General features: G+C 28.1%; 55 protein-coding genes, 5 tRNA genes and 1 other RNA gene. 28 read left to right on the forward strand and 33 right to left on the reverse strand.

The genetic code is table 11. From position 1 onward, the window contains the following. Nucleotides 1-95: 95 nt before the first annotated feature. Both rnr and dnaB read right to left on the reverse strand, forming a co-directional pair. Nucleotides 96-2,294, reverse strand: coding sequence for a ribonuclease R (rnr, locus tag X274_RS11055; RefSeq protein WP_047266895.1), 2,199 nt, complete (start codon nucleotides 2,292-2,294; stop codon nucleotides 96-98). Between the two features lie 195 nt (nucleotides 2,295-2,489). Beyond that, nucleotides 2,490-3,884, reverse strand: a complete 1,395-nt coding sequence (gene dnaB / locus X274_RS11060) for a replicative DNA helicase (RefSeq protein ID WP_047266896.1) — start codon at nucleotides 3,882-3,884, stop codon at nucleotides 2,490-2,492. An 81-nt stretch (nucleotides 3,885-3,965) separates the two neighbouring features. Between dnaB and X274_RS11065 the strand changes: the two genes are divergently transcribed. Continuing rightward, on the forward strand, nucleotides 3,966-4,157 hold the full coding sequence (locus tag X274_RS11065) for a hypothetical protein (protein ID WP_047266897.1): 192 nt from the start codon (nucleotides 3,966-3,968) through the stop codon (nucleotides 4,155-4,157). 91 nt (nucleotides 4,158-4,248) lie between these two features. Continuing rightward, complete coding sequence (locus X274_RS11070) at nucleotides 4,249-4,710, forward strand: QueT transporter family protein (RefSeq protein WP_047266898.1); 462 nt, start codon at nucleotides 4,249-4,251, stop codon at nucleotides 4,708-4,710. Between the two features lie 54 nt (nucleotides 4,711-4,764). Here the strand turns inward: X274_RS11070 and X274_RS11075 are convergent, their stop codons facing one another. The 7 genes from X274_RS11075 to X274_RS11105 form a co-directional block, all read right to left on the reverse strand. After that, nucleotides 4,765-5,493, reverse strand: a complete 729-nt coding sequence (locus X274_RS11075; RefSeq protein WP_047266899.1) for an ABC transporter ATP-binding protein — start codon at nucleotides 5,491-5,493, stop codon at nucleotides 4,765-4,767. Continuing rightward, nucleotides 5,477-6,319 (reverse strand): ABC transporter ATP-binding protein, encoded by an 843-nt coding sequence (locus tag X274_RS11080; protein WP_047266900.1) that lies wholly within the window; start codon nucleotides 6,317-6,319, stop codon nucleotides 5,477-5,479. The genes X274_RS11075 and X274_RS11080 overlap by 17 nt, the downstream gene beginning before the upstream one ends. After that, complete coding sequence (locus X274_RS11085; protein WP_047266901.1) at nucleotides 6,316-7,404, reverse strand: branched-chain amino acid ABC transporter permease; 1,089 nt, start codon at nucleotides 7,402-7,404, stop codon at nucleotides 6,316-6,318. Before X274_RS11085 ends, X274_RS11080 begins: the two co-directional genes overlap by 4 nt. Before the next feature lie 4 nt (nucleotides 7,405-7,408). Next, nucleotides 7,409-8,317, reverse strand: a complete 909-nt coding sequence (locus X274_RS11090; protein WP_084822743.1) for a branched-chain amino acid ABC transporter permease — start codon at nucleotides 8,315-8,317, stop codon at nucleotides 7,409-7,411. A 61-nt stretch (nucleotides 8,318-8,378) separates the two neighbouring features. Then, a complete protein-coding gene (locus X274_RS11095; RefSeq protein ID WP_047266902.1) occupies nucleotides 8,379-9,485 on the reverse strand; it encodes an ABC transporter substrate-binding protein in 1,107 nt (368 codons plus the stop codon). Between the two features lie 215 nt (nucleotides 9,486-9,700). Further along, nucleotides 9,701-10,708 (reverse strand): 6-phosphofructokinase, encoded by a 1,008-nt coding sequence (locus tag X274_RS11100; protein ID WP_047266903.1) that lies wholly within the window; start codon nucleotides 10,706-10,708, stop codon nucleotides 9,701-9,703. A gap of 12 nt (nucleotides 10,709-10,720) precedes the next feature. Next, the gene (locus X274_RS11105; RefSeq protein WP_047266904.1) at nucleotides 10,721-12,700 is read right to left on the reverse strand and encodes a sodium-translocating pyrophosphatase; all 1,980 of its coding nucleotides are present in this window, start codon (nucleotides 12,698-12,700) and stop codon (nucleotides 10,721-10,723) included. A gap of 124 nt (nucleotides 12,701-12,824) precedes the next feature. Between X274_RS11105 and X274_RS11110 the strand changes: the two genes are divergently transcribed. Continuing rightward, the gene (locus X274_RS11110; protein ID WP_047266905.1) at nucleotides 12,825-13,163 is read left to right on the forward strand and encodes an STAS domain-containing protein; all 339 of its coding nucleotides are present in this window, start codon (nucleotides 12,825-12,827) and stop codon (nucleotides 13,161-13,163) included. A 45-nt stretch (nucleotides 13,164-13,208) separates the two neighbouring features. On the opposite strand, the gene X274_RS11115 is transcribed toward X274_RS11110, so the two are convergent. From X274_RS11115 to X274_RS11150, 8 genes are all read right to left on the reverse strand, one after another. Further along, on the reverse strand, nucleotides 13,209-13,640 hold the full coding sequence (locus X274_RS11115) for a hypothetical protein (protein ID WP_047266906.1): 432 nt from the start codon (nucleotides 13,638-13,640) through the stop codon (nucleotides 13,209-13,211). Then, nucleotides 13,640-14,212 (reverse strand): aminoacyl-tRNA hydrolase, encoded by a 573-nt coding sequence (gene pth, locus X274_RS11120; protein ID WP_047266907.1) that lies wholly within the window; start codon nucleotides 14,210-14,212, stop codon nucleotides 13,640-13,642. The genes X274_RS11115 and pth overlap by 1 nt, the downstream gene beginning before the upstream one ends. A 3-nt stretch (nucleotides 14,213-14,215) precedes the next feature. Continuing rightward, nucleotides 14,216-14,839 (reverse strand): 50S ribosomal protein L25, encoded by a 624-nt coding sequence (locus tag X274_RS11125; RefSeq protein WP_047266908.1) that lies wholly within the window; start codon nucleotides 14,837-14,839, stop codon nucleotides 14,216-14,218. 37 nt (nucleotides 14,840-14,876) lie between these two features. Next, nucleotides 14,877-15,833, reverse strand: coding sequence for a ribose-phosphate pyrophosphokinase (locus X274_RS11130; RefSeq protein WP_047266909.1), 957 nt, complete (start codon nucleotides 15,831-15,833; stop codon nucleotides 14,877-14,879). Nucleotides 15,834-15,837: 4 nt separating this feature from the next. Further along, on the reverse strand, nucleotides 15,838-17,187 hold the full coding sequence (glmU, locus tag X274_RS11135; protein WP_047266910.1) for a bifunctional UDP-N-acetylglucosamine diphosphorylase/glucosamine-1-phosphate N-acetyltransferase GlmU: 1,350 nt from the start codon (nucleotides 17,185-17,187) through the stop codon (nucleotides 15,838-15,840). Between the two features lie 68 nt (nucleotides 17,188-17,255). Next, the gene (ruvA, locus tag X274_RS11140) at nucleotides 17,256-17,810 is read right to left on the reverse strand and encodes a Holliday junction branch migration protein RuvA (RefSeq protein WP_047266911.1); all 555 of its coding nucleotides are present in this window, start codon (nucleotides 17,808-17,810) and stop codon (nucleotides 17,256-17,258) included. After that, entirely contained in the window at nucleotides 17,810-19,126 is a 1,317-nt protein-coding gene (locus tag X274_RS11145; protein ID WP_052913314.1) for a bifunctional folylpolyglutamate synthase/dihydrofolate synthase, read from the reverse strand. Before X274_RS11145 ends, ruvA begins: the two co-directional genes overlap by 1 nt. 1 nt (nucleotide 19,127) lies before the next feature. Beyond that, nucleotides 19,128-21,746 (reverse strand): valine--tRNA ligase, encoded by a 2,619-nt coding sequence (locus X274_RS11150; protein ID WP_047266912.1) that lies wholly within the window; start codon nucleotides 21,744-21,746, stop codon nucleotides 19,128-19,130. Between the two features lie 196 nt (nucleotides 21,747-21,942). Here X274_RS11150 and X274_RS11155 point away from each other — a divergent pair, with 196 nt between their 5' ends. Both X274_RS11155 and X274_RS11160 read left to right on the forward strand, forming a co-directional pair. Next, complete coding sequence (locus X274_RS11155; protein WP_047266913.1) at nucleotides 21,943-22,380, forward strand: hypothetical protein; 438 nt, start codon at nucleotides 21,943-21,945, stop codon at nucleotides 22,378-22,380. Nucleotides 22,381-22,389: 9 nt separating this feature from the next. Then, nucleotides 22,390-23,199 (forward strand): DUF4895 domain-containing protein, encoded by an 810-nt coding sequence (locus X274_RS11160; RefSeq protein ID WP_047266914.1) that lies wholly within the window; start codon nucleotides 22,390-22,392, stop codon nucleotides 23,197-23,199. A 42-nt stretch (nucleotides 23,200-23,241) separates the two neighbouring features. Here X274_RS11160 and rplT read toward each other — a convergent pair whose 3' ends face one another. From rplT to X274_RS11220, 13 genes are all read right to left on the reverse strand, one after another. Then, the gene (gene rplT, locus X274_RS11165) at nucleotides 23,242-23,598 is read right to left on the reverse strand and encodes a 50S ribosomal protein L20 (protein ID WP_047266915.1); all 357 of its coding nucleotides are present in this window, start codon (nucleotides 23,596-23,598) and stop codon (nucleotides 23,242-23,244) included. Between the two features lie 27 nt (nucleotides 23,599-23,625). Next, nucleotides 23,626-23,820 (reverse strand): large ribosomal subunit protein bL35, encoded by a 195-nt coding sequence (locus tag X274_RS11170; RefSeq protein WP_047266916.1) that lies wholly within the window; start codon nucleotides 23,818-23,820, stop codon nucleotides 23,626-23,628. Nucleotides 23,821-23,838: 18 nt separating this feature from the next. Then, the gene (gene infC / locus X274_RS11175; protein ID WP_052913320.1) at nucleotides 23,839-24,390 is read right to left on the reverse strand and encodes a translation initiation factor IF-3; all 552 of its coding nucleotides are present in this window, start codon (nucleotides 24,388-24,390) and stop codon (nucleotides 23,839-23,841) included. 236 nt (nucleotides 24,391-24,626) lie between these two features. Beyond that, nucleotides 24,627-24,702: transfer RNA gene (locus X274_RS11180), tRNA-Lys, on the reverse strand. A gap of 13 nt (nucleotides 24,703-24,715) precedes the next feature. After that, nucleotides 24,716-24,791, reverse strand: a tRNA-Trp gene (locus X274_RS11185). A 20-nt stretch (nucleotides 24,792-24,811) separates the two neighbouring features. Next, nucleotides 24,812-24,885 (reverse strand) — tRNA-Gln (locus X274_RS11190). Nucleotides 24,886-24,937: 52 nt separating this feature from the next. After that, a complete protein-coding gene (locus X274_RS11195; protein ID WP_047266918.1) occupies nucleotides 24,938-25,732 on the reverse strand; it encodes an energy-coupling factor ABC transporter ATP-binding protein in 795 nt (264 codons plus the stop codon). After that, on the reverse strand, nucleotides 25,723-26,502 hold the full coding sequence (locus tag X274_RS11200; protein ID WP_047266919.1) for an energy-coupling factor ABC transporter ATP-binding protein: 780 nt from the start codon (nucleotides 26,500-26,502) through the stop codon (nucleotides 25,723-25,725). Before X274_RS11200 ends, X274_RS11195 begins: the two co-directional genes overlap by 10 nt. Next, a complete protein-coding gene (locus X274_RS11205) occupies nucleotides 26,499-27,221 on the reverse strand; it encodes a class I SAM-dependent methyltransferase (protein WP_084822744.1) in 723 nt (240 codons plus the stop codon). The genes X274_RS11200 and X274_RS11205 overlap by 4 nt, the downstream gene beginning before the upstream one ends. A 10-nt stretch (nucleotides 27,222-27,231) precedes the next feature. Beyond that, nucleotides 27,232-27,891: a hypothetical protein gene (locus X274_RS11210; RefSeq protein WP_047266920.1), complete on the reverse strand. Its 660-nt coding sequence runs from the start codon at nucleotides 27,889-27,891 to the stop codon at nucleotides 27,232-27,234. 21 nt (nucleotides 27,892-27,912) lie between these two features. Next, nucleotides 27,913-28,012, reverse strand: an RNA gene (gene ffs, locus X274_RS11890) — signal recognition particle sRNA small type. A 44-nt stretch (nucleotides 28,013-28,056) separates the two neighbouring features. Continuing rightward, nucleotides 28,057-29,382, reverse strand: a complete 1,326-nt coding sequence (gene glnA / locus X274_RS11215; RefSeq protein WP_047266921.1) for a type I glutamate--ammonia ligase — start codon at nucleotides 29,380-29,382, stop codon at nucleotides 28,057-28,059. 89 nt (nucleotides 29,383-29,471) lie between these two features. Beyond that, nucleotides 29,472-31,784: a methyl-accepting chemotaxis protein gene (locus tag X274_RS11220; protein ID WP_047266922.1), complete on the reverse strand. Its 2,313-nt coding sequence runs from the start codon at nucleotides 31,782-31,784 to the stop codon at nucleotides 29,472-29,474. A 247-nt stretch (nucleotides 31,785-32,031) separates the two neighbouring features. Between X274_RS11220 and X274_RS11225 the strand changes: the two genes are divergently transcribed. Continuing rightward, on the forward strand, nucleotides 32,032-33,525 hold the full coding sequence (locus tag X274_RS11225) for a coiled-coil domain-containing protein (RefSeq protein ID WP_047266923.1): 1,494 nt from the start codon (nucleotides 32,032-32,034) through the stop codon (nucleotides 33,523-33,525). Nucleotides 33,526-33,556: 31 nt separating this feature from the next. On the opposite strand, the gene X274_RS11230 is transcribed toward X274_RS11225, so the two are convergent. The 3 genes from X274_RS11230 to X274_RS11240 all read right to left on the reverse strand — a co-directional run bounded on the left by X274_RS11230 (nucleotide 33,557) and on the right by X274_RS11240 (nucleotide 35,515). Further along, nucleotides 33,557-33,633, reverse strand: a tRNA-Arg gene (locus tag X274_RS11230). Nucleotides 33,634-33,653: 20 nt separating this feature from the next. Then, nucleotides 33,654-33,743, reverse strand: a tRNA-Ser gene (locus X274_RS11235). Between the two features lie 26 nt (nucleotides 33,744-33,769). Beyond that, on the reverse strand, nucleotides 33,770-35,515 hold the full coding sequence (locus X274_RS11240) for a proline--tRNA ligase (protein WP_047266924.1): 1,746 nt from the start codon (nucleotides 35,513-35,515) through the stop codon (nucleotides 33,770-33,772). Between the two features lie 404 nt (nucleotides 35,516-35,919). Between X274_RS11240 and metG the strand changes: the two genes are divergently transcribed. The 22 genes from metG to X274_RS12110 form a co-directional block, all read left to right on the forward strand. Then, the gene (gene metG, locus X274_RS11245) at nucleotides 35,920-37,863 is read left to right on the forward strand and encodes a methionine--tRNA ligase (RefSeq protein ID WP_047266925.1); all 1,944 of its coding nucleotides are present in this window, start codon (nucleotides 35,920-35,922) and stop codon (nucleotides 37,861-37,863) included. A gap of 19 nt (nucleotides 37,864-37,882) precedes the next feature. Beyond that, nucleotides 37,883-40,312, forward strand: a complete 2,430-nt coding sequence (gyrA, locus tag X274_RS11250) for a DNA gyrase subunit A (RefSeq protein ID WP_047266926.1) — start codon at nucleotides 37,883-37,885, stop codon at nucleotides 40,310-40,312. Continuing rightward, nucleotides 40,305-40,673, forward strand: coding sequence for a hypothetical protein (locus tag X274_RS11255; protein WP_047266927.1), 369 nt, complete (start codon nucleotides 40,305-40,307; stop codon nucleotides 40,671-40,673). Before gyrA ends, X274_RS11255 begins: the two co-directional genes overlap by 8 nt. Before the next feature lie 17 nt (nucleotides 40,674-40,690). Further along, complete coding sequence (locus X274_RS11735; RefSeq protein ID WP_052913315.1) at nucleotides 40,691-41,146, forward strand: HTH domain-containing protein; 456 nt, start codon at nucleotides 40,691-40,693, stop codon at nucleotides 41,144-41,146. Continuing rightward, complete coding sequence (gene rpiB / locus X274_RS11265; protein WP_047266928.1) at nucleotides 41,124-41,567, forward strand: ribose 5-phosphate isomerase B; 444 nt, start codon at nucleotides 41,124-41,126, stop codon at nucleotides 41,565-41,567. The genes X274_RS11735 and rpiB overlap by 23 nt, the downstream gene beginning before the upstream one ends. Further along, nucleotides 41,564-42,532 (forward strand): histone deacetylase family protein, encoded by a 969-nt coding sequence (locus tag X274_RS11270; RefSeq protein ID WP_047266929.1) that lies wholly within the window; start codon nucleotides 41,564-41,566, stop codon nucleotides 42,530-42,532. Before rpiB ends, X274_RS11270 begins: the two co-directional genes overlap by 4 nt. Nucleotides 42,533-42,542: 10 nt before the next feature. Further along, complete coding sequence (locus X274_RS11275; protein ID WP_047266930.1) at nucleotides 42,543-43,538, forward strand: hypothetical protein; 996 nt, start codon at nucleotides 42,543-42,545, stop codon at nucleotides 43,536-43,538. Further along, nucleotides 43,538-44,302 (forward strand): hypothetical protein, encoded by a 765-nt coding sequence (locus X274_RS11280; RefSeq protein WP_047266931.1) that lies wholly within the window; start codon nucleotides 43,538-43,540, stop codon nucleotides 44,300-44,302. The genes X274_RS11275 and X274_RS11280 overlap by 1 nt, the downstream gene beginning before the upstream one ends. Further along, nucleotides 44,289-44,795, forward strand: a complete 507-nt coding sequence (locus X274_RS11285; protein WP_052913316.1) for a ComEA family DNA-binding protein — start codon at nucleotides 44,289-44,291, stop codon at nucleotides 44,793-44,795. Before X274_RS11280 ends, X274_RS11285 begins: the two co-directional genes overlap by 14 nt. Beyond that, nucleotides 44,792-45,589: an epoxyqueuosine reductase QueH gene (locus X274_RS11290; protein ID WP_052913317.1), complete on the forward strand. Its 798-nt coding sequence runs from the start codon at nucleotides 44,792-44,794 to the stop codon at nucleotides 45,587-45,589. The genes X274_RS11285 and X274_RS11290 overlap by 4 nt, the downstream gene beginning before the upstream one ends. 9 nt (nucleotides 45,590-45,598) lie before the next feature. Then, complete coding sequence (locus tag X274_RS11295; protein ID WP_047266932.1) at nucleotides 45,599-46,018, forward strand: ATP-binding protein; 420 nt, start codon at nucleotides 45,599-45,601, stop codon at nucleotides 46,016-46,018. Nucleotides 46,019-46,021: 3 nt separating this feature from the next. Further along, entirely contained in the window at nucleotides 46,022-47,404 is a 1,383-nt protein-coding gene (locus X274_RS11300; protein WP_052913318.1) for a DUF342 domain-containing protein, read from the forward strand. A gap of 7 nt (nucleotides 47,405-47,411) precedes the next feature. Continuing rightward, the gene (locus X274_RS11305) at nucleotides 47,412-48,608 is read left to right on the forward strand and encodes a hypothetical protein (protein WP_047266933.1); all 1,197 of its coding nucleotides are present in this window, start codon (nucleotides 47,412-47,414) and stop codon (nucleotides 48,606-48,608) included. After that, nucleotides 48,601-49,284 (forward strand): FAD-dependent thymidylate synthase, encoded by a 684-nt coding sequence (thyX, locus tag X274_RS11310; protein ID WP_047266934.1) that lies wholly within the window; start codon nucleotides 48,601-48,603, stop codon nucleotides 49,282-49,284. Before X274_RS11305 ends, thyX begins: the two co-directional genes overlap by 8 nt. Further along, nucleotides 49,281-49,658: a DRTGG domain-containing protein gene (locus X274_RS11315; protein ID WP_047266935.1), complete on the forward strand. Its 378-nt coding sequence runs from the start codon at nucleotides 49,281-49,283 to the stop codon at nucleotides 49,656-49,658. The genes thyX and X274_RS11315 overlap by 4 nt, the downstream gene beginning before the upstream one ends. Beyond that, nucleotides 49,648-50,589, forward strand: coding sequence for a CBS domain-containing protein (locus X274_RS11320; RefSeq protein WP_047266936.1), 942 nt, complete (start codon nucleotides 49,648-49,650; stop codon nucleotides 50,587-50,589). The genes X274_RS11315 and X274_RS11320 overlap by 11 nt, the downstream gene beginning before the upstream one ends. 17 nt (nucleotides 50,590-50,606) lie before the next feature. Beyond that, nucleotides 50,607-50,942 (forward strand): iron-sulfur binding hydrogenase, encoded by a 336-nt coding sequence (locus X274_RS11325; protein WP_047266937.1) that lies wholly within the window; start codon nucleotides 50,607-50,609, stop codon nucleotides 50,940-50,942. Between the two features lie 2 nt (nucleotides 50,943-50,944). After that, a complete protein-coding gene (locus tag X274_RS11330; protein ID WP_047266938.1) occupies nucleotides 50,945-51,664 on the forward strand; it encodes a PHP domain-containing protein in 720 nt (239 codons plus the stop codon). Further along, complete coding sequence (locus tag X274_RS11335) at nucleotides 51,652-52,203, forward strand: ATP-binding protein (protein WP_052913319.1); 552 nt, start codon at nucleotides 51,652-51,654, stop codon at nucleotides 52,201-52,203. The genes X274_RS11330 and X274_RS11335 overlap by 13 nt, the downstream gene beginning before the upstream one ends. Beyond that, the gene (locus X274_RS11340; RefSeq protein WP_047266939.1) at nucleotides 52,200-54,479 is read left to right on the forward strand and encodes a BamA/OMP85 family outer membrane protein; all 2,280 of its coding nucleotides are present in this window, start codon (nucleotides 52,200-52,202) and stop codon (nucleotides 54,477-54,479) included. The genes X274_RS11335 and X274_RS11340 overlap by 4 nt, the downstream gene beginning before the upstream one ends. Nucleotides 54,480-54,622: 143 nt before the next feature. Then, complete coding sequence (locus X274_RS11345; RefSeq protein WP_047266940.1) at nucleotides 54,623-55,288, forward strand: hypothetical protein; 666 nt, start codon at nucleotides 54,623-54,625, stop codon at nucleotides 55,286-55,288. Nucleotides 55,289-55,298: 10 nt separating this feature from the next. Continuing rightward, nucleotides 55,299-56,065: hypothetical protein (locus tag X274_RS12110; protein ID WP_047266941.1), on the forward strand; the 767-nt coding region annotated here is incomplete at its 3' end.

A 56,065-nucleotide genomic window follows, 5' to 3' on the forward strand; every position in this document is an offset into this window, starting at 1 on the left:
TGTAAATTGAATTTACACAATGAAAATAAAAAATACCTAAGGGGGGTATAGGGGCCGCCGCATTGGTAATCCATGCCGTGCGGCTCTTTTTTATTTTATTTTCTTTTTTTCTTTCTTTTTATTTTAACTTTTGCATTAGGAAATGTTTGTTTCAATTTCTTTTCGATATTGTCTTCATCTTTTTCAACGATTTCAAAATCTATTTCAGCTGTTAATTTATTTGCGTTTATAACTTTAGCATTTAATTTATCTCCAAGCCTATATATCTTTTTAGTTTTTTCTCCAATCAAAACATTTTGTTTTTCATTATATACATAATAATCATCCATTGAAGAAACATGTATAAGTCCCTGTATAAATTTTTCTGGTATTTCAACAAACATACCAAATTTCATTATATTTGTTATATAAACCTCAAAGATTTTACCTAAATGATTTGTTATATATTCAACTTTTTTCATATCAGTCAAATCCCATTCGGCTTCATTAGCAACTCTTTCTCTTTTAGAGCTATGAGAAGCTATTTCTGGAAGCAATTTAGAATATTTTTCAATTTCTTTATTTTTTAGAGTGCCTTTATTTTTTAAATATTTTTTTAATAGCCTATGTACAATTAAATCCGGATATCTTCTTATTGGGGATGTAAAGTGTGTATAATTTTGTGATGCTAATCCAAAATGTCCAACATTTAAATCAGAATATACTGCTCTTTTTAAAGATCTTACAAGCAATTTTTGAATGCTTTTTCTTAGTGGATGATCCTTTAAATGTTCCAACATATCCTGCAATAATTTAGGATGTATGTTTTTAGGGAATTTATATCTCAATCCCACTATTTCTAAGTAATTTTTAAGTTGTAATAACATATCAGGGTCAGGTTCTTCGTGAATCCTATAAATAAAAGGTAATCCCTGAGAATCGAATATGGAAGCAATTGTTTCATTAGCTTTTATCATAAATTCTTCTATTATAACTTCTGATATACCTCTTTCAACAGGAATAATATCTTCGACATTACCTTTTTCATCAAAAATGAATTTAACCTCTCCACCTTCTATGTCTAAAATAGCACCTCTTCTTCTTCTGTTTTCTCTTATAATTTCCATTAATTCTTTCATTAATTCCAAGTTTGGTCTTAACCATCCAATTTCTTTTTCGAGTTCAGAGTCAGCATCATTATTTAATATTTTATTCACCTTATTATATGTTAATCTTTTTTTACTATTAATAATGCCATTATATACATCAAAATTAACAACCTCTCCATCTTTATCTATCTCCATTAACAAAGACATAGTCAATCTATCTTCACCTTCAACCAGAGAACAGATCCAATCAGATAGTTCATGAGGTAGCATAGGTATAACTGTATCTATTAAATAAATACTTGTACCTCTTTTAAATGCCTCTTTGTCTAAATTAGATCCTTCTTTTACATAATTTGAAACATCAGCAATGTGAACACCTAATAGATAATTTCCGTTATCTAATTTTTTCACCTGAACAGCATCATCGAAATCTTTTGCATTATCACCGTCAATAGTTACGATTAATTCGTCCCTGAAATCTTTTCTTCCTTTTAAATCTTTTTTCTGAATTGTCTTGGGTATAGATAAAGCTTCTTTCATAACATTTTCGGGAAATATACCAGGTTCTGGTAGATCGTGTTTTATTATTACAATAGGAAGATCAACCTCTGGGTCATTAACATTTCCTATAATTTTAGTTATCTTTACTTCAGGGTTTTTTCTTGTGTATTTTATTATTTTAGCTTCAACTATTTGTCCTGGTTTGGCTTTATTGAAATTTTCAGGTGAAACATAAAAATCAGTATTTATTTTTTGATCAATTGGCAAGACAAAGCCAAATAACTTTTTTTGTTCAAAGATACCAACAATTTTTGTAATATTCCTTTTTAATACTCTTAAAACTTTTCCTTTTGGCAAATCACGCCATGACCCTACTATTTCTATTAATACCAGATCTTTATGCATAGCATCTTTTGTATTTTCTAAAGTGATGGCAATCTCTTCTCCTTTTTTTGTAGTTACAAATGCCATACTTCCACGTCGGGTAAATTCTATAATACCGATTTTCATATTATTTCCAACAATGCAAAACCTATTTTTTGAATTTTTATAGACTTCTCCTTCTTCCTGCAAATCTTTCAATATATTTCGTATTTCTTTTTTTTCATTTTTATTTTTAGCTTTTAATTTATCATATAATTCTTTTTGTAAGAGTGGTTTGTTTTTTATTAGTTTTAAAATTTTGTTTTTTAAATCTTCTTTCATGCTTTCTCCTCCGTATTATCAATAGCACACCTGCGGTGTTACACGCTTACAACGGTTTTTTGGATTAAAAATTGTATTTTTCAAAAATAAAAAACTCTTAAATAATTACGCTGTAATTATTTAACCTACGGTGGGCTATTGGTTTAAAATTCTTGTTTTCTATCTGAGTGAATTTGATTTTAGACGTAGTAATAATTAATAAGAATCGCTATGAATGCTATCTTTTTCGTAAAATAAGGTTACTTTTGGATCAAACATTAATTTAATAGTACCAACTGGTCCGTTTCTTTGTTTGCCTATAATTAATTCTGCTTCATGGGGATGATTTAGTATTAGATTTTCATTATTTTTATCCTTTTTTTCGCTTTCTTTTTTTCGTTTGTAGTAAGCATCTCTATATAAAAACATAACCATGTCAGCATCCTGTTCTATAGCGCCAGATTCTCTTAAATCACTTAATCGCGGTCTTTTATCTTCTCTTTGTTCAACAGCACGAGATAATTGTGATAGAGCAACAATAACAACATTTAATTCTCTCGCTAATAGTTTTAATGAACGTGATATTTCTGAAATTTCCTGTTGTCTGCTTTCAGAACCTCTATTTTTAGATGACATTAACTGCAAGTAGTCAATGAAAATAGCTTCAATTCCATATTCTCTTTTCATTCTACGAGCTTTTGCACGTAATGTTCTAGGATCCAATCCGGGTTCATCGTCAACAACAATTTTTGATTGTGAAAGTTTATGTGCAGCATTTACCAATTTGTCCCAATCATCATTGTTTAGCATGCCAGTTCTAACCTTTTGCAAATCTACTTCTGCTTCTGCGCATAAAATTCTTTGAACTAATTGTTCTTTTGACATTTCCAGATTGAACATTGCTATGGGTATTTTATACTTTATAGCAAGGTTACTGGCAACATTCAAAGCAAATGCTGTTTTACCCATGGAAGGTCTTGCAGCAATAATTATTAAATCAGATCTATGAAAACCAGATGTTAATCTATCCAGAGAAATAAAACCGGTAGGTAGTCCAGTAACAAGAGCATTTGGTTCAATAGATGCCCTTTTTTTTAATTCATCTAATTTCTCAAAAACATCATGAACAATATTAGGAACTGAATCATATGTTCTTGTTGCACGAGATTCGGCTATTTCAAATATTTTTTTTTCTGCAAAATCTAAAATTTCCTCAGCTTCACCAATAGTTCTTGTAGCTTCAACAATTTCAGAACTAATACTCACAAGACTTCTAAGAAGTGATTTATCTTTTACAATTTTAGCATAATACAATACATTCGCAGGAGTGGGAACCACTTCTGCTAAATATATAAGTTTATCTTCCCCACCAGCTTTTTCAAGAAGATTAGCATTTCGTAAATTCTCCATAACTGAAATAGCATCAACAGGAAGTCCTCTATCAAATAAATCTTCTATTATTTTAAAAATAATTTGATATTGTTGATTATAAAAATCATTAGATCTAATTTCTTCCAATACATCAGGTAAAACTTGAGGATCTAAAAATATACTTCCCAATAGAGCTTCTTCTGCTTCTGTATTATGTGGTGGAGTTAATTCTTTATTCAATGTTAATACCTCCTTTTACTATGCATGATATAATTATAATACTTTAATGTAAAAATTCAAAGGATGTGTGGAGGTAAAAAAATGTGGGCAAATATTTTTTTCTTTTTAGGAGTAATCTTTACGCTAAATGGAATATATTTGTTTAATTCTTCTGTAAAAGAAACAAGAAAGGGATACATGAAAAACGAAGATAAAATAAGAAAAAACGATAAACACGCATTAATCTCTCTTGGTGTTGGAATTATTTTTTTTATTATCACTTCACTATTTTAACATATTTTTATTTCTATAATAATAAAATTTAGATATAATTCATCCGGCGGTCGCGGCACCCGCCTTAACAAAACAAGGAGGTGTTATAATAATGAAAACTAAAAACATGGTATTAGCAGGTGTTGTAGCAGCATTATATGTAGCATTAACGGTTTTATTACAGCCCATTAGCTATGGACCGATGCAGGTTAGGGTTTCAGAAGCATTAACGGTTTTGCCGTTTTTGAATCCAGTATTTATTCCAGCATTATATATCGGCGCTATGCTGGCTAATGTGTTTGGAGGATTTGGTGCTATTGATATCTTTTTAGGTAGTGCGTTAACATTATTTGCAGCATATTTAACTTATAAAATGCCAAATAAATATTTAGCTCCTTTACCTCCTGTTATAGTTAATGCTTTTGGAGTTTCAGCATATATTGCTCCTCTTGCCAATGTTCCATATTGGCCCACGGTATTTTGGATTGGTATTGGCGAATTTATTGCCTGCTATCTTTTAGGATTGCCGCTTCTAATATTATTAGAAAAAAGAAATATATTAATAAAAAAATGACAGTAGCTCCCTAATGGGAGCTACTGCTTTATTCAAACGGAGTATGACGGCGTATTATGCCATTCCTAAGTAAGCTTTTTGCACATTTTCATCTTTTAATAATAAATCAGAATCATTTTCAAGAATTATTTTACCTGTTTCCAATACATAGCCATAATGAGATATTTTTAATGCTTGTGCAGCATTTTGTTCAACAAGTAAAATAGTACCACCATTTTCATTGATTATCCTGATAATATCAAAAACTTCCGATACCAACACTGGTGCAAGTCCTAAAGATGGTTCATCCATCATTATTAAATCTGGTCTGCTCATTAATGCCCTGCTAATAGCGAGCATTTGTTGTTCCCCACCAGATAATGTTCCGCCGAGTTGTTTTAATCTTTCTTTTAGTCTTGGAAAAAGGTTATAAACCCAATGTAAATCCCTTTCAATTTCCTCCTTATCAGTTCTATTGAAAGCACCCATCATTAAATTTTCATATACAGTAAGGTTTGGAAAAATACGCCTACCTTCTGGAACCAAAGCGATACCCATTCTATTAATTTCATGAGGAGATTTTCCAGCTATATTATTATTTTTATATAATATTTCACCTTCCTTAGGTTTAACCATTCCAGCAATTGAAGAAAGGGTGGAAGTTTTGCCTGCTCCGTTTGCTCCAATTAAAGTTACAATTTTTCCTTTTGGAACTTTTATATTTATTCCTTTTACAGCATGAATGGCTCCATAATAAATATTAAGATTTTTTATTTCAAGAACAATTTCATTCTGCTTTTGCATTCTTCCACTCCTCTCCAAGATAAGCCTCGATAACTTTTGGATTGTTTTGTATATCTTTTGGCTCTCCTTCAGCTATAATAGCTCCATAATCCAGAACCAAAATTCTTTCACATATTCCCATTACAACTTTCATATCATGTTCTATCAATAATATTGAAAGGTTGAAATCATCTCTAATTTGACGTATAAAATGCATTAATTCTTCAGATTCCTGAGGATTCATACCTGCAGCAGGCTCATCTAATAATAATACTTTTGGATGTGTTGCTAAAGCCCTAGCAATTTCTAATTTTCTCTGTAGTCCATAAGGTAGAGATGAAGCTTTTTCTTCTGCTAAATCTAATAATCCAACCTTTTTTAATAATAATAGACCTTCCTTGATCATATCTTTTTCTTTATGTAAATATCCAATTTTAGTTAAAGCCTTAATAAACCATAAAAAAGAACTTCCTTTGGTTTTTTTTCCGTGTTTTTTTAGAATTTTATCCACATCAGTATTTGATAACATATGATGTTGAGCAACTATAACGTTTTCTAAAACAGTCATGTCTTGAAAAAGTCTGATGTTTTGAAACGTTCGTGCAATTCCAAGATGAGTAATTTCATGAGGTTTGAATGGCGTGATATCTATTCCATCAAAAATAATTTTTCCTTTTGTTGGGATATATATTCCTGTAATAACATTAAATGCAGTTGTCTTACCAGCACCATTAGGGCCTATTAAACCGAGTAATTCACCTTCATATAATTGATTATGAAAGTCATTAACAGCAATAAGTCCTCCAAATTGCATGGTAATATGGTTCATCTCAAGAATTTTTTTCATTCAACATCACCTTCTTTTTTCATATATAACTCAACTATAGAAGTTTTTTTAACCTTTATCCCAAATAATTTCAAAAATTTTTCCCATGAAAATTCAGCTCTTCCCATAATACCTTTTTGCCAAAAAATCATAATAAATATAAATATAGCAGATATTACTAACATTCTCATTCCAGGAATACCTGGAACATGAACGCCGAATATATCAAAAGGTTCTTCTAAAGAACGTAAATATTCAAACATTAAAGCAAAAACTCCAGCTCCTATGATAGACCCTGTTATACTTCCTAATCCTCCAAGCACTACCATAATCAAAACATAAAATGTTAACAATGGTCCAAAAGTTGTAATTCTTGGATCGATAGTTGTCAACCAGTGAGCATATAATGCTCCAGAAATTCCAGCAAAAAATGCACCAAAAACAAAAGACATAAGTTCATGGCTAAATACATTAATTCCCATTGATTCTGCTGCAATTGAATCTTCTCTTATAGCTATTAAAGCCCTTCCATAAGAACTTTTAATTAAACTTATTATAGCTATTAAGGTAATTAGTAACCAACCCCAAGCCCAATATAAATTTGTATAATTTGGAAGTCCTTTTAAACCTAATGGACCGTTAGTAACACTTATAACATTATTAGCCAGAACTCTTGCTATTTCTGCAAAGCCTAAACTTGCAATTGCTAAATAATCTCCGGATAATTTTAATGTTGGCCATCCAATTAAAAATGCAAAAATTGCAGCAACAACACCACCGGCCAGTGTAGCTATAAGAAAATTAGCATGTAAATTTAATAGCCATGGCTGAATGGGTACTATAATATACGAAATTTCTTTTTGAAAGGGTTCTAAAGTAAGTAATGCAGATGTATATGCGCCCAATAATACAAAACCGGCATGTCCTAAAGAAAAAATACCAGTAATACCATTTATTAAATTTAAACTTACTGCCATAATAGCATATATAGGTATAAGTGTGAGAATTCTTAGAGTATAATCGCTAAAATTTCCTTGTGCATAATATAAGAAAAGACTAAATAATATAACGAATATAAGGGTTAAAGTGTAATTTAATTTTTTCATGCTATCACACCTTTACTACGGACTTTTTCCCCAATAGTCCATCTGGTTTTATTAATAAAATAACAATAAGAATAATAAAAGCAAAAGCATCTCTATATCCAGCTGCACTCGGCATTAAAGCAACAAGAAAGATTTCTAATAATCCTAATAGAAATCCTCCCACAACAGCGCCAGGAATAGATCCTATACCTCCTAAAACGGCAGCGATAAAGGCTTTTAATCCTGGCATGAATCCCATATACGGCTGAACATTAGGATATCTCATTGCCCACATGATTCCTCCAGCTGCTGCCATAGCTGAACCGAGTGCGAAAGTAAATCCTATAACCATATCTACATTAATTCCCATTAAAGAGGTTGTAGGAATATCTGAAGAAATAGCCCTCATAGCCATACCAATCTTTGTTCTATAAACTATCCAGAATAAAAGCAAGAATAATAAAGCAGTTATAAAAAATACCATAAAAGTTAATACGGGAATTCTTGCACCACCAATATTCCAGGTTTTATCCAAAATCCATCTGTTTTTTTCATTAAAAACAGATGTAAATGATTTTGGAACTGCCCCAAAAACAACAACGGCAAAACTTTCTAAAAAGAAACTCATACCAATGGCTGTTATTAAAGCAGAAATTCTTGGGGCATTTCTTAAAGGCTTATATGCAATTCTATCAATTAAAAATCCTAAAATTGAAGCGCCAATGACCCCAATTATAACAGCAAGCCATAATGGTGCTCCGGCAAGCGAAGCATAAAGAGCAAAATAAACCCCCATCATCATAATATCTCCATGAGCGAAATTTATCAATCGTAATATACCATAAACCATGGTATATCCAACTGCTAAAAGAGCATATAATCCACCAAACATTATTCCATTAAACAAATTTTGAAGAAAAATAGAACCACTCAATGCCGACACCTCCGTTTTTAAAAAATCCCCGGGAATTCCGGGGATTTATTTTATTTATATATTATTCAGCCGCAGGATTTACAGTTGTAACATATGTAAATTCTCCATTTTTAACCATATCAATAACAACAGATTTTTCTGCATCCCCGTTTTTGTTTATTGTTATCATACCAGTGGCACCTTCAAAATTTTTAACCTGCCTGATAGCTTTTGCTATAGCTTTTGGATCAGGTTTTCCAGCCATTTCTATAGCTTTTCTTAATACTAAATATGCATCAAACCCTAATGCGTGCATTGCGCCAGGTTCAGAACCAAATTTTTCTCTGAATTTTTCAACAAAAACCTTTGTCATTTCAGTTGCTGCACCTTTTGGATGGAAATGGGTTGTATAATATAAACCTTCTACAGCTTCCCCACCAATTTTTATTAATTCAGGAGCTTCTGCACCATCTCCAGCTAAAATAGGACCTTTGAAACCCAACATTCTTGCCTGTCTTGAAAATAAAGAGATTTCTGGATAATAACCTGTGATGTATAAAACATCAGGATTCTTGTTAATAGCATCTGTCAATTGAGCACTGAACTCTTGATCACCAGTTTTGAAAAATTCGATAAAGTAATTTCCGCCCAATTCTTGGAATTTCTTTTTAAAGAAATTTGCCAATCCCACACTATAATCCTGTTCAACATCGATAAATACAGCGGCTTTTTTTGCGTTTAAATTTTTAAATGCAAAAATTGCAGCAGCTGCACCCTGATAAGGATCAATAAAACATACACGTGAAACATATTTTTTTCTGTTAGTAACCAATGGGTTTGTTGAAGAAGAAGTTAACATAGGAATTTTCTTTCTTTCTGCAACAGCACCACCAGCCAAAGAATGAGCGCTTGCAACTTCACCGATAATAGCAACAACCTTTTCTTTATCGATAACCCTACTTACAGCATTTGCAGCTTCTGTCTTTTCTGATCTATTATCTACCAATACAAGATCAATTTTTTCTCCTAATACTTCTGGATACATTTCATGAGCTAATTTAATACCCTGCCAGCTCATTTCGCCAAAAGCTGCAATTCCTCCGGTCATTGGTAATACCACACCAATTTTGATATTTGCATACAATACCATTGAAAGAACTAAAACCATTGCCACTAAAAATTTCTTCATAGAATCCCTCCCTATTCAAATGTATTAAACGTAAAAACTTGTTTATATTTTACTATATTTTAATATACTTGTCAAGTATGAAAGAAATTTCATTTCTTATATTAACATAAGAAATAAATTATTAACTTTACGAACTATTATATATATATTAAACTTATATATATGAAGAATAAAGAATTTGATGCATAAAAATAAAAAAGCCCGTACGGGCTTTTTTAAAAGAAAATTTTTGCCATTTCATAAATTCTGGAGTCAATTTCTTTATTGTTTAATAAATCCTGTGAAAAAGGTACACTCGATATTTCAAAACCTTTTAGAGATAGTGCAATATTGACTTTTCCTTTTTTGATGTATTCAATGGCCTTTGTTGAAAACATTGTTGCGATCAACCTATCAAAAGATACAGGTGTTCCACCTCTTTGCATATAACCCAGATTAACATTTCGACATTCAACTCCCTCAATAGTGTCTTTAATATATCTTGAAACTATTTCAGAAGGAGTACTTTCAGGTAATTTTTCTTTAATAAGTTTTAATCTTTCAGATAGAGGACATTTTTCCTGAACTACAACAATGGAGAATTTTTTGCCTTCTTCATATCTTTTTCTTATATTTTCAATTAATTTATCAGGATTAAATTTAATTTCAGGAATTAATATATAATCAGCTCCGCCGGTTAAACCTCCTAATGTAGCCAGCCAACCAGCTTCATCACCACCAACTTCAACAACAATAACTCTATGACCGGCGCTGGCTGTAGAATGAAGAGAATCAAGAGTTTTTGTTACTGTTTCTAAAGCTGTAAAAAAGCCTATACTGAAATCGGTCCATGGTAGATCATTATCTATTGTTGCAGGAATTATAATTGAAGGCATACCTTCATCCGATAATTTTATGGCTATTTCTGTACCAGTATGTCCGCTCATTATTATAAAAGCAGTAATCTGATATTTTTCAAAATTTTCTTTTAATTTCAATAGATCGTCAGGATTTTTTGTAGGATCAAATTTAGAAGAGCCTAAAATAGTTCCACCACGTTCCAGTATTCCTGATACATGTTCTTTTGTCATTACAAATACTCTATCTTCTAAAAAACCCTTAAAACCGTCATATACTCCTAAAACTTCAATATCTTCCATAGCGGATTTTCTAACTAAAGCTCTAATTGCACTATTCAAACCAGGACAATCTCCACCAACATTTAAAACGGCAATTCTTTTCATATTAATCCTCCTTTACCCGAAGATTTTTATTAATATTGGAATAACAACAATTGATATTATAGACATAAGTTTTATTAATATGTTTATTGCTGGTCCGGCAGTGTCTTTAAAAGGATCACCGACAGTATCTCCTATAACAGCAGCTTTATGAGCAAATGTACCTTTTCCGCCATAGTTGCCTTCTTCTATATATTTTTTTGCATTGTCCCATGCACCACCAGAATTTGCCATAAATATTGCAAGCATCACACCTGAAACTGTTGTTCCCACAAGCATGCCTGCAACAGCTTCTTTACCCAGGATAAAAAATATTAAAATGGGCATAAAAACGGCAAGTAATGAAGGTAAAACCATTTTTCTCAAAGCACCTTTAGTAGCAATTGAAACACAGGCAGAATAATCAGGATCAGCTTTTCCTTCCATTAGACCGACAATTTCTTTAAATTGGCGTCTTACTTCCTGAACCATTATTTCTGCAGCATCTCCAACAGCTTTCATAGCCATTGAAGAAAATAAAAATGGTAGCATACCACCAATTAAAGCCCCTATGAATACTTGTGATTTTGATAAATCGATGATGTTTAAGTTAGTAACTTTTGTATATGAAGCAAACAAAGCCAGTGCAGTTAAAGCAGCAGAGCCTATAGCAAAACCTTTTCCTATAGCTGCAGTAGTATTACCGACAGCATCTAATTGGTCTGTTCTATCTCTAACATATGAATCAAGTTCGGCCATTTGAGCAATACCACCAGCATTATCTGCAATGGGCCCATAGGCATCAATTGCCAGAGTAATACCGAGAGTAGCCAGCATTCCAACACCAGCTAAGGCTATTCCGAATAGTCCAAGTAAATTATATGAAATTATAGTTGCAAAAGATATTAATATAACAGGAATAGCTGTAGATTCCATGCCAATAGCCATACCGCTTATCAATAAAGGTGCAGCGCCACTAACCGCACTTTTAGCAAGCTGTTTAACAGGTTTTTTTGCAGTATAATATTCAGTAACGTTACCAATAATCATTCCAACAATCATTCCTAAAAAAATAACAAAAAATGGATTTATAGTTTTAAGATAAATTAATGATAAAAATAATACTCCTATAAGCGTTAATCCATTTGCAATATATGTACCGAAATGTAACGCTTTTGAAGGATTAACATTTTCTTTGTTTTTCAAACTTAAATTAAAAATTATTATACCGATAATAGCTGATAATATACCAATAGATACAACTAAAAAAGGGAAAACAGATCCTTTTTCATTAAATAAAATGATACCAAGTGCAGAAGCAGAAAATATGGATCCAACAAATGATTCATATAAATCTGCGCCCATACCTGCGACGTCTCCAACATTATCTCCAACATTATCAGCAATTACAGCAGGATTTCTCGGATCATCTTCCGGGATTCCAGCTTCAGTTTTTCCAACTAAATCTGCACCGACATCAGCAGCTTTGGTAAAAATTCCTCCTCCAACTCTTGCAAATAATGCAACTAATGATGCCCCCATAGCATATCCACTCATAGCAATTGTATCGCCATCTGTCAAATAATAGATTAACCCCAGACCAAATAATCCGAGCGAAGCTACAGTCATTCCCATTACTGCTCCACCATTAAAAGCTATTTTTAAGCCTTTACTCAAAGATTCAATAGCACCTTGAGCGGTTCTAGTATTGGTTTTTGTTGCAATACTCATGCCAAAAAAACCTGCAGCAACGGATAATGTTGCTCCCAAAAAGAACGATAAAGCCATTATCCAATTATTTGCAAATCCAAGCAATAGGAAAATAAGCAATACAATAATATAAAGAATTTTATATTCTGAAATTAAAAATGCCTTCGCTCCAGTTTGAATAGCTCCTGATATTTTTTGCATTTTTTCATTTCCTGGAGAGTTTTCCAATACTTTAAAAGTTAGAAAGACAGTAAAAATAATTCCAATCAGGCCAAAGATAATGCCACTTAAGTTTATAATGTCCATTAAAATCCTCCCTTCTTTGCGAATCTAAACAATTCGCTATTTTTTTATATGGTTATTATATCATAAATTTCTAATATTAAAGCAAGAACTTTTAAAAGACGATTATATATCAGGAGGGAAAAATATGAATGAATATTTTGTACTGGAAAAAAAGAAGAATTTTTTTAAAGTGAGGTTTTTAAATAATATTACAGTTGAAAATAGCCAGAAAATAAAAGAAGCATTAAATAAAATGCTAATGCTTAAAAATGCTAAAATAATTGTAGATTTTTCAAATGTTTATTTTATAGATAGTAACGGTCTTGGAATAATAATTTCTTTAATACAAAAGGCAAGGACATATAACAATAAATTGATTTTTATAAATATTAATGCTTTAATAAAAGATATTTTAGATATTACCAAAGTTAATAGATTGATGAATATTCTCGATACGTATGAAGAGGCAAAGATTATGTTATAAATGTAATAAACAGGCACATTTTGCCTGTTTATTACAGAATTTTGATTATAACAATTTTTTTATTTTGTTCAATATATCTTCTATTAATTTCATTCTTTCTTCATTCATTTCTTTTTTTGCAATTTCGTATTCATTTTTCCAAAATTCGAATCCGCGTTTTATTAATGCTTGAGTGTTTCTGAGTTTTGAATTATCATCATCTGAAAATAATAAATTTTTTATGGATATTGGAAGTTCTATTATTACCCGGCTTTTAACATTTTTTATTTCTATTAGGTCTTTTTTTACTGGAAATTTATTTTTAAAAAAAACGTTAGTAGAAAATAAACTTAATTTATTTTTATTTACTGGAATAGTATGAAATTTAGCCATTTCATTTAAACAGCTTTGACAGTATCCGATTTTTGTTTCAATACCATCATAATCGAATTTCTGTATTATTTCAGCATTATTTTTTTGACATAAATGGCATTTCATTAAATGTCATCTCCAGTAAGCATTTTATTATTATATTTATTCATAGCTTCAACGATTTTATTTTCTAATATTAGATCTATTGTGGGGATTATCTTATCTATTACTTTATTTATTTTATAATATTCATCATTTGAAAATTCACTTAAAACATAATCAGCAAGATCCATATATTTTGGTTTTGGACCAATTCCTACACGAATTCTTGGAAAATCTGTATTTTGTAAGGTAGATATTATAGATTTTAATCCGTTATGTCCTCCAGATGAGCCGTTAGGTCTAATTCTTATTTTTCCCAGTTCTAAAGCAACATCGTCATATATTACTATTATATCCTCTGGATTATCATAATATTCTTTTAATTCATATAAAACTTTCCCACTTAAGTTCATATATGTAAGTGGTTTTACCAGGATTATTTCATTGTTATAATATCCTTCAAAAGATCTTTTTTCTGTTTTTTTTAATTTATCTTTATTTATTTCATAATATCTATCTACAACCAAAAACCCCACGTTATGTTTTGTAAATACATAACGTGGGCCTGGATTACCTAATCCAATTATTATTTTCATATATTAAGCTTCTTCTCCATCTTCTTCTGTTTCTTCTGTTTCTTCAGTAGTTTCAGAAACTCTTCCAGCTACTGGAATTGATACAATAATTTCATCTTCATCCAATAAAACATCTATAGATTCAGCAATATTTAAATCTTTTACTGTTAAATGATCGTTAACATCTAAATCGGTTATATCAACAACAAATTTTTCGACAATATCCTTTGGTAAAATTTCAACAGGTAATTCGTGATGGTGAATATCTAACATACCGCCTCTGGATAATCCTTTTGCTTCTCCAACAAATTCTATTGGGATATTAAGATGCATTTTGTGTCCTTCTGAAGGCACATAGAAATCTGCATGAATAGGTTTATCCGTTACTTTATGTCTTTGAACAGTTTTTAAAAATGTTGTAACTTTGTATGTTTCGCCATTTTCCTTTTCAATATTCAATTGAATAGGTGTAGTTTCTTCAATTTTATCGAGCATTAATATTGTTTCAACTGAAGAAATTTTTAAATGAATGTTTCCTTCTAAACCAGGTCCATACACTACTGCAGGGATAAAACCCTCTTTTTTTACATGATTTGATTTTTCTCCTTCTTTTCTTTCAATAGCTTTTAGTTGGTATACTTTTGCCATTTGAATCCCTCCTATATGAATAAATTATTTTGTTTAATTACTTAAATAATATACTTACAGATAGATTATTTTTAATTCTGGCTACGGTTTCGCCGAGAAGTGACGCTACCGATAATACATGAAATTTACCAGGCAAATCATTATGATATATTGTATCTGTAACATATACTTTTTCAATTACTGAATTTTGTAACTTTTCTTTTGCATTTTTGGAAAGAACACCATGTGTTGCGCAAGCAATAACTTTTTTAGCACCCTTTTCTTTCAACATTTCGGCAGCTCCAACAAGAGAACCTCCCGTATCTATTATATCATCAAAAATGATAGCAGTTTTATCTTTAACGTCACCAATTATATTTACAATTTCTGCAACATTATCTTTTGGTCTTCTTTTATCAAGGATAGCAAGAGGTAAATTCATTTTTTCTGCAAACTTTCTCGCCCTTTTTACACCACCAACATCAGGCGATACAACAACTGATGAATCGGGTTCGAAATCTTCACATTCATTTTTAAAGTAATTTACGAATACAGGAAAGCCCATTAAATTATCCACAGGTATATCAAAAAACCCCTGAATTTGTTCAGCGTGTAAATCAATCGTGACTATTCTTGTTGCGCCAGCAACAGTTAAAAGATTTGCAACTAATTTAGCTGAAATAGGATCCCTTCCTCTCGCCTTTCTATCCTGTCTTGCATATCCGAAATATGGAATAACAACAGCGATTGAATTTGCAGAAGCCCTTTTTAGAGCATCAATCATAATTAATAATTCCATTAAATTTTCATTTACTGGAGCAGATGTTGATTGAATAACAAATGTATCCAATCCTCTAACAGTTTCACCAATCCTCAAATTAACTTCACCATCAGCAAATCTTTTTAATTCAATTTCACTTAATCTTATACCTAAATATTGAACAATTTTTTCAGCTAATGTAGTATTAGAATTCCCGGTAAAAATCTTAATTTCGTGGGCCATTGAAAAAGGCATTTTTTTACTCTCCTTTCTCCCTCTTTTTAAATACCCAGTTTTCTTTATTTATCTGTCGTGCTCTACCAAGAGCCAACGCACCTTCTGGGATGTTTTCAGTTATTGTAGAGCCAGCTCCTATTAGAGCATTATTCTCAATTTTTATTGGCGCAACTAAAGCCGTGTTGCTACCAACAAAAACGTTGTTTCCAATATATGTTTTATGTTTATTTTTCCCATCGTAATTGCATGTTATTGTTCCTGCTCCAATATTTGTATCTTCGCCAATAAATGCGTCACCTAAGTATGTTAAATGTTGTGCTTTAGTATTTTTACTTACAGTGGTTTTTTTAGTTTCTACAAAATTTCCAATCTTTACATTCTCTTTTAAGACTGTACCTGTTCTCAACCTTGAATATGGCCCAACAGAAACATTATTTTCAATTATGGCTTCCTCACATTCAGATCTGAAAATTTTTACAAAATTTCCAATTTTACAATTTTCAATTCGAGTCATTGGCCCTATTTCGCACTCTTCACCTATTTCGGTTTTTCCGTAAATAAATGTCATAGGATAAATTACAGTGTCCTGTCCGATTTTTACGTCAGGAGATATATATGTTGTGTCAGGGTCAATAATAGTAACTCCATCTAGCATTAAATTAGTTAAAGTTCTTTTTTTCATTATTTTTTCAGCTTCAGCAAGTTGTATTCTGTTATTTATTCCAAGTGCTTCTGAAAAATCTTCTAAAATATATGTCTCAACATAATTTAAGTGTTTTGCTACATCAGTTAAATAATATTCGCCTTGATTATTATTTGGTTTAATTTTTGCTAAACCATCTATTAGTTTCTTGCCTTTATATATAACAAATCCAGAATTTATTTCTTTTATTTTCTTTTGTGTTTCATCAGTATCTGCTTCTTCGATAATATCTATAAAATTTCCTTTAATATCTTTTAATATTCTTCCATATCCTGTTGGATTATCTAAAATAGCCGTTAATATAGTTGCATCAGCATCAGTTGAATTATGTTTTTCAATAAGCTTATTTAATGTGTTAGCAGTTATTAAAGGTGTATCTCCGTATAATATTAATATGTTTTCATCGTTTATAAAATCCTTAGCAGACATTACAGCATGTCCGGTACCCAATTGCTCTTTTTGATAGTAAATTTCAACATCTTCTGGAAGTATATTTTGTATCATCTCACTTTTATGACCTAAAACCACTCCTATTTTTGTTGGATTGAGTTTTCCTGCTGTATCGATAACCCAGTTTACCAATTCTTTTCCCATTATTTTATGCATAACTTTTGGATATTTTGATTTCATCCTTTTTCCCAAACCAGCAGCTAAAATTAAAATCCTCATAGTACACCCCCAATTATACATCAATATATATTTTAACATTATTTTCATTAATTAAAATTAAGATATTATCACAATTTCTTCAAGGCTTGTGTAATAATATTTTCTAAAGAAAGATTATTAAGATCCAAATCTTTTAAGATAGTATAAATCTTATTTCTATCAAATCCTAAGGCTTCTAAGGCGTCTAAAGCATCATTAAATTTATTATTATCTGTTGAAATAAAAGATTCAAATTTATTTTTTAATTCATTGGCGATTCTTTCAGCAGTTTTTTTGCCAATTCCGGGTAATTTTGATAGTCCATTTATATCATTTGTGGAAATCATATTAGCTATATTTTCCGCATCAGCGTTTTGAATTATTTTTATAGCACTTTTTGCACCTAATTTAGAAACTTTTTTTAAAGATAAAAACATATTTCTTTCAAATTCATCATAAAATAAATAAAGAGATATATTCCATTCGTTTATATCTAAATATGTTTCGAATAAATATTCCTTATTTTTTTCGCAATTTTTTAATATTCTATATGTTGGAATGCTTTCAAAGTAAAAATTCCCCGATTGTATAATTATTTCAGATGTGTTTAATGTTTGTATTAACCCGGTAATTTTTCTAATCATCAAATTTCCTCCAGATTGAATATATATCCGCGTATTTTTCCAACTAAATATAAAGACCCAGTGACAAAATAATAATCATATGGTGAAGAAAGTAAATTGTTAAAGGCCTCAACAGGATCTTTAATAAAAACAACATTTTTATTAAATTTTTTAAATAATGCATATACATATTCTGGATTATTTGAACGCTTATTTGGAACTTGAGTAATGATAATATAATCGAATTCGTTTGCAATAATATTAACCATACCTTCAATGTCTTTATCGTCCAATATCCCTACTAAAGCTGCTCTTTTGAAATTTTTTATGTATGTTTTTATAGAATTTTTTAAAGCTAAAGCACCGGAAATATTATGTGCACCTTCTAAAATAACATTTTTATTTTTATATTCTAATAGTTCGAATCTACCTTCCCATAAAAAACCTTTTAGAGCTTTTTTAGTTTTATTAATATCCAGTTTTTTATCTTTTTTCTCAAAAAAACTTTCAACAGCCATTATAGCAGTTGAAATATTATAAGGCTGATATGTTCCGTTGGCTTTATAAATCAAATTATCAATTTTATTATATTTACTCTTATAATCTATGGAATTCCAGTTCAAAGAAAAAGCAGGATTTTTAAAAGTAAAATCCTTTTCAAATTCAAAAACATTATTAATTCCAACTTCATTAGCTCTTTGAAGGATTATTTTTTTTGCAGAATCCGTTATATTACCTAAAACTACGTTATTGTTATTTTTTATTATTCCCGCCTTTTCAAAAGCAATTTTTTCCAAGGTATTTCCCAATAAATTCATATGGTCATATTGAACGGTAGTTATAACAGAAACATCAGAAACTACAACATTTGTAGCGTCTAATCGGCCTCCTAAACCAACTTCTAATACGGCAACATCTACATTTTGGTTTGAAAAATATTTTAAAGCAAGCGCTGTGATTATTTCAAAAAAAGAAGGAGACATTTCATCTTTCATATTATCCATTTTTTCAATAGAGAAAATCATTTCATTTAATATTGTAATAAATTCACTATCTTTTATTGATTTTCCATTTATCTTTATTCTCTCAGAAATATGAGTTAAATGCGGTGATGTAAACAAACCAACTTTTAAACCATGTTCTTTTAAAATATTGTGTATAGCTTTAGATGTACTACCTTTACCATTTGTTCCTGTGACATGAATAACCGGGAAATCCCTTTGAGGATTTCCCAATAAATCACATAATTTGTTGATTCTATCCAATCCATATTTGATTCTTGTTCCACCACGTCTATCATATATATATTCAACAGCTTCTTTTAATGTTGAAATCATGCTATTTTAGCTCCTCTATTAATTTTTCTAATTTTTCTATTTGTGTTTTTACTGTTGAATACTTTTCTTTTACATCTTCTATTACATCCTCTGGAGCATTGGAAATAAATTTATTATTTTTTAATTTTTTATCATATTTTATAAATTCTTTTTCTAATTTTTCTTTTTTCTTATTTAATCTAATTTTTTCTGCATCTATATCAATCAATTCTCCCAATTTAACATATGCTTCTATAGTTTCATCAACATATGATGTAGCAGATTTTTCTGGTTTTTCATCAACAATATTTATTTTCGTCACAAAGGCTAATTCCTTTATTATTGATTCGTTATTTTTTATCCAGCTATTATCACCTAAAGTTTTATATGCAATTTCTATTTTTGTGATTTGAGGTATATTTATATCAGCTTTAACATTTCTTATGCCTCTAATAAAACTTTTTATTTTTTCAAACTCATTTTCTTCTTTTTCAAAATCATGTTCAGGATTAAATTCAGGCCACTTTGCCGTTATTAAATATTTTTCTTCATTAATTTTTGGTAAATTCTGCCATAATTCCTCTGTTAAGAAAGGCATGAATGGATGCAAAAGTCTTAAAGACGTATCTAATACTCTAATTAAAACATTTTGAGCAATTTGTTTATTTTCTGATTTCAATCTATTTTTTACAGCTTCTATGTACCAATCACAATACTCATTCCAGAAAAAGTCATATAAAGCTCTCGCAGCGATATTAAATTCATATTTTTTTAGAGAACTTGAGACTATTTTTATTGTTTTGTTTAATTTGGATAGCATCCATTTGTCCTCTAATTCCAGCATATCTGGAGTAAGTTCAATTTTTTCAAAATCATCCATATTTAATAAAACGAATCTTGTAGCATTCCAGATTTTATTTGCGAATTTTGAATATGACTCAAAGGATTTAGGATCAAGTTTAATGTCTCTCCCTTGAGCTGCTAAAATAGCTAATGTAAATCTCATAGGATCAGCACCAAAATTTTCTATAATTTCTAATGGATCAATGCCATTTCCAAGGGATTTTGACATCTTTTTTCCATGTTTGTCTCTGACTAATTGATGTATATATACATCAGAAAATGGTTTGTTTTTCATAAATTTTTCGCCCATAACTATCATTCTTGCTACCCAGAAAAAGATAATATCAAATCCTGTTACAAGTAAATCTGTAGGATAGTATTTTTTTAGGTCATCTGTATTTTCTGGCCAGCCAAGTGTAGAGAATGGCCATAATGCTGAACTAAACCATGTATCTAAAACATCTTCATCTTGTTTTATATTTGTAGAACCGCATTTTTGGCACTGTTGTATATTTCCTTCTGAGACATTTATATGACCACAGTCTTCACAATACCATACTGGAATTCTATGTCCCCACCATAACTGTCTTGAAATACACCAATCCCTGATTTCATTCATCCAATTCAAATATACCTTTTTCCATCTTGAAGGATAGAATTTAATATCAGATTTTTCAACAGCTTCAATAGCTTTTTCTGTTAAAGGTTTCATTTTAACAAACCACTGATCAAGTAAAAAAGGCTCTACCGCAGTATTACATCTATAACAATGACCAACTGAATGTTCTAATTCATCTATTTTTATTAAATAACCTTCTTTTTCCAAGTCTTCAATAACAGCTTTTCTCGCTTCTTCTCTGTTTAATCCGGAATATTTTCCTCCATTTTCATTTATTTTTGCATATTCATCCATTATTTGAACAGATTCTAAATTATGCCTTTGTCCAAGAAGATAATCATTTGGGTCATGTGCAGGGGTTACTTTTAAAGCACCTGTGCCGAATGATGGATCAACGTATTTATCCGCTATAATAGGTATTTCTCTTCCAACTAATGGTAATATAGCGGTTTTACCAACGTAATCTTTGTATCTTTCATCTGATGGGTGAACAGCAATAGCGGTATCCCCTAACATTGTTTCTGGTCTAGTTGTTGCGATAATTATATAGTTATTCTCACCTTTTAAAGGATATTTTATATGATATAATGCGCCTTTTTCATCTTTGTGTTCAACTTCTTCATCAGATAATACAGTGCCACAGCTTGGACACCAGTTAACAATATATTTCCCTTTATATATTAATCCTTCATTATATAATTCAACAAAAACTTTTCTTACAGCTTTATTAAGCCCTTCATCTAATGTAAACCTTTCTCTTGACCAATCAACGGACGCACCTATGGCCATAATTTGTTTTTTTATATATTCCTTATATTCATTAGCCCATTTCCATACTTTTTCTATAAATTCTTCTCTTCCATATTCTTCTTTTCTTTTTCCCTCGCTTTTTATTAAGAACTTTTCAACAACATGTTGAGTCGCAATACCTGCATGATCTTCTCCAGGAAGCCATAAGGTATCTTTTCCCTGCATTCTGTTGAAACGGGTTATTATATCTTGCAAGGTTATATTAAGAGCATGTCCCATATGTATTTTTCCAGTTATATTTGGAGGAGGTATAACCATTGAAAATTTTCCATTTCCTTCTCCCTTTGCTTTGAATAAATCGTTATCAAGCCAGAATTTATACCATTTTGTTTCTATTTTATCTGGTGTATACCTTTTTCCAATATCCATATTTTTACCTCCTAATAACATTTGTCATTATTTTATCAAATGTTTATTATAAATCATATTTTCTTTAGAATTTTCAGGTAGTCTATTATAAATAAAAAATCAAAATCTAAAATCTATGTTTTAATACAATTATACTTTAATGATGTTAATAATTCAAGGGATTTATTTATACAATTATAGAAAAAATAAATAGGGGGTGAAATATATTAAAGACATACCTGCTAAATATATTATACTTATAATATCAGTTTCAATAATAGTATTATTTCTAATGTTGTCTTTTATCTATTTCTTTTATATAAAAGACATGTTTGAAATTCGTCTTACTGACGAAGAATACATAAATATAATAAAAAATAGTTCTTTTTATGGATATCCAGATAAAAAAATAGGACCATATTTTGATAATTTTTTTTCAAATACAAAATGGTATTGTATAAAAAATTTAAATAAGATTAATGTGGTATTTGAAGGTGATGCATATTATTTTGGGAAATATGTAAAATTTAAGATAATTTTTGATGTAAAGGAAACAATAAAAACTAAAACCATACAACCCATATTTTATACAGCAGATGATAAAAAAATCCTATATACTGATTTTCTTAATTTAATAAATATGATTTTTAGGTGAGGTGACAAAATGCTACTCAAATGCGATTTAAGAGGCTTAACAAATTTAAAGAAAATGGCAATAAAATATTTTAATGAAAAAAAAGATAAATTAGCTGACGAATATACACATTTAGTGGCATTTTCTATTTTTGATATAAACAACAAATTTCCAAGTTTGAATATATTTTTTGATAATGAAGGAAAATATTTTTTATCATTAATGCCGGAAAAACCTTCTAAATACATGAGTTCATTGTATCCGAAACTAATAGATGATGAAATCATAGATTTAAAAGAAATATATAATAATTTAGCAAAAAAATATAACAAAAAAATAAAAATATCTGCAAATATGTCAATTTACCAATCGCCAATTATAATTCCAAGTTTTTTTGTACAGGGCGATGAAATATTAATAAAGAAATATATATTGTCGGAAAAATTAAAAGGCTTAAAATATTTATCATTGTATAAATACATCGATGATAAAACACTGGAGAATATTTTAAAAACCTATAATGTATGGCAAAAAGATATATATTATTATTATACTTTAAATGAGGTTCATTTTGTATTTGGTATTCCAGATAAATTTAAAAATAAATCTTTAGTAATAGAGTTTGGAAAATTAGCGAAAGTATATATAAAAAATAAAAATCCATTATTTTTGGAATCATATAAAATTCCAGATATGAATATAAAGGAACCTGTTTTAATGGTGTTAAAAACAAAAATCTGGAATTTGAAAAAAATTAATTTAATTGATGTGAGAAATGAAATTATAAGCAAAATAGATAAATCTTATGACTATATTATAAAAATATTCAAGACTAAATAAAATATAATATTTGAGGCACCAACAGGTGCCTCAAATATTATATTATTTAGATAAAGCTTCTTTTGCGATATTAATATATTCTTTAAAAGCTTCGTAATCATTTACAGCTAATTCAGATAGCATCTTTCTATTAATAGTTACGCCAGCTAATTTTAAACCATGGATTAAATCATTATATTTTAATCCTTCGTTTCTTGCTGCTGCATTTATTCTTGTAATCCATAATCTTCTGAAATCTCTTTTCTTTTGTTTTCTACCAGCGTATGCATATTTTCCTGACCTGAAGAATTGTTGTTTAGCCAATACATATCTTCTGCTTAAAGCGCCTCTATAACCTTTAGCAGCTTTTAAATATTTTTTTCTTTTTTTCTTAGCATGAATAGCTCTCTTTACTCTCATTTAAGTCTCTCCTTTCGGCTATTTTTATTATTTCAATCCAAGTAATCTTTCAACTTTATCGTTTAAACCTGTTGGGATGTCTTTATACTGATGTAATCTTTTCATTCTCTTTTTTCCTCTTATTCTTGTATTATGTCCAACATTTGATCTTCTCATTCTGATTTTTCCTGAACCTGTTACCTTAAATCTTTTTGCTGATGAAGAATGTCTTTTAATTTTCATAAATAATCCTCCTTTGAATTATTTTTTTGTTTTTGGTGATAAAACCATATCCATATCTCTTCCAGCCATTTTTGGTGCTCGAGAGACATCTGCAATGTCTTCAACCTTTTTTATAACTTTTTCCAATATTTCTTTTCCTCTATCTGTAAACATAATATCTCTTCCTAAAAACATTACGACAACCCTGACTTTATTACCATCTTCGAGAAAGTTTCTAATTCTTCTCACTTTCGTATTAAAATCATGCTCATCAATTCTCAATCTAAATTTCATTTCTTTTAATATTTGTTTTTTCTGTTTTTTCTTCGCTTCTTTTGCCCTTTTTTCTTTTTCATATTTATACTTGCCAAAATCCATGATTTTAGCAACTGGTGGATTTGAATTTGGTGAAACTAAAACTAAATCGAGTCCTTCTTGATAAGCTAATTGTAAAGCTTTTTTTGTTTCCATTACTCCTAATTGTTCTCCCGAATTACTAATTACCATAACTTCCCTTACTTTAATTTCCTCGTTTCTCAAAGTTGTATCTTTTGATTTTTTAATACTTATCCCTCCTGTTCTTTTTCGCATACGCGAAAAGAAATAAAAATAAAAATTTTGATTATATAATAAAACAAAGTATTTATCAAATAACCGATGAAAAAAGAAAACCAATCAGTTTGCTTACATGAGAAATCAAATATATAAAAAATGGGTGGAGTAATCTCCACCCATGTATTTCCCGTGAATTTTAAACCCCTGCCGACTTATTTGTCCGAGGTGGGAAGCTACTGGGTGGCTTCCTCTTTAAAAATAAAAACAACAAATGGTGGGCCATGCGGGATTCGAACCCACGGCCTACTGATTAAGAGTCAGCCGCTCTACCAGCTGAGCTAATGGCCCACATTCTTAAAAATGGCACGCCCGGAGGGACTTGAACCCCCAGCCTGCGATTTTGGAGACCGCCGCTCTACCAATTGAGCTACAGGCGTGTGCCTAAAACTGTTTAAAATGGCTGGGAGGGGAGGACTCGAACCTCCATCGGCGGATCCAGAGTCCGCTGTCCTGCCATTAGACGACCTCCCAAGACAGATAGTATTATAACATTATTTTTTTAATTAGTCAACGTCTTTTTTTTTCAATATTGAAATAATTTCTCTAATTTTATATTATTTTTTAATGAACAGTAATATAATTTGAGCTTTTCCGAGAAGGAAATATTTTTTTTTCTCAGTTCATTTTCCCCGAGAAGTATGAAATCATCAAAACTACCAGTATAATTTATTTCGTGATTATGTATATGTAAAATATTTGGCTTAAAAGGTATTAATTCATCTATCCAGTGTGTTACTATTATAATTGTTTTTCCAAGTTTTTGAAGTTTTTTTATTATTTCCCAGATTTTTTTTCTTCCGCTATAATCCAATCCTACTGTAGGTTCGTCAAATATAATGTATTTTGGATCATAAGATAATATAGATGCAATAGCAACTTTCCTCATTTCTCCTCCAGATAGATTAAATGGATTTCTGTTTAAAAATGAACTGTTTAAACCGATTAAGTTCAATATATTATATAGATCATTTTTAGAGATATTTTTGTTAAAATTTTTTGGAGCATATAATAATTCCTCTATAACTGTGGGGAGAAAAAATTGATTTTCTGGATATTGAAAGACCATACCAACTTTTTCTCTAATTTTTTTAATATCTGAATCTCTTGTTGATAAACCATCGATCTTTACTTCTCCGTTTTTGGGAATTAATAAACCATTTAGTGTTTGTATTAATGTGGTTTTTCCAGAACCTGTTTTACCTAAAATTACCCACATTGAATTTTCTTTAATTTTCCAATTAATATTTTTTAAAGCAATAGATTCAAAAGGAGTTCCTTCAGCATATGTGTATGAAATATCATTTACTTCTATAGACATATATTTCGCTCCAAATCTTTTATAGATTTTCCTGTATATTTTTTTACAATATTTTCAAAAGGTATTTCAACATTGAATTTTTTACTTTCTGACCACTGATAAAATTTGTCTCTACTATCATAAAATACAACTTTTCCTTTGTCTAATGCTATAATTTTTTCTACAAATTGGAGATCTTTTGCATGATGTGAAGCTATAATAATAGTTTTGCCTATATTTATAAGATTTTTTATTACTTTATATATTTCATCACGTCCTTCAGGGTCTAACATAGTAGTTGGTTCATCCATTAAAATAAAATTTGGTTGCATAGCAATCATAGAAGCTATTGCAAGGCGCTGTTTTTGACCGCCAGAAAGTGTATTGGGGTCTTTTCTTTCTAATCCCAATAGGTCTGTTACACTTAAAGCCCAATTAATTCTTTTTTTTATTTCATTTCTTTCTAATCCCAGGTTTTCAAGTCCAAAAGCAATATCTTCTTCAACCGTTACACCAACAATTTGATTTTCAGGGTTTTGAAATATATAGCCAACATTCTTTTTCAAAAATAATAATGAACTTTCATCATGAAAATTTATTTTTTTATTATATAAAAGAATTTTGCCTTTATCAGGAGTTAAAATACCACATAAAATTCTTAACAATGTGGATTTTCCACTTCCATTGTCTCCAACTAATCCAATTGGTATTTTGCTTTCTAATATGAGATTTAAATTATTAAAAATATTTTTATCTTTATAATTAAAAGTAATATTTTTTAATTCAATCATTGTGTTTTCACCGACTTGTATACTCTAATACCGCCCTTTTTTACAATTTCAATAACGTTTCCGAATATTTTTTTCATATAATCTTTAATCCTACTTCCGCCTTTATTATGAAAGGCAACTAATTGGAGTGTTCCAAAAATAACTAAATGTTTATACGAATCTTCTATTAATTTCATCCAGACTTTTTTACCTGCAACAATGGGTGGATTAGATATTATTTGTTCAAATAAAAAACCTTTCCATGGGTCGAATAAATATCCCTGTCTAATATCAGCAAAAATATTATTATTTTTTGCATTTATTTTTGAAAATTCCACGGCTCTTTTATTAATGTCACTCATATAAATTTCAATATCAGGGTGTTCTTTTTTTAATGTTATACCTATTACCCCGTATCCGCATCCAATATCTAAAATTTTTTTTCCTGTAATATCAACATTTTCCAATAATATTTTAGTAGCTTTATCTATTTCCTTTTTTCCATATACACCTGAAGGTGCTTTAAAAATATAAGTATGCCCATTTTTTAAAGTAAGGGTTAATTCTTTTATTGTCAATTCAGATTCTGGATTTTCAACATAATAATGTTGAAATTTTGAAATAGTTTTTTTTTCTTTTTTTTCAGTTTTATATTGTTCTTTGTATAAACTTATAACTTGTTCCGGAGATAAATCTTTTAAGTCTTCAGGCCCGAAAATTTTTTCATTTTTTTCTCTCATTTTAGTCCTCCTATTTAAGCAAATCATTTATGGTTAATAATATCCCAAAATTATAATTATTTTTAAATTGATACAAAGTTAAACCATTCGGAAAACTTATATAGTTTGTACCGAAGTTAAAAAAGATATTAATTTTGTTATTGTCAATTAAATACGAATAATCTATGCCTATTGTAAACAATACAGAATCTTCAAATGTTCCTGAAAAAGCAGGAAGATTTGTTACAACGGTTCCTGTTTTTATCCAGTTTAAGGCTTTAAGATTCAAAAAAATATTTAATTTTAAATTTTCTATTTCTGTAGAAAATCCTGTAGAAAATCCTGCATCACCAATATTAACAGTAGATGTAGCTTCTTTTATTGAATTTAAATCATTAAAAACATTCCAGAATCCAGAATAGATAGTAATATTACCAAAAGTTATACCTATATCAGAGGAAATATAATTGTTTAATTGTGGATTATTCAGGTTAAAATCAGCAACCAAATTGTACTTGATATAATCGTTATTATTTGAATAAGATAAACCAAATGTTGGGAACCCTGCTTTTATTTTTATTTTTTCAATTGGAAATTCTATGAATATTCCATTTGAATAGATTCCGATATTCAGGGAAAAAGTTAAAATTGAAATAATTATAAAAAAAGATAAAAAATAAAATTTTTTCATAAAAGCCCCCCTAAAAATAAAGATGGCCGGGCACCCCCGCGGCACACAGGAAGTACCGCTTATGGCTGCTCCCTTCCGGGCCTGACCAGGTTCGCGGGTTCCCGTTGCGCGGGACCCAGCCTATAGTAGGTCCCTAGAACCATATGATATTATAATAGAAAAATGTTACATAATCCATAAGTATTTATTAATTTCCCAATCAGTTACATTAATAGAGTATTCTTTCCATTCTTTTTCTTTTAATTCAACGTATTTTTCAAAAATATGCATTCCAAGCACATCTTTTATTAATTCATCCTGTTTTAGTTCCTCTATAGCTTCTTTTAAATTTGAAGGTAGATGGTCAATGCCAACTTTATCTCTTTCTTCAGCTGTCATATGGTAAATATTTGAAACTATTGCTGCAGGAGGTTCTATTTTTTTCTCTATACCTTCAAAACCTGCTGCTAATAAAGAAGCTAATAATAAATATGGATTTGCAGTAGGATCTGGACTTCTTACTTCAATTCTTGTACCCATCTCACGCGATGCAGGAACTCTTATCAGAGCGCTTCTGTTACTTGGAGACCAAGCTATATTTACCGGAGCCTCATATCCAGGGACCAGTCTTTTATAACTGTTTATAGTTGGATTAGCGATAGCTGTAATTGCTTTTATATGTTTTAAAATTCCACCAACAAAATATTTTAAAGTATCACTAAGTCCGAATTCTTTATTTTGGTCATAAAAAGCATTCATGCCGTTTTTAAATAAACTCAAGTGAGTATGCATTCCAGAACCATTTATACCAAAAAAAGGCTTTGGCATAAATGTTGCGTGTAATCCTTTTAATAAAGCTATAGTTTTTACAACAAGTTTAAATGTCTGGATATTATCAGCTGTTCTGAGAGCTTCATCATAAGTGAAATCTATTTCATGTTGTGATGGAGCAACTTCATGATGAGAAGCTTCAACGTTGATTCCCATCTCTTCTAAAGCCAGAACAATATCTTTTCTTGTTTCTTCACCCTGGTCTATAGGCAATAAATCGAAGTAACCACCTTCATCTAAAAATCGCAATATAGGTTTATTTGTTTTTTCATCCTTTGGAAGTAAAAAGAATTCTGGTTCTGGTCCAACATAAGCAGAAAATCCTTTTTCTTTCAATTTATTCAGGATAAGTTTTAATCTATATCTTGGATCTCCTTCAAAAGGTGTGCCGTTTGAATTATAAACATCACATATTAGTCGTGCAGATTTATATCCTTTATCTGTCCATGGATATATGGCAAAAGTATCTGGATCAGGTTTTAAATACATATCAGATTCTTCTATTCTAACAAATCCTTCTATTGAAGAGCCATCAAACATAGTTCCTTTTTTAAAAGAATGTTTAAGTTCATCCCAGGGGATTTCAACATTTTTTAGTAAACCATTAATATCTGTAATTTGTAATCTGATAAATTTTACCTTTTCTTTTTCTACAATTTTTAAAACATCTTCCCTCTCCACCAATAAACACCCCCTATAAAAATATGAAAAAATTATATCATATTTTGAGATTCTTTTCAATAAGTACTAATAAATTAGTTTAATTAAACCTAATTGGCTTTAAAAAAAGAAATAATATCAGTTAGTTTTTCAGAACTTTTTTGTAGCTTTTCAGATTGTTTTATTAATGTATTTATGACCTCTGTTTCGTTGTTTATTACTTTAGTAAAATCCAAAATTTCTTTTTTGGATACTTTTAAGAAAGAATTCACTTCGCTTTTGCTTTTATCGAATGATTTCAAAACATTATTTTGTTCTTCAATAATATTTTTTAGAATATCAAAAACTCTATCTAATTCTACCGTAAGATTATTTATTTCATTCATATCTTTTTCAAATTTATCCATTATTTTATCTAAAGAAGTAATATTGTTTTGTGAGGATTGAACTTCATTTAATAATATTTTCATATCATTGCCAATTAAACTAATCTGATTTGAAATATCTTCAGCAATATTATTTGTTTCAATAGATAAACTTCTTATTTCATCAGCAACAACTGCGAAACCTTTTCCAGCTTCACCTGCTCTTGCAGCCTCTATTGCAGCATTTAATGCTAATAAATTTGTTTGTCTGGAGATGTCAGTAATTTTTTCAACAAAGTCAAATATTTGTTCTACTTTTTTATTAAAGCTTTTAAAGCTATTAGAGAGATTTATAGTTAAATTATTTATTAATTGTGTGGTGCTTTTAGTTTTAAAAGTCATATCTTTTGTTATCGTATTAAATTCACTTAATTTGTTTATGGTTTTTTCTATAGTATTTGATTCATTTAATATATTGTTGCTATTTTCAAAAAGAATTTCCATGTTTTTATCAAGAGAACTCAGAAAAATTTCAAGGTCATTCATCAGTTTTTTAACGCTTGTAACGATATTTTCTATAGTATTTTTTGTATTCTCTAATTTTTCTGAGGAAGTGTCAATTTCTTTTGTAGCAGCATTTAGCCTCTTTACATTTTCATTTAAGTCCTTAAACATAGAAATCAAGAAACCAATAGTATCATGAATTTTTTTCATCATATGACCAATTTCGTCATTCTTTCTTTTTTGCAATTTTTCAATATCTTTTAAATTACCCTGAGATATATTATCAAGGTTTTTGGCCACGATATATAAATCCTTTGAAAACCTCTTTCCCATATAAATAGATATTATTATTGAAATTATAATAATTATTGCAATGATTAACAAAATAATATTTAGAATTTTTCTCATGTCTATGTTTAAATTTATAGAGATACGTTGTGTTTTGAATTCTGGCAAGGAAAAATTACTTTTTAGACTTATATTCAAATCAGTTTTTGTTTTTATTAATGGTTTTGATATCTGGACATACATTAAAGGAAAAATTTGTGAAGTTGTATAAAAACTCCTTGTATCTTTTTTTAGCAATTTTTCAGTAATAAATTTATTTATATTGGAAATATTGAATTTCAAATTAGATGTTGGAATATTGCCGAATAATGGTTGTCCGGATGATGAATATATAACGATATATGCATTTATTAAATTTCCTATTTCAACAATATCATTATATCCGAATTCTTTTAATCCAACCAATAATCCTGTTATTTTTTGTGTTGAAACAGGATCATATACAGGTGTTAAAATAAGAAAATAAGGTTTGTTTTCTATGAAAGTCACTTTGCTTAAACCATAAGATAAATTTTTTGAAATTATTTGAGATGAAATCATTTTAACCAAATTGATAATATTTAAATTTTTTAAATTATCTTTACCAGCCATATAACTTTCAGCTTTTTTCTGGATTTTATATGTTTCACCTTTTATTGAAATTTCAAAAGAATTTTTTCTTGTAACAATTTTTGGATTAACCAACCACAATTGAATACCATCAAATTTTTGTAAGTCTGCATAAGGTTGTAATAAACTATATCTATCAATAATAGAAATGGACTTTGAGGCTGATTTTGTTTTTAAGTCTGAACTTCTACTAATAGCATTTAAAAAATCTTCTAAATTCTTTATGTTTTCTTTTATTTTGTTTTCAAATATAGAAAATAAAGTTGATAAATTTTTATCATAATTTTCTATAAAAAAGTCTTCAAATTTTTTATTTACAGAATCATTTAATTTCTCTATTTGTCTTGAGATATCTATATTATATTCTTTTATCTGTTTTTCCAGGAGTTTATTATATTCATCAAATTGTTTTTTGTAATTATTTTGAATAACAGATATTTGTGAATTTACATTTTGTTTTATAATATTTTCCTGATTTTTTATAGAATAATTTACGAAAAAAGTAACAATTAATAAAGGAATGATGGATAAAGAAAGGATTATAATACCAATCTTAAAACCTATAGAATTAAATATTTTAATATTAGAATTTTTCACAGTATCCCTCCTAAGTTTGATATATTTAAAACAATTATATCAAAAAATCTTCACTAAATACAAGTATGACAAAACAATTTTCTTAATTAATTATATATAATTACTATTAATTATAATTAAATAAATATGATTATAGATAATAAATAACATGTCAAAAAAATAAAAATAAAAATATAAGAGTAATTTAAATTTTATGGTATAATGGTAATGAAAATCGGAATTGTTCCAGATAAAGGGGAGGAATAATATGAATGATAATGAATTTAAAAGAGAAGAGAAAATTGAATTAAATATTGAACATTCGAAAAATGCTGAAGTTGGAAAAAATCTTCAATTGAATAAAACTTCTTCTAGAATTTTTATAATAATTTTGCTGATTAATGTAATTCTTTTAAGTGGAATATTGTATACAATAATTGAACAATATAATTTTAAACAGCTGTTAGAAAATGATATAGAAAATATAAAAGAAAAAGTAAATGGACTAAGTGATTTAAACAAAAATCTCGAGAAATTGAATAATAATTTTCAAATCCTGGATATTATTAATTCCAATACACGCCAAATTCCAGAAATACTAATGGGATTAGAAGAAAATAATAAAATTTTAGAAACATTAAATATAAATGAAACATCTCGGGGACAAAAAAATAATATTAGCATTGATTTGAAAAATGAAATGAATAATTTAAAACAATATATAAAATCAGATATAAACAAAGTTTTAAATGAAAAAACAAATAGAATATTAAATGAAATTAATAAAATTGAAAAAAATATAAATGATAAATTAAGTGAAACAACCGAAAAAATAGACAGGTTTTCAATAAATTTTGATAATATTGAAAAAGTAATTGAAGATAAAAATATAAAAATTCTGGATAGAATCAATACAATTTCTCTAAATACAAAAGGGTTAGAAGATCTTATAAATGAAATTAATTCAAACATTAAAAAAATAAATTCAGGAAATAAAAATATTTACGATAAGGTTCAAGAAATAGATGAAAAAATAAAAGAGATTGAGGGAAATGAGGTTGTTACAAAAGAAATAGAAGAGATTAAAAATATGGTGATAATGATTGATAAAAAAATATCAGACTTAGAAAATGGTATTTCCAAAAAGCAGAAAGAATATTACAAAAAACTCGAATACCTAATGAATAAAAAAGATATTTTATCATTAATTGATAAATTAGATAATTATATAAATGGTAAAGAATTTAAATTGATAGAGATGATTAATATATATAATAATATAGTTTTGGGATATAGTGATTTTTCTAATGATAATGATGTGAAAAAGAGTTTTTTGAAAATTTCAAAAATGGTATATAGCAAGTATTTAACAATAATAACAGATGAAATTTCATATATGGAAAGATCGATGTATAGTGAAAATATAAAAAAAGATGTCAAATATTTATTGTATGTATTTGAAAGATTTCCGGAAAATACTGAATTTAAAGAGGAATATAATACAATTGAAAATTATTTAAAAAAATTAAAGGAGTTAGAAAATCAGAAAAAAATAGAATATAACAATAAAGCAACATATGAGATGAATGAGTATTTAGATCTATTTAAAAAGAAAATGGTTTCTCAAGAAGAAATAATAAAGTATTTTAAGAAAAAAATATTACCAATAAATGAAAATCTTTTAGAGGAAAATGTAAAAGAAAGATATTACAATATTATTGATAAAACAAAAGAGATATTAAAAGATAGATATATATGGTAAAAAAAATAAAGGGCATATGCCCTTTATTTTTTGGCGTGCCCGACTGGATTTGAACCAGCAACCTTTGGATCCGCAGTCCAATGCTCTATCCAATTGAGCTACGGGCACATAAAAATTGATAAAAAAAATGGCGGAGAGGGTGGGATTTGAACCCACGGAGGGTAATAACCCTCACTTGCTTAGCAGGCAAGCGCCTTCGGCCGCTCGGCCACCTCTCCGACGCAAAACAATTATAACATGAAGATCAATCTTTGTCAATAGAATTAAGGTAAATTTTTGGGTCGTATTCGTTTAATTTTTTTTCAACAATTTCTAATAATTTATTGAAGGATTCCGATATATCAACTTCTAAAGCATTTTTTTCATATCTTAATTTTAATTCGACTTTACCATCTTTCATTTTTTTACCGATTATGATTTTCAACGGAATGCCTATTAAATCAGCATCTTTAAATTTAAAACCTGGAGAAGCATCCCTATCATCGTACAAAACATCATATTTATCTTTTAATAAATTATAAATTTCTTCTGATTTTTTAACCAATTCTTTTTGTTTTATAGATACTGGTATAATTACAATTTCAAATGGAGCAATACTTCTTGGCCACATCATTCCGTAATCATCATGTAACTGTTCGACAATTGCACCTAAAGTTCTTGAAACTCCCCAGCCATAACATCCCATAATAAAAGGTTTTTGTTTTCCGTTTTCTGCTGTATAATATGCATTTAGCTTTTCAGAATATTTTGTACCCAATTTAAAAACCTGCCCCACTTCTATACCTTTTATTTCTTTTAACGGAGAATTACATTTTGGACATGGTTCGCCTTTTGAAACCACTCTAATATCAACGAAATCGTCAACTTTAAAATCTCTATTCAAATTTACATTCATATAATGAGTATCTTTTTCCATTCCACCGACAACAAAATTTTTTAAATTTTTAACGCTTAAATCAGCTATTATTTTAACATCTTTAATTCCAATAGGTCCTATAAAACCAGTTTCTACACCAAATGTGCTTTTTATTTCAGCAGGTTCTCCTAAAGTTAAAGTTTGGTCCCCAAAATATGCTTTAAGTTTTGAAACATTTAATTCAAAATCCCCTCTTATTAATGCTAAAATCCAACCGTCTCTTCCTTTAAAAAGCAGTGATTTTACAATTTTATTTTTCTCAACATTCAAAAAAGATGAAACATCATCTATTGATTTGACATCTGGTGTATCCATTTTTTTAATTTCTTTAATATTTTCATTTATTTCATCGAAAAGAATATTTGACTCTGCTTTTTCATCAGTTGCAGCATAACCGCAATCGCAATAATATATAGTACTTTCACCATATTCAGCTTTTATTTGAAACTCATGAGAATTACTTCCGCCGATGGCACCAGTATCAGCTTCTACTACTAAATAATCTACGCCCAATCTCTCTAATATTTTTTCATAGGCTTTATAAAAATCGTTGTATGCCTCGTCAAGTGATTTTTCTGAATCGTGAAATGAATAAGCGTCTTTCATTATAAATTCTCTTGCTCTTAAAACACCAAACCTTGGTCTTATTTCATCCCTGTATTTATTTGCGATTTGAAATAAAGAGACTGGCAATTGTTTATATGATCTTAATTCATTTTTTATAATAGTGGTAATCATCTCTTCATGTGTAGGGCCTAATGTGAAGTCTCTATTATGCCTATCCTTTAGTTTCATCATTTCAGGTCCATAATCATCCCATCTGCCACTTTCTTTCCAGATTTCAGCGGGTTGAATAATTGGCATTAATATTTCCTGTGAACCAATTTTTTCCATTTCTTCTCGTACGATATTTTCAATTTTCTTAAGAACCTTTGTACCTAAAGGTAAGTAAGTATAAACACCGGATGCGCTTTTTCTTATAAAACCGCCTCTTATTAATAATTCGTGACTTTTAATTTCAACATCATTAGGAACTTCTTTTAAAGTTGGTGCATAAAATTTAGACATTTTCATAACAATTCCTCCTGTATTTATATTTTTTTGTTTTATTTATTTTAACATATCATTTTAAATAAAACAACTTTAGAAAGTAAAAAAAATATGAAGGTCAAAAGATATAATATGCTGTCCAAAAAGTAAAGTCGCTCAAACCTTGATTGTTAATCCTCAAAAATAGCTCATTCTCGCCGGTCGTATCAGACTCACATCCATGTTCGGCTTCACTCAATTTTGCATCCGTGCAAAATTGACCGACTTCATTCGCTATTTTTTCGGACAATCTGCGAGTTTTCGCTTGCTTTACTAATTGAACACCCTAGATATAAAAATATGACTGAAATTTTAAAAACTTCTTAATTATACTAAAGTGAGTATATGGTATAATATAAAAAAATAAAAAATTATAGGAGGTTGAGAAAGTGAAAAAATTTTATGTAACTACTCCCATATATTATGTTAATGCAGAACCGCATATAGGATCAAGTTATACAACAATAGTTGGAGATATAATAGCAAGGTATAAAAGAATGAGAGGATTTGATGTATTTTATTTAACAGGTACAGATGAACATGGTCAGAAAATAATGCAAGCTGCTAAAGCTAAAAATATAGAGCCACAGGAATTATGTGATGAATTAGCAGGGAAATTTAAAACACTGTGGGAAAAATTGGATATTACAAATGATTATTTTGTAAGAACTACAGATGAGCAGCATATGAAAACAGTTCAATATATAGTAAAAAAGATGATGGAAAATGGAGATATATACAAAGGCAAGTATGAAGGTTGGTATTGTGTGCCATGTGAAACTTATTGGACAAAGGATGAAATTGAAGAAAAGAATGGAAAGAAAATATGTCCCTCTTGTGGCAGAGAGGTGAATTGGGTAGAAGAAGAAAATTATTTTTTCAAACTTTCAAAATATAATGAACCTTTAAAAAAACATTTTGAAGAAAATCCTGATTTTGTGGAACCAGAATTCAGAAAAAATGAAATGTTGAAAATATTGGAAAGTGGATTAAAAGATTTAAGTATAACCAGGACAACTTTTAATTGGGGAGTTCAAATGCCTGATGATCCAAAACATGTAATTTATGTTTGGGTTGATGCTTTGATAAATTATGTCAGTGCTCTTGGATATCCGGAAAATAAGGAAATGTTTGAGAAATATTGGCCAGCAGACTTGCATTTAATAGGGAAAGAAATAAATAGATTTCATTCGTTAATATGGCCAGCAATGCTGATGTCAGCAGGTTTACCATTGCCTAAAAAGATTTTTGCTCATGGATGGTTAACTGTAAATGGAGAAAAAATATCAAAATCCCTTGGTAATGCAATTGATCCAAGAGTTTTAGTTAAGTCGTATGGAAATGATGTTATAAGATATTATTTAATGAGAGACATAGTTTTTGGGAAAGATGGCGATTTTTCAGAAGATAATTTAATAACAAGATATAATTCAGATTTAGTGAATGATTTAAGTAATTTAGTTCATAGAACTTTATCCATGGTTAATAAATATTTTGATGGAATTATACCACAGCTAAAAGAAAAAAAAGATGTAGATAATCAATTATTTAAATTAATAAACGAAACAGTGAAAAAGTACGAAGAAAATATGGATAAATATTTATTCACACATGCGTTGGATAATTTGTGGGAATTAGTAAGATTTACAAATAAATATATAGATTTAACAGAACCATGGTTATTGGGAAAAGATGAATCAAAAAAAGATAGATTATCAACTGTTATGTATAATTTAATGGATTCAATTAGAATTATAGCATTACTAATATCGCCAATTATGCCGGATACATCTATAAAAATATTAAAAAAATTAGCTATTGAAAATCCAGAAGAATATTTAAAAAGTGAAAATATCAAAATTGGTTTATTAGTACCAGATAGAAAAATAGAAATAGGTAATCCTATTTTCAAAAGAATAGATGTTAAGAACTGGAAAAAGGTAATAGTTATGAAAAAGGAGGAAAAAGACATGGAAGAGAAAAAGATTGAAGAAAAATTCGAAAATGTTTTGATTGATATAGAATATTTTAAGAATGTAGATTTAAGAGTTGCTGAAATAATTGAGGCAGAAAAAGTAAAAAAATCCAGAAAGTTGATAAAATTACAATTAAATTTAGGCGAATTGGGAAAAAGACAGATAGTTGCAGGGATTGCTAATTATTATGAACCAGAGAATTTAATTGGTAAAAAAATTATAATAGTAGCAAATTTAAAACCTGCAAAATTAATGGGAATAGAATCAAATGGAATGCTACTTGCAGCAAAAATAAATGACAAATTAGTATTATTAACAACAGATGGTGAGATTGAACCAGGAGCTAAAATTTCGTAATTTAGGAGGTTAAATTTTAATGAGTGATATTTTAAATAAATCTTTTGAACAGGAATTGAAAGAGTCATATCTTTTATATTCATTAAGCGTTATAACAAGCAGAGCAATACCAGATGTTAGAGATGGATTAAAACCAGTGCAAAGAAGAATTCTATATTCAATGGATGAATTGAATTTACGACATACAGCATCATATAAAAAATGTGCGCGTATTGTAGGGGAAGTAATGGGTAAATATCATCCTCATGGAGATGCTGCAATATATGATGCACTTGTAAGAATGGCACAACCATTTAGTTTAAGATATCCACTGGTAATAGGACAGGGGAATTTTGGATCTATTGATAGGGATCCGCCTGCTGCTATGAGATATACTGAAGCAAAAATGCATGAATTAGCAGAGTATATGTTAATGGATATTGATAAAAATACGGTAGATATGATGGATAACTTTGATGGTTCATTAAAAGAGCCTTTAGTTTTACCAACAAGGCTACCGAATTTGTTAATGAATGGAGTAAATGGTATTGCTGTTGGTATGGCTACTAATATTCCATCTCATAATTTAAATGAACTAATTGATGGAATAAATCAATTGATAGATAATCCTGAATCAACCATAGATGATTTGATGAAATATATCAAAGGACCGGATTTACCAACTGGAGGAATTATTGTTGATGGAAATAAAATAAAAGGAATTTACGAAACCGGTAGAGGTTCTTTTCACATAAGAGCAAAATATGAATTGGAAGAAAATAAAAATGGTATGAGTATAGTTATCAAAGAAATACCTTATGGTGTTCCAAAATCGGATTTAATTACTCAGATAGCAAATTATGTTACAAAACAGAAAGAAAATAAAAAAGATGTAGGAATAAAAAATATCCGTGATGAATCAGACAAAGAGGGAATCCGTGTTGTAATTGAGCTGAAAAAAAATGTAAATCCTCAAAAAATAATAAATCAGTTATTAAAGCATACATCATTACAGATTTCTTTTGCGGTTCAGATGACTGTAATTGATAAAAGAAAACCGAAAGTAATGAATTTAAAAGAAATTTTAGAAGCTTTTATAGAACACAGAATAGATGTTGTGACAAAAAGAACACAATTTGAGCTTGATAAGGCAAGAAAAAGATCTCATATTGTAGAAGGATTAATGAAAGCTTCTGAAGGTATAGAATCGGTTATAGAAATCATTAGACAGTCTGACGGTAGAGAAGATGCTATAAATAGTTTGATGGAAATAATAAATGTTACAAAAGAGCAGGCGAATGCGATTGTTGATATGAGATTAATAAGCCTTTCTAAATTGGAAGGGAAGAAACTGGAAAAAGAATATTCAGAATTAACAAAAAAAATAAAAGAAGCTATGGAAATTTTAAACAATAAAGAAAGAATGTTAGAAGTAATAAAAAAAGAATTAGAAGAAGTAAAAATGAAATTTGGTGATGAAAGAAGAACTAAAATAACAAATCAAGGATCTAAAGTAGAAGAAATGGATAATGTTGAAGAAGAAGATCTTGTAATAGTATTGACTCAATGGGGATATATAAAAGCAATGAAAAGTGATGAATATAAGGTTCAAAATAGAGGTGGAAAAGGATCAAAAGCTATAAAAAAATCTGATAATGATTTTATTATCCAGGTTTTACAAACAAATAGTTTATCAAGACTCTTATTTATAACTTCAAAGGGAAAAGCTTTTGAGCTTCATGCGTATAATATAGAAAAGAGTAAAAAAGAAACTAAGGGAAAACACATAAGTTCATATTTATATTTAGATAATGATGAAAAAATAAAAACAATAATCCCAATTGAAAATGAAAAAGATATTGAGAATAAATATATTATGTTATTTACCAAAAATGGGGTAGTAAAAAGAACATCATTAAAAGAATTTTCTAATATCAGGAAAAATGGATTAAAAGCGATAACAATTAGAGAAGATGATATGGTAATAGATGCTCTTATCGTGGAAGATAAGGATGAAGTATTGGTGATAAGTAAAAAAGGAATGAGTTTAAGATTTAAAGTATCAGATGTTAGACCTATGGGAAGAGCCGCCTCAGGAGTAAAATCAATAAAACTCAGAGAAAATGATAATGTAGTAAATGCTGTAAAAGTAGATGAAAACAAAAGCATGTTACTGATTACAGAATATGGATTTGCCAAACGTGTGAATTTTGAAGATTTTAGATTGCAAAATAGAGGTGGAATAGGGTTAAAATGCGTTAAAAGTACGTCGCGTATAGGAAATATAGTAAAAGCTTTAACTGTCACAGGAGAAAGTCATATAATAGTATTTACCAGATTAGGGAAAGCAATAAGAGAAGAAGTTTCTACAATATCAACATTGAGTAGGTACGCAATAGGAGTTAGAGCAATTAGATTGGATAAAGAAGATATGGTTGCAGATGCTGCTGTGGTGATAGAGGATGAGTGAAGAATTAAATCATATAGCAGATATGATGTTTGAAATATCAGGAAAAAACACAAAAGAAATTTTAGAGGATTTTTTTGATTCATTGAATAAGATTTTTAAACCGTTAGTTGGTGGTTTGGAAAGTGAGTATAATTATTACATTAATCAAAAAGATATAGATGATATAATATTTGATATAGGGAATTATTCTTTAAATAAAATAAAAGAAAATCAATTTCCTTCAAAAGTAGACGTAGAAAAAGATCAGATAAAGGTATATTATTCTAAAATAATTGAATTAAGAAATAATGTAGAAATAAAAGGGGTAGTATACCCCAAAGTTTTGAATAAGGAGAAATTAAGAGTAATATTTGATGTATAAGGAGAAATAAAAATTTTATGAAGGAAATTACAGAAAAACAAAAAAAAATCTTAGAATATATAGAATTTTATATCAAATTAAGGGGATATCCTCCATCTATGAGAGAAATAAAAGAATATTTTGAGTTGAAAAGCGTTTCAACGGTTTATTCTCATTTAAAATCTCTTGAAAAAAAAGGAGTTATAGAATTATCCGGAAAATCTCGAGGTATAAAAATTACACGTAAAGGGAATTCTGGTATTATAGAAATTAATGGTGAATACAAAAAAGGAAAAATTGAGTTATATAGTAAACCTAGATATATAGAATGTATTTCTGAAATTAAATTGGTTAGTTCAGCAAAAATATTAAACCTTATTTCAAAGGACGATTCAGGAGAAGACATCATTTTAATATTTAATGAAAAATTAAAAATTATAGGAAAAATATTGATAAAAGAGGTGATTGAAGATGAAAATAGTAATAGGTTCTGATCATGCAGCTTATAAAATGAAAGAACATATAAAAGAATATTTAAAGAATAAAGGAATTGAAGTTATAGATGAAGGTCCATATTCAGAAGATAGAGTGGATTATCCAATATATGCAAAAAAAGTGTGTGAAAAAGTTGTTAGCAAAGAAGCAGATTATGGAATTTTAATGTGTGGAACAGGGCTTGGTATGTCTATTGCAGCAAATAAAGTTAAAGGAATAAGGGCTACTTTGGCTTATTATCCAAAAATGGCAGAACTTGCAAGACAACATAATAATGCTAATGTGTTGGTATTGGGCGGTAGAACAATGGGGTTTGAACTTGCAGAATGGACTGTAGATACATTTTTAGAAACGTCTTTTGAGGGAGGGAGACACGAAAAGAGAATTAATCTCATTTCCGAAATGGAGGAAAATTTATGAAAATAGTTTATGATCCAAGACATGTTTTTTATTCTCCTAAAAGTGAATTTGATGGATTTAAATTAATTGAAAACATGGATAAGCCCGGGAGAATAGAATCAATAAAAGAAGTATTACAATTAAAATATGGTGATATTGTTATAGGGGCAAAAGATTTTCCGCGATCGTATTTATATTTTGTTCATTCATCTGATTATATAAATTGGTTGAAAGAAAAACAATATACTTTAGAAAACAATCAGGAATATTTTCCCAGAATGTTTGGATATGACTTTTGTATAGATACAAAAACACCTGTTAGCAAAAACACATTTGAAATGGCATGGATAAGTGCAAAATGTAGTTTAACAGGTGCAACCTTAATGCTTGAGGGGGAAGAATTGGTATATTCTTGTTCCAGACCCCCGGGGCATAATGCCGGGCTATCATATTGTGGAGGGGGATCATACTTTAACAATGCAGCTCTTGCAACGCGATATCTCCAAAAAAACGGCGATATATATATAGCAATCCTTGATCTGGATTTTTATGCAGGTAATGGTACGCAGGAAATTTTTTATGAGGATAATACTGTTTTGACTATTAGTATTCATGGAAATCCATCAACACATTATCCTTATGTTTCAGGTTTTGAATGGGAAATTGGTGAAAAAGATGGAAAGGGTTATAACATTAATTTCCCTTTAAAAGATAATATAAATGGAAGAGTATATTTACGTGTTTTAGAAAAAGCACTTTTAGAAATAGAAGATTTTGATCCGGACTTTATTATAATCCCTTTTGGTAGCAATACGCATGAAAAAGATATTTCAACATCATTTAAATTAAAGGATGAAGATTACAAAGAAATAGGAGAAATGTTATCATATTTAAATATACCAAAGCTAATCATTCAAGAAGGAGGTTTTAATTCTCAAATAAATGAAAAAGTTATAAGTAATTTGTTTGATGGATTGAATATTTGAGGTGACCAAATTGAAAAAAACTTTTTTTGAAATAGATGATGTACGAAATGTTGAAATTATAATTGATTATAATCATTTTAAAAAATATATCAATGACAAAAAATATAATAATTATATAATTTTTGACAAGAAAATAGAGTTAATAAATAAATTAAATATTAATAATGCAATATCATTGATTGGAAATGAAAGTTTAAAAAGTTTAGATAAATATTTGACCTTAATATTAAAGCTTTCAGAATATGAAATAAATTCTGTGAATATTTTTGGTGGGTATAGTGTTTTAGAATTTTCTGGATATATTCTTGAAAATTTAGGTATTAAAAAGTATAATTTTTTTCCGACTACAATAAGTTCTGCTATAATGCTTCCAATTAAGGGAGAATTTTTTTTAAATTTCAATTGGAAAAAAGATTATTTAATTCAAAAGGGATATCCGAATAAAATAATTATAGATACTATATTATTTGAAACACTCTCCAATCAGGAAGTAAAAAATATGTTTGTTATACCATACATAATAGGAAAAATACTAAATTCAAAAATTTCAAAACTCGCATTGAATTATTCGAAAATGAATTTTTCAGATATAGATTTACAAGATTTTATTTTTTATTCTTTAAAACAATGGATATATTACATAAAAAATGAACATAAATTTTTTCCGGGCGAAACAATAATAAAGTTATTTTATAATAAAAAATCCGGGTTTAACAAAAATTATACTCAAATTTTCGCAATAAGTTTTATAATCGAACTATATATATCATGGTATTATGGCTTTTTAGATTTTGAAACGTTTGAAAAAATTGAAAAAGAAATTATAAATAATTTTAATGTTCCATATAAATTGATTGAGCACATAGATTTTAAGGAATTTTATTGTAATAACAATTTTGCTCTTTTTACATCATCTGGAAAGATTATCGAATACATGATTCCATATGATGAATTAAAAAATATTTTAAAGGAAGTAAGGGAATATTTTAGAGGTGGATATTTGTGATGAGAAGACAGCAAAAAAATTGGACTTTAATTGTTATTACCATATTATTAATAATAATTCCAACAATATTGGCCATAACTACCTCATATACGTTATATTTAAAATATAAAATAAGAAATCTTGAAATTAAGATTAATGAATTAAAAAAAGTACCGGATACTAAAAAAACTGAAAATAATAAATTAAAAAGTAATTTAAATGAAGATTTAAATATTGTTGAAATAGAAAAATTTCTTAATATAAAACCAAAAGGTATAATAGAAAAAGAAAAAGTAGATATGTATTATTTAATAAAAAAAGCAAAAAGTAGTTTTCAAAATTCGGAAAATGGAGGAATTAAATTATTAAATGAAAAAGAAGCATTTTTTCAAAGTATTGATTCTTTAGAACATAAAAAAGAATATTTTTTAACAAAAGTAGCAACAAATTTATATTCGTTTTATTCAGAATCATTTAATTTTGGAATACAAAAGGTCTATACAGTTCAACTGAGACTGTACTTAACAGAAGAGGATGCGTTTTTTACGGCTTTGACTTTGCGTAATGCAGGATTGCCGGTATTTGTATATAGAGGAAGATTCAAAAATAGTGGTAAAAATTATTTTGCTATTTGTTCTGGATTATTTTCAGAAATTGAAAATGCAAAGAAATATTTAAAAAGAATAGATGAAAAGAAAATATTACAGCTTACAGGATTAAGTGTTAAAGATAGATTTTTAAAAAGTTTTGAATTAGTTGGAGAAAATGAAAATGAGAATGAATAAAATAATTATAGTTATAATTATTTTTTTAATAGCATTATTAATATATTTGTTTAACAATGAGGAAAGTAGAGATATACAGTATAGTAAATATGAAAAAATTGATTTATCGAATTTCACAATAGATGAGATTGTTAAAATTCCTGGAATTGGGATAAAAAAAGCAACTGAAATAAAAAAATATGAAGAGGAATATGGCTTTAATTCTATTGAAGATTTGAAAAAAGTTCCTGGAATTGGAGAGAAAACATATCAAAAAATAAAGAAATATTTTTATATATCTCAAAGTATATATATATTAAGAACAGTTGAGAAAATAAATTTAAATACAGCCTCATATGAAGAATTAATAAAATTACCTGGAATTGGAGAAAAGAGTGCTAAAAAAATAATAAATTATAGAAAAATAAAAAGAATTGAAAATCTGGAAGAATTAAGAAAAATAGGAATTAACAGTTCTCAAATAAAACAAATAAAGGGAGTTGTTGAATTTTGAAAATATTTTTACATGTTTGTTGTGCTCCAGATTTAGTATTAGCTCATAAAAAATTAAAGGAAAACAATATAGAATATACAACGTTTTTTTATAATCCAAATATATACCCATTTGAAGAATATGAAAGAAGATATGAAGCCTTTTTGAAATTGAAAGGAATGTGGAATTTTGACGAAAAGTCAATAGATTATAACCATAAAGAATTTTTAGATTCTATAAAAACCGTTGATGTGAAAAACGAACAAAAAAGATGTTATAAGTGTATGTATATGAGAATGGAGAAAACAGTTATTGAAGCTAAAAAAAATGGATATAATGTATTCTCAACTACCTTATTATCCAGTCCAAGAAAAAATCATGAAGATATAAAAAATATTGCTAAAGAGTTAGAAAAAAGATACAACATAAAGTTTTATTATAACAATTTTAGATCAAATAATGCAATTTCAGAAGGAGCAAAATTTTGTAAAATAAATAACATATATAGGCAACAATATTGTGGATGTGAATATTCCTTAATAGAAGCAGAAAATATCAGAAAAAAATCCTTAGAAAAAAGAAAAAAAGTATTATCCAAAATGCTTGATTTTGATTTTACAGAATTAATGAATAAAGATTTGCTGAAAATTCCAGAAGATTTATATCCTGGATATCTTTATGAATCTGGAATAGAAGTATTAAAATATTTAAAACCAAAGATTATAATAATGCGAAGAGAAATAGCGAAAGATTTTAATATAAAAAACGGAAGAAACAAAATAGGAAACTGGAAATCAAAAATTATAATTGTTTAGGGGGATATTATGAAAAATTTAGAAAGTATTGAATTAAAAATAATGAGCAGAACAAAATATATAAAAATTCTTAGAGAAGCAATGAAATACTTTTTAAAGTTAAATGATTATAACGAAGAAGAGCAAATATTCTTTATGGAACTTGCTTTAAATGAAGCTGTGGCAAATGTAATAGAACATACTTACAAGTTTGACGAGAATAGGAAAATTTTTATAAAATTTGAAATTGTAAATGATATTTTTAGTGTTTATATCCGCGATTTTGGTGAGAAAATCGACAAATCCAGCGTAAAATCCAGAGATCTTGAAGATATAAAGGATCACGGTCTGGGAGTTCATATAATAACTCAGGTTTTTGATGAAATGATGTGGAAAGATATAAATGAAGAAGGTAATTTATTGATACTAAAAAAGAATTTGGGGGACTAAAGAATGGCTATAACCAAAATAAAGGTGTCTGAAGATAAACTTAGAGCATACATGACTTTAATATATGATGGAAGAATTCCTACTGATGGTGAGTTATTAAAGATTCTTCATTCAGCAGGAGTAAAACACGGTATTAAATATGATATTTTAAGAAGTTTGGCTTTAAATCCCACGTATAATGAATCTATAGTCGTAGCGGAAGCAACAATGCCAGAAAGAGGAGAATCAGGTTATGTTGAATTGTATAAATTAGAAAAAGAAAAGAAGGAAATAAAAAATAATGAAAAGATAGATTTCAGAGAATTTGCTAAAAATATTGTAACGGTACGAATAGGTGAAAAGATAGGATTTATACATCCGCCAAAATTAGGAAAGCCTGGGAAAGATGTCTATGGACAAAAAATTCCAGGTCTTCCGGGAAATCCTGCAAAGGTTGTGTTAGGAAAAAATGTTGAAAAGGATGAAGAAGGCAATATTATAGCTACATCGTCAGGAGAATTGAAAATAAATAAGGATATAGATGGTACTGTACGTATTGAAATAGAAGAAGTATATGAAATTAGAGGAGATGTTGATTTTAATACAGGAAATATACAATTTCCAGGTAAAGTGATAATAACAGGTTCTGTAAGACCTGATTTTATTGTTGAAGCAGATGGTGATATTGAAATATATGGAGAAGTGGAACTAGCTAAAGTATTTTCTAAAGAAATGGTAAAAGTTAATGGTATAAAAGGTGGAAATAAAGGATATATAAAGGCTAAAAATATAATTGCAAAATTTGCAGAAAATGCTATTTTAGAAGCAGAAGAAAAGATTCAAATAGATAAGGCAATGATTAATTGTAAAGTTCTTTCTGCAAAAGAGGTAATATTGGATGGATATAATAGCAGAATTGTGGGAGGGCATATAAAAGCATTAAAAAAGGTAGAAGCATATTATCTTGGAAGTCCAATGGGTGTTTCTACAGAAATAGATGTAGGTGTAGATCCAAAATTATTTGAAGAATATACAAATCTAATTGAAATTACAAAACGAGATACTACAGAGTTAAAAGCTATAACCCCTCAAATCAACTCGTTATTAAAAAAAATAAAGCAGATGAAAATAAAAAATGAAACTGTATTATACTTAAAAAAATTAATAGATAGAGCGACAACTATAAAAAGTAGAGTTGAAGAAAATAGAAAAAAAATAGTTAAATTAAAAAAATTAATTGAAGAGTCAAAAAGTTCGGGAGTAGTTATTGCAAGAAAGATGCTATATTCTGGAGTTTCTATAAGAGTTAATAATAAATTATTAAGTCCTGAAAAAGGATTAAGTAGTGTTTGTGTTATGAATATAAATGATGAAATAAAAATTCATGCATATGTTCAGGGGGAATAAAAACGTTATGAAAAAATTTAAAATATTAATAATTGTTATAATGATATCTATTACAACGATATTCAGCGAGGATATAGGAAAATTTTATATAAAAACCTTTGATTCTGATAAAATGATTAATTATAACAAAATAAATATAAAAATATTTGGGTATTTAAAAAAATATTTAGAAACAGGATACAGCGGATATTTGAAATCTGCCAATGAATTAAGGGTTACTTATAATACTGAGTTAGCTATAGTGGAAAAAAAAGTTTTTGATACGATGTCTTCTATAAATCATCAAACTACAATTGAGCCAATAAAAAGGTTTGAGGAATTAAAAATAAGATATCCTGAATCATTGCTAATAAAAAGCTTACTTTTAGAATTTGAATATAGCCAGTGGTTAATTACAGGGGATCCCAAGTTGGCTAAAATAATATTAAACAAAATTAAAGATATTGAAAATATAATGGGGGAAGCCCCATTTACCGTTTATTATAAAGCGAATTTTTTATATAAGTCCAATATATATGGAGATAAAAAAGAAGCTTATAATATTATAAAAAAAGGTGTTCTGGAGTTCCCGGATAATAAAAAAATAGTTGAAACATTTTTGATAATATCAAGTCAATTAAAAAAGGAAAAAGAGGATAAAGAAATTTTTGAAAAAATAGCTAGAATTTATTTAAAAGAACCTGAAAACAAAGAAAATATATTATTATTAATTGCAAAATATTTTTTTGAAATTGGTAATAAAGATTTTGCAAAAGAAATATTAACTGAAAGAATTCTTAGTAATTCAAGAAATGCGGGAATATTATTTTTAACATATGAATTATTAGGGGATTATGCAGATACAAATATTCAGAAAATGAACTATTATCAAAAAGCATTAAAATATAAATCCGAAAGTTCAAGGGTAATGTCAAAATGGGCGTTATCAATGTTAAAAGTTGATCGAGAAAAATATAAAACATTGGCAAGAATTGCCTTAAACAAGGCCGTGACATTAGATGCTAATATTTCAGAAGAAGCTAAGAAAGCACTTTCTGATTTACGAACAGAAGTAAAAATAGAAGTGTTTTTAAACTATGTTTTACCAATAATATTATTTATTATAATTTCAATAAGCATTTTAATTTATTATGAAAAAAGAAAAGAAAGAAAAGAAAAAGATTTTCTTTTAAAAGTTAGTAAAGAAGGTGAGGATAATGAATGAAAAAAAGGTTCTGGATAAAGGATTTATAAAATTAATAGATATACTTGGTGATGATAAAGCAGCGGTAAGAGCTGCAAGAGTTTCATATGGAAAAGAATTATCTGATAATAATAGAGATAAGAAATTAATTTTCTATTTAATGGAGCATAAGCATCATAGCCCATTTGAGCATCAGGTTTTTACATTTCATGTAAAAACACCTATTTTCATTGCAAGGCAGTGGATGAGACATAGAATAGGAAGTTATAATGAAATTTCACGTAGGTACACAACTAAATATTCAGAAGAATTTTATATTCCGGATCACATAAGAATACAGGATACTAGAAACAAACAAGGATCAATAAAAACAAATGATGCTAAATTATTTGATGAAGCAATAAATATAATAGAAGGTTTTTATAATAAAGCATATGAAAATTATAAAAAATTATTGAATATGGGTGTCTCCCGTGAAATGGCAAGAATGGTTTTGCCTGTTGGACAATATACACAATTTTATTGGACGGTAAACACACGAAGTTTAATGAATTTTTTAAATCTCAGAGCAGATTCTCATGCTCAATGGGAGATACAACAATATGCAATAGTATTGGCTAAAATATTTAAAGAGAAATTGCCATGGACATATGAAGCATTTTTAAAATTTGAATATAGGGGAGATTTGTTAAGATGACTTTAATAGAGTTAATGAATAAAATAAATGCAAGATTTATACATTCTCCAGAAGGCGCAAAGTATATAGAAATAGAATATGCCGGAGCATCAGATTTAATGAGTGATTTTTTAGCTTTTTCGAAACCAAATATGTTGATAATAACAGGTTTAGCAACTCCTCAAACATTAACAACAGCTTCAGTGGTTGATGCGAGTGCTGTTTTATTTGTTAGAGGCAAAGTAATACCGCAAAAATTTTTAAAAATAATTGAAGAATGTGAAATTCCTATTTTAACAACAGATTATTCTATGTATTATACATGTGCAAAATTATACAAATATGGGATAAAAGATGCAATGGAAACAGACAAGGTTGATGAAAATGAAAAATAAAAATAAAGAAAGTAAATTATTGGAAACAATTTTAGAAATGTTTTCAGATACGAAAATCGGAGAAATAATGACTTCACCAGTTATTGTTGTTACTCCAGAAACTTCTATTAAACAGGTAAAAGATATAATGAAAATAAAAAAAATTTCAGGATTGCCAGTTGTCAAAAAAGGGTTGAAAATAGAAGGTATTATAAGTATAGAAGATATAATTAATGTATTGGAAAAAGGCAATTTAAAAGATCCTGTGATAAAATGGATGACAGAAGAGGTTAAAGTGTTAAATGAAAAAGATACTCTGGCCGATTTTATACAAATATCAAGAAAATACAATTTTGGAAGATATCCGGTAATAAATGATGAAAAAAAGGTTATAGGTATAGTTACAAAATACGATATTATATCGTGGTTGTTTGAAAAACTCGGTACAATATACATTCATGATAACAGAAGAGAAAAAATATTAGACCAGGAATATATCTCTAAATTAACAGATGAAATATTAGATGACAAAAAAATATCGTTTAAATTTGAAATAAGCTATAATGATATACAAAAAATCGGTATAGGTGCAACAAAATTAAAAAGTTTTTTAAAAAATAAAAGTATAGATGAAAAACTAATTAGAAAGATTTCCATATCAACATATGAAGCGGAAGCGAATGTAGTGATACATTCAAATTCATATGGTGAAATATATTGTTGGATTTTTGAAGATAATATAAGATTATTGGTTAAAGATTACGGAAAAGGAATTGAGAATGTTGAATTAGCAATGCAAGAAGGATTTTCTACAGCTTCTGAGGACGTCAGATCTCAGGGTTTTGGTGCGGGAATGGGCCTTCCAAATATGAAAAGGTTTTCGGATAAAATGACAATAATTTCAGAAAAAGGAAAAGGAGTAATAATAGAAATGTTATTTTATAAAGATTAAAACAACGGGGTGAAAAAATGAAATTGTCAAAAATATTAAAAAATGGATATGTTGAAAAAGTATATATATTTAATGAAAATGTTGAAATAAAAAATGGATATATAGGTGATTTACTCAGTGAAATAATGCGTAACGCCCCTTCTTGTTCAATATGGTTAACCCATCAAACACATCCAAATATTGTAGCAGTAGCTTCTATTGTTGAAACAAACACAATAATAATACCAGAAAGATTTGAATACGAAGAAGAAACTATAGAAAAAGCAAAAGAGAATCAAATAAATCTATTAAAAAGCAAATATGATATATTTAAAACTGCAGGAATAATATATAATGAATTAAGAGAGGAATAAAAATGGCAGAATTTTATGGAAATTTTCATATACATACTGTAATTTCTCCATGCGCAAATATAACAATGACACCCGATATTTTTCTGGAGTATTTAAATGGGATTAATTGGATTTCAATAACAGATCATAACACAGCACGGCATATAAGACTATATTCAGAAACTTTAAAAAGAACAGATATAAAAGTTATACCCGGAATAGAAGTTACAACCAGAGAAGAAGTGCATATTTTAGTTTATTTTGAAAATATAGAAGATGCAGAAGAATTTGGTGAAATTATAGAAAAACATTTAATAATAAAAGATTATGATCAGGAAAAATTAGGATACCAAATTTTGTGTGATGAAAAAGGTGAATTTAAAAAAATAATTGAAACTCCATATTTTGGAAGTGCTACAAATCTACCTATAGAAAAAATATACAAATTATCTAAAAAATATAACTCGTTATTTATTCCGGCACATATTTTCAGATATAATGGTTTGATAACAAATCTGGGCATTCCGCCGGAAACCATAAATATGGATGCTGTTGAAATAAAGTCAGAAGAAGAAATGAAAAGAGCTAAAAAAGTTGGATTTCGGAAATTTATTATTAATACAGATGCGCATATACCAGATCAACTAAAGCCATCGTGTAAAATAATTGCAAACAAAAGAAATTTCCATAATTTTAAAAAAGCTATATATGAAAGTAAGGTGATACCGATTTGGCAACATTGAGAACTATTAGTGATCATATACTGGATATATGTGAGAACGCGATTAAATCTGGAGGAGATAACGGATATTTAGTAATAATTGAAACAAAAGATATATTTAGATTTTGTATAGCGGACAATGGAAAAGGGATGAGTGAAGAAGAGATAAAAAAAGCACTTGATCCATTTTATACAACTAAAAAACAAAGAAAGAAAAAGTTTGGTCTTGGGTTGTCTTTTTTAAAATATTCAGCTGAGATAACAAGAGGATATTTTAAAATATATTCTAAAAAAAATAAAGGAACTACAGTTATAGCAGAATTTAATCTAAAACACATAGATTGTCAACCAATTGGAAATATAACAGAAATGTTATTAAATCTTTTAAATAGAAGTAATGGATTTTCATGGGAAATAACAAGGTTTTTCTTAAAAAACGGATATAAAATAGAAACAAAGTATTTGAATGAAACCTTTGATATAACAAATCCAAGAGAATTATTGGTAATAAAAAAATATATAATGGAGTTAGAAAAACAAATTAAGGAGGTAGTTAAATGAAAAAAAAGTTGCTATTGTTTGTAGTTTTAAGCCTTTTTATCAATATTTTTTCATTAATGACAGTAGAAAAAGTTGTCTTTGAAAGTACAAATGGAAAAATATCATTTATTGAAAATGAATTAAAAAAAGTATTATCAGAATATGATATAACAGATAATTCATTAGTTGGTGATATAGATATAAAGCTGGCTATAGATAATATTCAAAAGAAATATCCGTATTTTTCATCTATTTCATACAATTATTTAGAAGATGAAAAAGAGCTAAAATTTATATTTAAATTGAATCCTGAAGTTGTAAACGTTAAATTTAAAGTATTAGGAGATAAATTGCTTGATTTATCTAAAATAGCTACAAAAGTATATACAGAAAAAAACAAACCTTTAAATATAAATGAATATAAAAAAGGATTAGAAGAAATAAAGAAATATTATAATGAAAATGGTTATATGTATATAGAAGTATTCAGCAATATAAAATTAAATGCAGATGGAATAACATTAGAGGCAACAAAAATAAATTCTAAAATGGAATCAGATAAAAATACTCTGGTTTATGTCATAAAAGAATATGATTTATGGGATATAGAATTAGATGGAGAAATAAAACAAATAGATAAAAAAGAATTAAAAAAGGTATTTGGATTTAATTTTAGAAAAGATTGGGAAGATAAATTTTTCTTATTCAGATCAGATGTAAAAGCAACATATCCTAAAATTGAAGATATTCAAAGAATATTTCAGTCATTACAACAGCTTCCGTATTTTTCTAAAGATACAAAAATATCTATAAAACCTATAAATATTGAGAAAACACCAGGTGGAGATTTAACAATAGTTTTATCAGGAAATTTAAGAAAAATACTTGAAAAACCATCTTTGATAAATAAAATAGATATTGATGGAAATGAGAGTATTCAAAAGTTTGAAATTTTAAATAAATTAAAGCAATCTAAAATTTCTGAAAATTCAACAATTACAAACATCGAGATATTACATAGCTTAAAAAGTTTAAAAGATTATTATAATACATTAGGATATCCATTTGTTGATATAAATGTAGAATATGAAACTAATAAATTAGTATATAAAATAATAGAATATAAAGTTGGAGAAATAACTATAAACGTTAATCCAGAGAAGAAAACAAAAGATTATTTGATAAAACCGGCGATAAAATTAACTTCAGGTAAAGTTATAAAAACAAAGGATATACAGGATACATATTATGCATTATCAGGAACAGGCTTTTTTGGAAAAGTTAATATATATCCTTATAATCAAATTGGAGATAAAGTGGATTTTAAAATAGACATTACCGAGAAAAACAAGCCAGGGAAATTTGTTGGAGGAGTAACATATACAATGCCAGAAAACGCACCATGGTATATGGGATTTCTTGGCCAGATAGAGCTTCAGTGGGCTAATCCGTTTGGATTTGGACAGACATTTAACATTTCGACCAATATTAATCCGTTATCCAATACGTATATTTTTAATGGAGGATATGGAATAAAGAATTTATATGGTTCTAAATTTTCATTTAAAACAGATTTAAAATATGGAATGTACGATGAAAATGTGGGGATACCTCAGGAAAATATAAGTGGAGAAGCAACAGTTTCAAATAAAATATCTTTTTCTGTATCTCCTAATTACAATATAGATGATTTTAATAATATAAATATGAATTTTAGTTATTCCGAAACAAAATTTAATTCGAAAACTATTTTACAAAAAAAGCAAATAAGTGGCGGAATCGGATATACATATTCGCGACTTGATTATCCGTTCAGACCTTATAATGGGCTATATAACAATGTTCAGATATTTGGCGGATTGAACACATTAAATACTAATGAATATTATTATGGTGGATATATGGAAAATAAAATTTTCAAAACATATTATAAATTTACTTTTGCAAATAGGTTTAAATTAGGTTATGTGAAAGATGATTTTGATTTATATGATTATTATTTGGGTGGAATGTATACTATTAGGGGATATGATTTTTCAACCAGAACAGGAAATATGATGGCATTAAATAATACAGAAATTCAGTATCAATTAAACAGAGAGAACGTCCCCGTTGATTTATATTTATTTTTTGATATAGGAAATGCAAATAATGTGGATTTAACAAAAGAATATTTATGGTCATATGGAATAGGTGTGAAATTAACATTACCAATGATTGGTCCAATTCGATTTGAAGGGGCATTTGATACAAATAATAAATTTAAATGGACATTTGGTTTTGGTCCTGTATTCTGATAAAAGGGCAATTATGCCCTTTTTTTTATACAATAATAGATTATAGTATTTATTAATATAGTATATATTGATGAAAAAACTTAAAAATTTTGAAAAAATTTGATATACTATACATTGAATAAAAATCAAAAGGAGTGAAAAACGTGGCTAAAGATAAAGAAAAAAAATCTGGAAGATTAAAAAGACTGATTTCCTTATTTTTTTGGTCAATATTTATAACTTTAATAATAATTTCTCTCGTTTACATTAATTTTGAATTTAATAGATTAAAAATACTAAATCTTAGTATAGATAAAGATTGGAAAAGTTTTGTGGCATATATGCTACAAAAAGTTCCTGTTCTCAAAGATAAAGTAAAATATGAGTATTTAGATGTAGGAAATGCATACATTATACAAGAAAAATTAATTGATGAAAGATTAAAAGAGTTGGATTTGAAAAGTGAACAAATAAAAAATCAATTGGAAGAATTGAAAAAACTTTCAATTCAAATTCAAAATGATTCAAATAAATTGGAAGAAGCAAAAAAAGTATTTGAAAATGAAAAAAAATTATTTGAAGAAGAAAAAAAGGTTTTTGAAGATTATAAATATAGAATTAATAAACTTGCAGAATGGTTTGCCTCCTCGACTCCTGCAAATATAGCAGTAGCTTTATCAAGGGATGAAGTGAGTATTGATTTAATTGTAAATGCTTTACTTATATTACCTTCTGATACAGCAGCGGAAATAATACAGGCTTTAGCCCAAATTAATCCAACAAAAGCTGCAAATGTTATTTCAAAAATAGGGGAGGTGAAAAACAAATAGGAGGGAAAAAATGACAACGAATTTATTAATATCAAATGTTTTAAATAACAAAGTTAGTGTCAAACAAAATAAAAAGATAGAAAAAATCACGAATTCAAAAAAATTTAATATTAATGAATATATAGTTAATAATAAAAACAATACATTAGAAAAAAATAATAATATACTTATAAAGAAACTTTCAATTAGTATAAAAAAAATATACTTACCAAAAAAATCTTCTAATAAAATAAAAAAAATCCCATTAGGGAAAAACTTAAAACCTGTACGAAAAAACTTCAAATTTAAATCCTTCAGTGTGAATCTTATGAAAAAAAATAATAATGTTAAAAATTTTAATAATGATAAATTAAAAATTTCCAGAAAAATTTTTCTGGAAAGTGTTGTTTTTTCAAAAAATACCAAAGAAATAAATAAAGTAAATAAAATAATAAAAGAATTAATAGGAAAAGAAAAGGAATTACCAGAAGGGATAAAAAAAGAAGTAAAAGAATTAAAAGAAATGATAGAAGCGGGAAAAAATGAAAAAAGCGAAAAAACAGATTTTAAATTAATAGAAGAAATAAAAGTGGAAAATAAAATAGAAAATATAGAAAAAAAAGGACAAAAAGAAGGAGTAAAGATAAAAGAAATATTTGCAACAGAGGAAGTGAAAGATAAGAAGATAGAAACAAAAAACACAGAAAAAATAAAAGGAAAGATAAATAAAAAAAAAAAAAAAATAATAAAGAAAAAAAAAAGAAATAACAGAAAGGATAAAAAAAAAAGATTATATAT

It is taken from the genome of Marinitoga sp. 1155 (assembly GCF_001021175.1).
Classification (GTDB): domain Bacteria; phylum Thermotogota; class Thermotogae; order Petrotogales; family Petrotogaceae; genus Marinitoga.

Excerpts from the sequence above, each read along its gene's own strand:
- rnr (WP_047266895.1), bottom strand. The coding sequence starts at position 2,294 with ATGAAAGAAGATTTAAAAAACAAAATTTTAAAACTAATAAAAAACAAA.
- X274_RS11065 (WP_047266897.1), top strand. The coding sequence starts at position 3,966 with ATGTGGGCAAATATTTTTTTCTTTTTAGGAGTAATCTTTACGCTAAAT.
- X274_RS11070 (WP_047266898.1), top strand. The coding sequence starts at position 4,249 with ATGAAAACTAAAAACATGGTATTAGCAGGTGTTGTAGCAGCATTATAT.
- X274_RS11075 (WP_047266899.1), bottom strand. The coding sequence starts at position 5,493 with ATGCAAAAGCAGAATGAAATTGTTCTTGAAATAAAAAATCTTAATATT.
- X274_RS11080 (WP_047266900.1), bottom strand. The coding sequence starts at position 6,319 with ATGAAAAAAATTCTTGAGATGAACCATATTACCATGCAATTTGGAGGA.
- X274_RS11085 (WP_047266901.1), bottom strand. The coding sequence starts at position 7,404 with ATGAAAAAATTAAATTACACTTTAACCCTTATATTCGTTATATTATTT.
- X274_RS11095 (WP_047266902.1), bottom strand. The coding sequence starts at position 9,485 with ATGAAGAAATTTTTAGTGGCAATGGTTTTAGTTCTTTCAATGGTATTG.
- X274_RS11100 (WP_047266903.1), bottom strand. The coding sequence starts at position 10,708 with ATGAAAAGAATTGCCGTTTTAAATGTTGGTGGAGATTGTCCTGGTTTG.
- X274_RS11105 (WP_047266904.1), bottom strand. The coding sequence starts at position 12,700 with ATGGACATTATAAACTTAAGTGGCATTATCTTTGGCCTGATTGGAATT.
- X274_RS11110 (WP_047266905.1), top strand. The coding sequence starts at position 12,825 with ATGAATGAATATTTTGTACTGGAAAAAAAGAAGAATTTTTTTAAAGTG.
- X274_RS11115 (WP_047266906.1), bottom strand. The coding sequence starts at position 13,640 with ATGAAATGCCATTTATGTCAAAAAAATAATGCTGAAATAATACAGAAA.
- pth (WP_047266907.1), bottom strand. The coding sequence starts at position 14,212 with ATGAAAATAATAATTGGATTAGGTAATCCAGGCCCACGTTATGTATTT.
- X274_RS11125 (WP_047266908.1), bottom strand. The coding sequence starts at position 14,839 with ATGGCAAAAGTATACCAACTAAAAGCTATTGAAAGAAAAGAAGGAGAA.
- X274_RS11130 (WP_047266909.1), bottom strand. The coding sequence starts at position 15,833 with ATGCCTTTTTCAATGGCCCACGAAATTAAGATTTTTACCGGGAATTCT.
- glmU (WP_047266910.1), bottom strand. The coding sequence starts at position 17,187 with ATGAGGATTTTAATTTTAGCTGCTGGTTTGGGAAAAAGGATGAAATCA.
- ruvA (WP_047266911.1), bottom strand. The coding sequence starts at position 17,810 with ATGATTAGAAAAATTACCGGGTTAATACAAACATTAAACACATCTGAA.
- X274_RS11145 (WP_052913314.1), bottom strand. The coding sequence starts at position 19,126 with ATGATTTCAACATTAAAAGAAGCTGTTGAATATATATATGATAGACGT.
- X274_RS11150 (WP_047266912.1), bottom strand. The coding sequence starts at position 21,746 with ATGGATATTGGAAAAAGGTATACACCAGATAAAATAGAAACAAAATGG.
- X274_RS11160 (WP_047266914.1), top strand. The coding sequence starts at position 22,390 with ATGCTACTCAAATGCGATTTAAGAGGCTTAACAAATTTAAAGAAAATG.
- rplT (WP_047266915.1), bottom strand. The coding sequence starts at position 23,598 with ATGAGAGTAAAGAGAGCTATTCATGCTAAGAAAAAAAGAAAAAAATAT.
- X274_RS11170 (WP_047266916.1), bottom strand. The coding sequence starts at position 23,820 with ATGAAAATTAAAAGACATTCTTCATCAGCAAAAAGATTTAAGGTAACA.
- infC (WP_052913320.1), bottom strand. The coding sequence starts at position 24,390 with ATGCGAAAAAGAACAGGAGGGATAAGTATTAAAAAATCAAAAGATACA.
- X274_RS11195 (WP_047266918.1), bottom strand. The coding sequence starts at position 25,732 with ATGTCTATAGAAGTAAATGATATTTCATACACATATGCTGAAGGAACT.
- X274_RS11200 (WP_047266919.1), bottom strand. The coding sequence starts at position 26,502 with ATGATTGAATTAAAAAATATTACTTTTAATTATAAAGATAAAAATATT.
- X274_RS11205 (WP_084822744.1), bottom strand. The coding sequence starts at position 27,221 with ATGAGAGAAAAAAATGAAAAAATTTTCGGGCCTGAAGACTTAAAAGAT.
- X274_RS11210 (WP_047266920.1), bottom strand. The coding sequence starts at position 27,891 with ATGAAAAAATTTTATTTTTTATCTTTTTTTATAATTATTTCAATTTTA.
- X274_RS11225 (WP_047266923.1), top strand. The coding sequence starts at position 32,032 with ATGAATGATAATGAATTTAAAAGAGAAGAGAAAATTGAATTAAATATT.
- X274_RS11240 (WP_047266924.1), bottom strand. The coding sequence starts at position 35,515 with ATGAAAATGTCTAAATTTTATGCACCAACTTTAAAAGAAGTTCCTAAT.
- gyrA (WP_047266926.1), top strand. The coding sequence starts at position 37,883 with ATGAGTGATATTTTAAATAAATCTTTTGAACAGGAATTGAAAGAGTCA.
- X274_RS11255 (WP_047266927.1), top strand. The coding sequence starts at position 40,305 with ATGAGTGAAGAATTAAATCATATAGCAGATATGATGTTTGAAATATCA.
- X274_RS11735 (WP_052913315.1), top strand. The coding sequence starts at position 40,691 with ATGAAGGAAATTACAGAAAAACAAAAAAAAATCTTAGAATATATAGAA.
- rpiB (WP_047266928.1), top strand. The coding sequence starts at position 41,124 with ATGAAAATAGTAATAGGTTCTGATCATGCAGCTTATAAAATGAAAGAA.
- X274_RS11270 (WP_047266929.1), top strand. The coding sequence starts at position 41,564 with ATGAAAATAGTTTATGATCCAAGACATGTTTTTTATTCTCCTAAAAGT.
- X274_RS11280 (WP_047266931.1), top strand. The coding sequence starts at position 43,538 with ATGAGAAGACAGCAAAAAAATTGGACTTTAATTGTTATTACCATATTA.
- X274_RS11285 (WP_052913316.1), top strand. The coding sequence starts at position 44,289 with ATGAGAATGAATAAAATAATTATAGTTATAATTATTTTTTTAATAGCA.
- X274_RS11295 (WP_047266932.1), top strand. The coding sequence starts at position 45,599 with ATGAAAAATTTAGAAAGTATTGAATTAAAAATAATGAGCAGAACAAAA.
- X274_RS11300 (WP_052913318.1), top strand. The coding sequence starts at position 46,022 with ATGGCTATAACCAAAATAAAGGTGTCTGAAGATAAACTTAGAGCATAC.
- X274_RS11305 (WP_047266933.1), top strand. The coding sequence starts at position 47,412 with ATGAAAAAATTTAAAATATTAATAATTGTTATAATGATATCTATTACA.
- thyX (WP_047266934.1), top strand. The coding sequence starts at position 48,601 with ATGAATGAAAAAAAGGTTCTGGATAAAGGATTTATAAAATTAATAGAT.
- X274_RS11315 (WP_047266935.1), top strand. The coding sequence starts at position 49,281 with ATGACTTTAATAGAGTTAATGAATAAAATAAATGCAAGATTTATACAT.
- X274_RS11320 (WP_047266936.1), top strand. The coding sequence starts at position 49,648 with ATGAAAAATAAAAATAAAGAAAGTAAATTATTGGAAACAATTTTAGAA.
- X274_RS11325 (WP_047266937.1), top strand. The coding sequence starts at position 50,607 with ATGAAATTGTCAAAAATATTAAAAAATGGATATGTTGAAAAAGTATAT.
- X274_RS11330 (WP_047266938.1), top strand. The coding sequence starts at position 50,945 with ATGGCAGAATTTTATGGAAATTTTCATATACATACTGTAATTTCTCCA.
- X274_RS11340 (WP_047266939.1), top strand. The coding sequence starts at position 52,200 with ATGAAAAAAAAGTTGCTATTGTTTGTAGTTTTAAGCCTTTTTATCAAT.